The sequence below is a fragment of the Pelotomaculum terephthalicicum JT genome, from assembly GCF_022410535.1.
Taxonomy (GTDB): domain Bacteria; phylum Bacillota; class Desulfotomaculia; order Desulfotomaculales; family Pelotomaculaceae; genus Pelotomaculum_D; species Pelotomaculum_D terephthalicicum.
In genome coordinates, this window is sequence record NZ_JAKNBL010000005.1 from 1 (window position 1) to 57,671 (window position 57,671).

At 53.9% G+C, this 57,671-nt stretch carries 52 protein-coding genes, 1 pseudogene and 1 riboswitch (1 of these 54 running past the window's edge); of the genes and pseudogenes, 6 read left to right on the top strand and 47 right to left on the bottom strand.

All coding sequences use genetic code 11. The annotated features are described in order from the left end of the window. A pseudogene (locus L9W92_RS05155) lies at positions 1-534 on the top strand (hypothetical protein); the annotation flags it as partial. Between the two features lie 557 nt (positions 535-1,091). On the opposite strand, the gene L9W92_RS05160 reads toward L9W92_RS05155, so the two are convergent. Both L9W92_RS05160 and L9W92_RS05165 read right to left on the bottom strand, forming a co-directional pair. Continuing rightward, entirely contained in the window at positions 1,092-1,307 is a 216-nt protein-coding gene (locus tag L9W92_RS05160; protein ID WP_240082687.1) for a hypothetical protein, read from the bottom strand. A gap of 46 nt (positions 1,308-1,353) precedes the next feature. Further along, positions 1,354-1,560 carry a helix-turn-helix domain-containing protein gene (locus tag L9W92_RS05165; protein ID WP_248285868.1) on the bottom strand — a complete coding sequence of 69 codons (207 nt, stop codon included), beginning with the start codon at positions 1,558-1,560 and terminating at the stop codon, positions 1,354-1,356. Between the two features lie 126 nt (positions 1,561-1,686). Between L9W92_RS05165 and L9W92_RS05170 the strand changes: the two genes are divergently transcribed. The 3 genes from L9W92_RS05170 to L9W92_RS05180 all read left to right on the top strand — a co-directional run bounded on the left by L9W92_RS05170 (position 1,687) and on the right by L9W92_RS05180 (position 4,665). Beyond that, complete coding sequence (locus tag L9W92_RS05170) at positions 1,687-2,193, top strand: helix-turn-helix domain-containing protein (protein ID WP_240082689.1); 507 nt, start codon at positions 1,687-1,689, stop codon at positions 2,191-2,193. Positions 2,194-2,569: 376 nt separating this feature from the next. Then, the gene (locus L9W92_RS05175) at positions 2,570-3,130 is read left to right on the top strand and encodes a hypothetical protein (RefSeq protein WP_240082690.1); all 561 of its coding nucleotides are present in this window, start codon (positions 2,570-2,572) and stop codon (positions 3,128-3,130) included. A gap of 14 nt (positions 3,131-3,144) precedes the next feature. Beyond that, the gene (locus L9W92_RS05180; RefSeq protein WP_240082691.1) at positions 3,145-4,665 is read left to right on the top strand and encodes a recombinase family protein; all 1,521 of its coding nucleotides are present in this window, start codon (positions 3,145-3,147) and stop codon (positions 4,663-4,665) included. Between the two features lie 33 nt (positions 4,666-4,698). On the opposite strand, the gene L9W92_RS05185 is transcribed toward L9W92_RS05180, so the two are convergent. From L9W92_RS05185 to L9W92_RS05260, 16 genes are all read right to left on the bottom strand, one after another. Continuing rightward, a complete protein-coding gene (locus tag L9W92_RS05185; RefSeq protein WP_240082692.1) occupies positions 4,699-5,382 on the bottom strand; it encodes a hypothetical protein in 684 nt (227 codons plus the stop codon). 137 nt (positions 5,383-5,519) lie between these two features. Then, on the bottom strand, positions 5,520-6,368 hold the full coding sequence (locus L9W92_RS05190; protein ID WP_240082693.1) for a KilA-N domain-containing protein: 849 nt from the start codon (positions 6,366-6,368) through the stop codon (positions 5,520-5,522). Next, positions 6,352-6,528, bottom strand: a complete 177-nt coding sequence (locus tag L9W92_RS05195) for a hypothetical protein (RefSeq protein ID WP_240082694.1) — start codon at positions 6,526-6,528, stop codon at positions 6,352-6,354. The genes L9W92_RS05190 and L9W92_RS05195 overlap by 17 nt, the downstream gene beginning before the upstream one ends. Before the next feature lie 101 nt (positions 6,529-6,629). Further along, positions 6,630-8,279, bottom strand: a complete 1,650-nt coding sequence (locus L9W92_RS05200) for a recombinase family protein (protein ID WP_240082695.1) — start codon at positions 8,277-8,279, stop codon at positions 6,630-6,632. Then, the gene (locus L9W92_RS05205) at positions 8,273-9,151 is read right to left on the bottom strand and encodes a recombinase family protein (protein WP_240082696.1); all 879 of its coding nucleotides are present in this window, start codon (positions 9,149-9,151) and stop codon (positions 8,273-8,275) included. Before L9W92_RS05205 ends, L9W92_RS05200 begins: the two co-directional genes overlap by 7 nt. A 1-nt stretch (position 9,152) precedes the next feature. Beyond that, complete coding sequence (locus tag L9W92_RS05210) at positions 9,153-10,763, bottom strand: recombinase family protein (protein ID WP_240082697.1); 1,611 nt, start codon at positions 10,761-10,763, stop codon at positions 9,153-9,155. Between the two features lie 72 nt (positions 10,764-10,835). Next, a complete protein-coding gene (locus L9W92_RS05215) occupies positions 10,836-10,997 on the bottom strand; it encodes a hypothetical protein (protein ID WP_240082698.1) in 162 nt (53 codons plus the stop codon). Between the two features lie 13 nt (positions 10,998-11,010). Then, complete coding sequence (locus L9W92_RS05220) at positions 11,011-11,400, bottom strand: recombinase family protein (RefSeq protein ID WP_240082699.1); 390 nt, start codon at positions 11,398-11,400, stop codon at positions 11,011-11,013. Between the two features lie 281 nt (positions 11,401-11,681). Beyond that, on the bottom strand, positions 11,682-11,930 hold the full coding sequence (locus L9W92_RS05225; protein WP_240082700.1) for a hypothetical protein: 249 nt from the start codon (positions 11,928-11,930) through the stop codon (positions 11,682-11,684). A gap of 41 nt (positions 11,931-11,971) precedes the next feature. Continuing rightward, on the bottom strand, positions 11,972-12,388 hold the full coding sequence (locus L9W92_RS05230) for a sigma factor-like helix-turn-helix DNA-binding protein (protein ID WP_240082701.1): 417 nt from the start codon (positions 12,386-12,388) through the stop codon (positions 11,972-11,974). Positions 12,389-12,847: 459 nt separating this feature from the next. Further along, a riboswitch (cyclic di-GMP riboswitch) is annotated at positions 12,848-12,936 on the bottom strand. Positions 12,937-13,104: 168 nt separating this feature from the next. Further along, positions 13,105-15,483: an S-layer homology domain-containing protein gene (locus L9W92_RS05235; RefSeq protein ID WP_240082702.1), complete on the bottom strand. Its 2,379-nt coding sequence runs from the start codon at positions 15,481-15,483 to the stop codon at positions 13,105-13,107. 20 nt (positions 15,484-15,503) lie between these two features. Then, positions 15,504-18,827 carry a LamG-like jellyroll fold domain-containing protein gene (locus tag L9W92_RS05240; protein ID WP_240082703.1) on the bottom strand — a complete coding sequence of 1,108 codons (3,324 nt, stop codon included), beginning with the start codon at positions 18,825-18,827 and terminating at the stop codon, positions 15,504-15,506. Positions 18,828-18,862: 35 nt separating this feature from the next. Further along, positions 18,863-19,783 carry a tail fiber protein gene (locus L9W92_RS05245; protein WP_240082704.1) on the bottom strand — a complete coding sequence of 307 codons (921 nt, stop codon included), beginning with the start codon at positions 19,781-19,783 and terminating at the stop codon, positions 18,863-18,865. A gap of 20 nt (positions 19,784-19,803) precedes the next feature. Further along, complete coding sequence (locus L9W92_RS05250; protein WP_240082705.1) at positions 19,804-20,892, bottom strand: hypothetical protein; 1,089 nt, start codon at positions 20,890-20,892, stop codon at positions 19,804-19,806. 113 nt (positions 20,893-21,005) lie between these two features. Then, positions 21,006-28,304 (bottom strand): cadherin-like beta sandwich domain-containing protein, encoded by a 7,299-nt coding sequence (locus L9W92_RS05255; RefSeq protein ID WP_240082706.1) that lies wholly within the window; start codon positions 28,302-28,304, stop codon positions 21,006-21,008. Between the two features lie 362 nt (positions 28,305-28,666). Further along, positions 28,667-31,750 carry an ATP-binding protein gene (locus tag L9W92_RS05260; protein ID WP_240082707.1) on the bottom strand — a complete coding sequence of 1,028 codons (3,084 nt, stop codon included), beginning with the start codon at positions 31,748-31,750 and terminating at the stop codon, positions 28,667-28,669. Positions 31,751-31,960: 210 nt separating this feature from the next. On the opposite strand from L9W92_RS05260, the gene L9W92_RS05265 reads away from it, so the two are divergent. Both L9W92_RS05265 and L9W92_RS19285 read left to right on the top strand, forming a co-directional pair. Further along, positions 31,961-32,554, top strand: a complete 594-nt coding sequence (locus tag L9W92_RS05265; protein WP_376741784.1) for a response regulator transcription factor — start codon at positions 31,961-31,963, stop codon at positions 32,552-32,554. After that, on the top strand, positions 32,554-32,658 hold the full coding sequence (locus tag L9W92_RS19285) for a winged helix-turn-helix domain-containing protein (protein ID WP_376741785.1): 105 nt from the start codon (positions 32,554-32,556) through the stop codon (positions 32,656-32,658). The genes L9W92_RS05265 and L9W92_RS19285 overlap by 1 nt, the downstream gene beginning before the upstream one ends. Positions 32,659-32,869: 211 nt before the next feature. Here L9W92_RS19285 and L9W92_RS05270 read toward each other — a convergent pair whose 3' ends face one another. The 29 genes from L9W92_RS05270 to cpaB all read right to left on the bottom strand — a co-directional run. Continuing rightward, positions 32,870-33,124 (bottom strand): helix-turn-helix domain-containing protein, encoded by a 255-nt coding sequence (locus L9W92_RS05270; RefSeq protein ID WP_240082708.1) that lies wholly within the window; start codon positions 33,122-33,124, stop codon positions 32,870-32,872. 11 nt (positions 33,125-33,135) lie between these two features. Continuing rightward, on the bottom strand, positions 33,136-34,962 hold the full coding sequence (locus L9W92_RS05275) for a VirD4-like conjugal transfer protein, CD1115 family (protein ID WP_240082813.1): 1,827 nt from the start codon (positions 34,960-34,962) through the stop codon (positions 33,136-33,138). A 110-nt stretch (positions 34,963-35,072) separates the two neighbouring features. Further along, positions 35,073-36,578 carry a DUF3991 domain-containing protein gene (locus L9W92_RS05280; RefSeq protein WP_240082709.1) on the bottom strand — a complete coding sequence of 502 codons (1,506 nt, stop codon included), beginning with the start codon at positions 36,576-36,578 and terminating at the stop codon, positions 35,073-35,075. Between the two features lie 149 nt (positions 36,579-36,727). After that, positions 36,728-38,512, bottom strand: a complete 1,785-nt coding sequence (mobP3, locus tag L9W92_RS05285) for a MobP3 family relaxase (RefSeq protein WP_240082710.1) — start codon at positions 38,510-38,512, stop codon at positions 36,728-36,730. Positions 38,513-38,523: 11 nt separating this feature from the next. After that, the gene (locus tag L9W92_RS05290) at positions 38,524-38,931 is read right to left on the bottom strand and encodes a hypothetical protein (protein WP_041313024.1); all 408 of its coding nucleotides are present in this window, start codon (positions 38,929-38,931) and stop codon (positions 38,524-38,526) included. A gap of 415 nt (positions 38,932-39,346) precedes the next feature. Continuing rightward, positions 39,347-39,517: a DUF6103 family protein gene (locus tag L9W92_RS05295; protein ID WP_240082711.1), complete on the bottom strand. Its 171-nt coding sequence runs from the start codon at positions 39,515-39,517 to the stop codon at positions 39,347-39,349. Positions 39,518-39,621: 104 nt separating this feature from the next. Beyond that, on the bottom strand, positions 39,622-39,909 hold the full coding sequence (locus tag L9W92_RS05300; protein ID WP_240082712.1) for a plasmid segregation centromere-binding protein ParR: 288 nt from the start codon (positions 39,907-39,909) through the stop codon (positions 39,622-39,624). 4 nt (positions 39,910-39,913) lie between these two features. Continuing rightward, entirely contained in the window at positions 39,914-40,795 is an 882-nt protein-coding gene (locus L9W92_RS05305) for a ParM/StbA family protein (protein WP_240082713.1), read from the bottom strand. 33 nt (positions 40,796-40,828) lie between these two features. Continuing rightward, positions 40,829-41,194 carry a DUF6103 family protein gene (locus tag L9W92_RS05310; RefSeq protein WP_240082714.1) on the bottom strand — a complete coding sequence of 122 codons (366 nt, stop codon included), beginning with the start codon at positions 41,192-41,194 and terminating at the stop codon, positions 40,829-40,831. A 17-nt stretch (positions 41,195-41,211) separates the two neighbouring features. Beyond that, entirely contained in the window at positions 41,212-42,297 is a 1,086-nt protein-coding gene (locus L9W92_RS05315; protein WP_240082715.1) for a M23 family metallopeptidase, read from the bottom strand. A gap of 4 nt (positions 42,298-42,301) precedes the next feature. Continuing rightward, positions 42,302-42,796 (bottom strand): gamma-glutamylcyclotransferase family protein, encoded by a 495-nt coding sequence (locus L9W92_RS05320; protein ID WP_240082716.1) that lies wholly within the window; start codon positions 42,794-42,796, stop codon positions 42,302-42,304. Positions 42,797-42,815: 19 nt separating this feature from the next. Beyond that, positions 42,816-43,862 carry an amidoligase family protein gene (locus L9W92_RS05325; protein WP_240082717.1) on the bottom strand — a complete coding sequence of 349 codons (1,047 nt, stop codon included), beginning with the start codon at positions 43,860-43,862 and terminating at the stop codon, positions 42,816-42,818. 67 nt (positions 43,863-43,929) lie between these two features. Beyond that, positions 43,930-45,762 (bottom strand): VirB4 family type IV secretion system protein, encoded by a 1,833-nt coding sequence (locus tag L9W92_RS05330; protein ID WP_240082718.1) that lies wholly within the window; start codon positions 45,760-45,762, stop codon positions 43,930-43,932. Between the two features lie 178 nt (positions 45,763-45,940). Then, complete coding sequence (locus L9W92_RS05335) at positions 45,941-46,576, bottom strand: Fic/DOC family protein (RefSeq protein ID WP_240082719.1); 636 nt, start codon at positions 46,574-46,576, stop codon at positions 45,941-45,943. Continuing rightward, the gene (locus L9W92_RS05340) at positions 46,560-46,751 is read right to left on the bottom strand and encodes a hypothetical protein (RefSeq protein WP_015049870.1); all 192 of its coding nucleotides are present in this window, start codon (positions 46,749-46,751) and stop codon (positions 46,560-46,562) included. Before L9W92_RS05340 ends, L9W92_RS05335 begins: the two co-directional genes overlap by 17 nt. Positions 46,752-46,860: 109 nt before the next feature. Continuing rightward, positions 46,861-47,451 carry a hypothetical protein gene (locus L9W92_RS05345; protein WP_240082720.1) on the bottom strand — a complete coding sequence of 197 codons (591 nt, stop codon included), beginning with the start codon at positions 47,449-47,451 and terminating at the stop codon, positions 46,861-46,863. Further along, positions 47,448-47,750, bottom strand: a complete 303-nt coding sequence (locus L9W92_RS05350; RefSeq protein WP_012281352.1) for a hypothetical protein — start codon at positions 47,748-47,750, stop codon at positions 47,448-47,450. The genes L9W92_RS05345 and L9W92_RS05350 overlap by 4 nt, the downstream gene beginning before the upstream one ends. A gap of 13 nt (positions 47,751-47,763) precedes the next feature. Continuing rightward, a complete protein-coding gene (locus L9W92_RS05355) occupies positions 47,764-48,333 on the bottom strand; it encodes a DUF7768 domain-containing protein (protein WP_240082721.1) in 570 nt (189 codons plus the stop codon). Further along, a complete protein-coding gene (locus L9W92_RS05360) occupies positions 48,330-49,187 on the bottom strand; it encodes a conjugal transfer protein TrbL family protein (RefSeq protein WP_240082722.1) in 858 nt (285 codons plus the stop codon). Before L9W92_RS05360 ends, L9W92_RS05355 begins: the two co-directional genes overlap by 4 nt. Before the next feature lie 74 nt (positions 49,188-49,261). Next, positions 49,262-49,603, bottom strand: a complete 342-nt coding sequence (locus L9W92_RS05365; RefSeq protein ID WP_012281355.1) for a DUF3852 domain-containing protein — start codon at positions 49,601-49,603, stop codon at positions 49,262-49,264. Between the two features lie 91 nt (positions 49,604-49,694). Then, on the bottom strand, positions 49,695-51,386 hold the full coding sequence (locus tag L9W92_RS05370) for a DUF8193 domain-containing protein (protein ID WP_240082723.1): 1,692 nt from the start codon (positions 51,384-51,386) through the stop codon (positions 49,695-49,697). Between the two features lie 75 nt (positions 51,387-51,461). Further along, positions 51,462-52,016 (bottom strand): DUF6550 family protein, encoded by a 555-nt coding sequence (locus L9W92_RS05375; RefSeq protein WP_240082724.1) that lies wholly within the window; start codon positions 52,014-52,016, stop codon positions 51,462-51,464. 92 nt (positions 52,017-52,108) lie between these two features. Continuing rightward, a complete protein-coding gene (locus L9W92_RS05380) occupies positions 52,109-52,660 on the bottom strand; it encodes a hypothetical protein (RefSeq protein ID WP_012281361.1) in 552 nt (183 codons plus the stop codon). Continuing rightward, positions 52,657-53,052 carry a DUF4320 family protein gene (locus tag L9W92_RS05385; RefSeq protein WP_012281362.1) on the bottom strand — a complete coding sequence of 132 codons (396 nt, stop codon included), beginning with the start codon at positions 53,050-53,052 and terminating at the stop codon, positions 52,657-52,659. The genes L9W92_RS05380 and L9W92_RS05385 overlap by 4 nt, the downstream gene beginning before the upstream one ends. Before the next feature lie 112 nt (positions 53,053-53,164). Further along, positions 53,165-54,037: a type II secretion system F family protein gene (locus L9W92_RS05390; protein WP_240082725.1), complete on the bottom strand. Its 873-nt coding sequence runs from the start codon at positions 54,035-54,037 to the stop codon at positions 53,165-53,167. Positions 54,038-54,043: 6 nt separating this feature from the next. Beyond that, positions 54,044-54,973: a type II secretion system F family protein gene (locus tag L9W92_RS05395; protein ID WP_240082726.1), complete on the bottom strand. Its 930-nt coding sequence runs from the start codon at positions 54,971-54,973 to the stop codon at positions 54,044-54,046. After that, a complete protein-coding gene (locus tag L9W92_RS05400; RefSeq protein WP_240082727.1) occupies positions 54,970-56,424 on the bottom strand; it encodes a type II/IV secretion system ATPase subunit in 1,455 nt (484 codons plus the stop codon). The genes L9W92_RS05395 and L9W92_RS05400 overlap by 4 nt, the downstream gene beginning before the upstream one ends. Further along, a complete protein-coding gene (locus L9W92_RS05405; protein WP_240082728.1) occupies positions 56,421-57,236 on the bottom strand; it encodes an AAA family ATPase in 816 nt (271 codons plus the stop codon). The genes L9W92_RS05400 and L9W92_RS05405 overlap by 4 nt, the downstream gene beginning before the upstream one ends. Before the next feature lie 2 nt (positions 57,237-57,238). Beyond that, positions 57,239-57,671 carry the 3' portion of a Flp pilus assembly protein CpaB gene (gene cpaB / locus L9W92_RS05410; protein WP_240082729.1) on the bottom strand. 380 nt of this gene lie beyond the right edge of the window, so only the last 433 of its 813 coding nucleotides appear in the window; the start codon falls outside the window, past its right edge — the gene reads right to left on this strand; it ends in the stop codon at positions 57,239-57,241.

Here is a 57,671-nt window from a genome sequence, read left to right on the forward strand (position 1 = left end):
ATTTATGACCTCTTACTTCACCAAAACATTGAACCTTTTATCGACCTTAATGTGCGCGGCAAGAAGAACCTGGAAACCAATTGTGATATTCAAATTTCACCTGAAGGCATCCCGATTTGTCCCGCCGCAAAGAAGATGAAGCATTACGGCTTCGACCATTCTCAGAAACGGCATAAGTGGAGATGTCCGATGATGAAGAAGCGAACAACCAACACCTGCCAAAAACCATGTTCAACCGCTAAATTCGGAAGAACGTTCCATACCTGCAGTAAAGACAACCCCAGACTGTTTCCGAAAACACCAAGGGATTCGGAAAAGTGGAAACTCATTTACAAGCGACGTACGACTGCCGAGCGAACCAATAAACGAGAGAAGGTTGATTACAAGCTGGAATCTGGTCGTCACCGTTCTACTAAGATGTGGTACATACGCATTTACGGCATCATGATGTGTCAGCACATGGATGCTTGGTATGCCCACCAGCAAGAAGATCTGAAAAACTTAAAACAACTTATTTTCCAAACGGCTGCTTAAGGCTATTTTTAATAGAGGCCGTTAGGCTTCTTTGCCATGCCCATTTTTAGGAATGTCGTGAAAAGGACAGTCTTTTTAGCCTGGCATGCCAGAATTTCCAGTTGCTTTATTCCAGATTTAATGATTCCTCCCATCTAATGCCGAGAGCCTATTTAACAGAAAACAAGCGCAGTAAAGTTTATTGTTCTCATATGTATTACAGTAGCGTACTCTGTTTCTGGCTCAAAGCTATCCTCGGATAACTAACCGATTGTCTTTCATTGATCCAATCATATTATCCCGTTCCTGTCTGAGAATGCTTTCTGCTATAATGCGTACCATCGTCATTCGCCCGTGATTAACAGCAGCCATTATTTCCTCATTAATATTTTCTGATGATACATAGTGTATTTTAGATCCTATGTTCTCGCAGCGTGATTTACGGGCCATAATAATTGTTCCCCCTACTTTCGTGGTGTACAGTGCAGCAAGATATATTTCTAAAAATGCTTAGTTTATTTAGCCTACTGGAAGGTAATTCCATAAAAATAAAGAAATACTTATTATAGCCTAGCCCTCTACTTGTCTGCATCGGCCTCCTTAATAGCACGTATTACCGGCGGACCGATTATTTTAGCAAGCCTTCCAAAAAAATCATTTGTATCGTCCGGTGCCAGCCCAAGGATTTTCTCTTTGATCGTTTCTATTTTGTCAGCACCACGGCGGGCTGTCAGCTCGACGAACACAATTTCTATAGAGTTACCTTTTAGGGGCTGAGGGATCATTTTCTTCACCCATCTTTTTTATAACCTTGATTATTGAGGGGTCCATTAAAACAAATCACTCCCCTACTGCCTTGTCTACCGGTTCGTTAATGAGTTCAACTACGGAAACATCTAGAGCGGTGGCTAGTTTTTTTACAATTGGAACAGTTGGTTGCTTCTTGCAGAGCTCCAGCTCCGAAATATATGTTTGGCTAACTCCACTTTTTTTAGCTAATTGTGTCTGCGACCATCCGCGCGCTTCTCTTAATTGTTGAAGTTGCAAGTTTATCACCTCTTCTAACTCATTATAACGCTCAAGCGTTAACTATGTCAACGCTAAAGCTTTATAAATTTTGAAAGATATTTATGATATTATTGCTATAGCGTTAAATACATGGTGGTGTATCTAATGGATGTCCCGGCTAGAATAATAGAATTACGTAAACAAAAAGGACATAGCACCAATAAACTTGCCAAGTTGGCCGGAATTGGGCAATCAACTTTACGTGAAATCGAAATTGGACAAAAACAACCAACTATTTATACCATTGAAAAGATCTGCTCCGCTCTAGGTATCGAATTGTACGAGTTTTTCGCAGCAGAAAGCCAGGACTTATTACAACTTCCTCCCGAAATCTGGAAACTCGTTGTCGATAAAAACAACTATGACCTTCTCAAACAAATACAGGCCATGAAAAATAAAGGCTATTCAAATGAAGTAATAATTGAGTGGTTAACATCATTAGAGAATACATTGGAGAATATTAAAACAAGCGGAGTTTTTTGGGGTGGAGAAGATTTAGAGGAATCGCAAAAGTACACTAAACAAGAAAAACAAGAGATTATTGAAGGTCTTAATAAAAAACTAAACGATCCTAATTTCAAACCACCATGGAAAAAGAATAATGTCGAATAGTGTCTGAATTTTTGCTAAGGAAAATGTTATCCCCTGTCGAATTATGAAATTAAAATTTGACAGGAGGGATTGCATGAAAGAAACAGTAATAATCATGCCTGGGTTACTTCAAGATTTTATCGTACTTAGTAATAACGTAATTTTACTCAACCCAGAATTTGTGCAACAATTAATTAAAAGCTAAGAGTTATTGAAGGAAGCGCCTTTGAGCGCCACAGAAAAGAAAACATTAATGTTTATATAATACAATAATACTTAGCAAAATAATCAATTAAAAACCAAAAATCTTATAATAAGCATGGTTATTACAAAAAAAATAATTTTTTACCCAAAAATTGATTAAAACAAAAATAAGAAGCAGTCGAGGAGAATTTTTATGGATAGTGAGAAATTTCAAGAGTTAGTGTTACAGCAGTTGCGGGTCCTTACAGAAAACCAAAAGAAATTTACTGAAGGTCAACAACAACTTACAGAAAAAGTTGGTTCACTTACCGAAGGCCAAGGCCTACTTGCAGAGAAAGTTGGTTCGCTTACCGAAGGTCAAGGCCTACTTGCAGAGAAAGTTGGTTCGCTTACTGAAGGCCAAGGCCTCCTTACAGAGAAAGTTAGTTCGCTTACTGAAGGCCAAGGCCTCCTTACAGAAAAAGTTGGTTCGCTTACTGAAGGCCAAGGCCTCCTTACAGAAAAAGTTGGTTCGCTTACCGAAGGCCAAATGAGACTCGAAGAAAGGCTTACTAGATTAGAAAATATAGTCATCCGTATCGAAAACGATCACGGTAGAAAACTTGGTGCTCTCCTTGACGGCTATCACCATAACGCCGAAATCCTTGACGACCATACCGAGCGTCTTACCCGGATCGAATCAAAAATTACTGCCCATGACATACAGATTTCAATACTTGACAAAACCAAATCTAATAAGCGTAAGGTCAAGTGAAATAGGAGACATTTATGAAAGCAACAATTTATGCGCGTTTTTCGAGCGACAACCAGAGAGAAGAAAGTATTACCGCCCAAGTAAGAGCATGTACCGAATATGCCCAAAAACAGGGGTACACTATAGTTAAAGTCTACACAGACGAGGCAAAATCAGCCACTACGGACGACCGCCCCGGGTTCATGCAGATGATTAGTGACATAAAAACAAACCGTTTACAGGTTGACGTTCTACTTATACATAAGCTGGATCGTTTCGCGCGAAACAGGTACGACAGCGCATTCTACAAACGAGAACTTAAGCGGGCGGAAGTGCGGGTTGAATCCGTGCTGGAACACCTTGACGACAGCCCAGAAAGCATATTGATGGAATCTATCTTCGAAGGGATGGCTGAATATTATTCAAAAAACCTGGCCCGCGAAGTAATGAAGGGCATGAAGGAAACAGCCTTACAAGGAAAACATACGGGCGGGCTCGCTCCTCTGGGTTTGTCGGTAGATAAAGAGGGTTATTATATAATCAACAAATTAGAAGCGGAAGCCATCCGAATAATATTTAACATGTTCCACCAAGGCCACGGTTACAGTAATATACAGGGTGAACTCAATAAAAAAGGACTAAAAACAAAGCTGGGCCGCCCTTTCAGCAAGAACAGCATACACGATATCTTGCGGAACAAGAAATACGCCGGCATCTACGTTTTCAACCGGGCTTCAAGCAAGTCCCCAGATGGCCGCCGCAACAACCATAAGTCAAAGAGCCGGGAAGAAGTCATCGAAATAAAGGGCGCAATACCGGCAATCATCCCGTCTGAAATATTTTGGGAGGTGCAGGCAAAGATGGACAAGAACCAGCGGCAGAATTCAAAAGGCAGTTATAAATCAAAAACAGTATACATCCTTTCCGGCGTCATCTGGTGTGGAGAATGCGGTAAGAGAATGGTAGGAACTTCATCAAGCTACCTCACCCGTGTATCCCGGGAGCATCGCAAACAATACTACTACGAATGCAATTACGGCAAGCGCACCGGTGCCTGCGGCAATGGCAAAATAAGAAAAGATTTGGCGGAAAACTACGTGCTATCCGAGTTGGAAGCACGCCTACTAAATGACCTCGCCATACCTGAACTTGCCCATAAAATTTCAATCCACTACAAACAGGAAAAAATGAAAAGCGCAGGCGAAGGATTATTTCTTGAACAAGAACTTTTAAAGGTCGATAAGCAGATAAATAACTTAGTCCAGGCAATTACAGAAGGAGGCGCGACAGTCCGTGTTATTGTCGAGCAATTAAAAAGGCTGGAAGCAAAAAAGTCCTCCCTCGAAAGCAGGCTGCAGGAATGGCGCATTAAGCAATCGCAGGATTTGTTGTCGGAAAATACAATAGCATCCTATTTGCAACATTACCGTGAATTACTAAAAAGCGATGACCCGGTAAGCTGCAAACAACTGGTGGAAGAGTTCGTTGAAAGGGTAACAATAAACAAAGACACCATTAAAGTTACCTTTAAGGTGTCTGTGGATACATCTGCATAGTTAGGTAAAAAAAGATGCCACTTTTAAATATCTTTAATCTGCAAAATCGCCATCAAAATCAACCTGTTCCCAATCGGATTCTTCTTTCGTCTCAAAAAGCTCGTCCAATTCCAAATATAGTTCTTCAACCTTATCGGGAAGGTAGTCGTCTGTTCCTTGAATATTTTGTTCTGTACCGTTACAATACCTGATTGATATACTCCATGTCGGATCGACATCCTCAATGTTTACTTCTTCCTCCAGGGTATCCGCCGGTTCGGAAAAGTTATCGAAGTCAAAGCCGGGGTTAAAGTCATCATCAGCATTGCTGGAACAGTAATCCTGATTCCAACAGAAAATTTCATAATGGTGGATCAGCGATTTCAGCAGCTTTGCATATTTATCCGGCTCTAATCGGATCGTGGCCGGTTCAGTTGAAACATCCAGAGCCTGCATTGAAATAACCGGTTCTGCTTTCTTCATGAAAAACCGGCAGCTTACAGGAATTTCATCACCGTATTCATCCCATACGCAAGCATTCACCGTGAAGGTGATTTCTTTGATATGAAGCTGTTTTTTCATTTCATTGCGCTCCGCATGAGGGAACCTCTGCGAATAAATCTCCTTTGCCATGAGCCGTACAGCTTCTCTGGTATCCCCGGTACACTTCTTCAGCCATTTTAATTCATTGTCAGTTAAGCGCCGGAAAGGTAGATTCATTAACCGGTTTATCGTCATCGCTTCGGATTGCTCTGCCGCAGACAGGCGAGCGCAGGCTTTGCAGATATGACTGGCATGGCCCTTGCCCGAAAAGCTCTCATTAGATTTTTGCAGACCGCATATTTTACAGTAATGTCCCTGTCTTTTTTTCTTTCCTATGGCTTCTCACCCCCATCTTTGGGAAGAAGCGCAGCGTGCTTTTCTTCAAGTGCCGACACCCGGTGATCTTCTGTCAGCAGCTTCATCTGGCTGATGGCAATAGCGTTTAGTTTGGCCAGCCTTTCGGGTTGCGGCATCCCGTCGCCGATGAAGACGGCGTTCAGGTTTTCCATGTTGGAAAGGCAGACAAGCTGTGAAACATTGGCGTAATCACGAATGTTGCCTTTCAAGTCAGGATTGCGGTCACGCCACTCTTTTGCGGTCATGCCAAACAAGGCGACATTGAGCATGTCCGCCTCGCTGGCATATACCTGATTGATCTGCTGCGGTGTAAGCTGCGGCGGGATCAGGTTTTCTTTGATTGCGTCCGTGTGGATGCGATAATTTATTTTTGCCAGATTGCGTTTGATATCCCATCCAAGCTGGCGCTGTTCCTCCGCCTTCAGCCTTTCAAATTCTTTGATTAAATAAATTTTGAATTCGGGACTGATCCACATGCCGAATTCAAATGCGATGTCCTTATAGGCATATGTTCCGCCATAACGTCCGGCAGTGGCTTTTAAGCCGATGGCGTTTGTTTTGGCCACCCATTCCTTTACGCTGATCTTATAGCTGTTGAGTCCGGCCTGACTTTTAATTATGGCGAATTCGCCATAATTAAAATCGGGATTGTGAATCTGCTCCCATATGCCTAAAAATTCAACGGTATTCCGATTGCGAAGCCAGTCCGAGATGAAAAAATCACCGTCTTTTGCCTTCAGCATATCTGTAAGAGAAATATAATCTTTATCTTCAATTGTTGTAACGGTAATCTGTGTACCGTTTACACTAATGTGACTTGGCATCAGCCTCACTCCCTGTTGATTTTATTATACATTTTTTTGCCGGCATTTTAAATGGCGAATGTTCAAACAGGTATTCCTGACGGCTGCCGTCATAAAGATAAACATGGCCCATGACCAGATTCTGTTTATCCAACAATTCGCTGAGAGCTTCATTTGTCATGGTTTTCTCCTTCCTTCATATATTTCAGTCAATATATATAAATAGCGGAGCTGCTTTGCTCCGCTAAAATGGTTTTGTTATTCGCTCCACATCGGGATATCCTATATCGTGAGCGGTTGTTCCATCGTAATGCCGCCTTTGAAAATAAAGAGCAGCTTATCTTCATTCACCACCTTGATGGTGTCGATAAACTGCCGCACAATGTTGTTGCTGTATTCCGTTATTTCAAAGGGGGCGTCTTCCAGCGCCTTGCAGATGTCGTCGATCTGCCTGGCGAGTTTATCCGGACCGTTTTGCTCCGCCTGGTATTGCTCCAGTGTTTTCTGCAGGGATTTGATTTCCTCCGAAATTTCTCTGAACTTGTCCTCGTAGCTTTCGGCGTTTCCCGCCTTTGCCGCGACCGCCACCAGCTCCATCATACTGTCCTGCAGCTTGCGGATGCGGTTTTCGATTGCGTATGGATTGGTCGCACCGCTGCTTTTTTCAGAAAGCGTGATTTCCAGATTGGTTTTAAGGATACCGATGAGCCGTTCCCGATTGCTCATCATGGTGTTGATGGCTTTCAGCACCGCTGCCTGAAGCCTTTCTTCATCGATGGTGGGGGAGCTTTTGCAATATTTCGTACTGTAGTCTAACCGGCTGATGCACCGCCACACGATTTTTTTCTTGCCCCGCTTTGACCAGGTCACCCGCTTGTAGGGAGTACCGCAGCTGCCGCAGATGAGAAGCTCGGTCAGGGCGTACCTGCCGCTGTATTTGGACTGTCCGGTTTTGCTGGTCTTGTCGGATACCTTCCGCTTTCCGGCACGGCGGGCGATTTCCGCTTGCACTTTCTCAAAAAGCGTACGGTCGATGATCGCCTCATGGTGGTTCTGAACCAGGTATTTGGGAAGCTCGCCGTTATTTTTCCTCGTTTTCTTGCTGATGCAGTTTTCCACGAAGGTCTTTTGCAGGAGGGCGTCGCCGCAGTATTTCTCGTTCCGGAGCATGTACTGCAGGGCGCCGACGGACCATTGGGGCTTTCCTCCCGCCGCGGCGATGCCTTCCGCTTCCAGCATCCGCTTGATATCCGGCACGCTGCTTCCGGCAAGATAGCTTTGAAATATCCGCCGCACTACAGCTGCCTGTTCGGGGACCACCCTGGGCTTATCATTCTCGCCCCGTTCGTATCCGTAGATTCTTGAATACTGGAAGGATACCTTTCCGCTTTTAAAGGCCTGGCGTTTGCCCCAGCGGACGTTCTGGCTGATTGACTCGCTCTGCGCCTGGGCGAAGCCTGCCAGCATGGTGATAATAATTTCGGTGTCCGCTTTCATGGTGTTGATGTTTTCGTTTTCAAAAATGACCGCTATCCCCAGCTCCTTGAGTTCCCGGATGTAGTTCAGGCAGTCTACCGTGTTTCTCGCAAACCGGCTGATAGACTTGGTCAGTATGATATCAATCTTGCCCTTCCTGCACAGACGGATCATTCTCAGAAAGTTGGTGCGCTTTTTTACCGACGTCCCCGTGATGCCTTCGTCTGCGAATATGCCTGCCAGCGTCCATTCGGGGTTGCTCATGATCTTGTCGGTATAGTAAGCCACCTGCGCCTCGTAGCTGGTGAGCTGTTCCTCCTGGTCGGTGGAGACCCTGCAGTATGCGGCGGCGCGAAGCTGCCGGGGGAAGGTCCTGTTTTGGGCTACGAGTGGATTGGCGGGGATGATGATAATTTGCTTTTCTTGCGGTTGTAAATCGCTTTGTGCCATCAGCATGGCATTGCTCTCCTTTCCGGCCTGTTTTCAAGGCTCTGTCCGTTTTTTAACTTCAGGGAGACCGTTCCGTCCGGCTGGACGACGACCGCGTCCACGGCGCATTCGAACAGCTCCGCATCAAACTGTGTCAGGAGTTTACGGCTTTCAAAGGCCGCTTTGATTTCCCGCGCCTTTTGCGGCAGGAGACCTTCCGGGCAGCTCTCGTATTGGGCGGCGGCGCGGGCTATGATCAGGATTCTGGCGTATTCCTCGTCGCAGTCCGTCTTGTCCAGTTCCCGGTTGATCTCGTTGGTCAGCCTTGTGATTTCGAGGTCATGGCATCGGCTTTCAATGGCCGGGATTTCGATGCGCTGCGGATTTTCAACGGCAAGGTTCAGCAGGGAGATGATCTGCCCGGTCAGCAGGGTGTCGGTGATTTTTGTCGTGCGGCGGCACCCGGTATTTTTGCATTTCCATTTCTCCCCGGTCCGGTTGTCCAGAATCCTTTCATAGGGGCTTCCGCATTCTCTGCAAAATACTTTCCTTTTCAGGGCTGTAATCTCCGGAGCCGTATGTATATCCTTGCGGGTATATTTTGCCTGCTGGAGCAGGGCGGACTGTCTGAACTCGTCCTCCGTGACCAGTTTGGGATATCCGTCCTGTCCGGTATATTTCCGGTTTTGCAGGATGCGTCCCACCATATTCTTGTTCCAGCGGGAGGAGCCTTCGCTATAGGGCTGCCCCGCTTTTTCCAGCATGGCGGCGATCCGGCCGTAGGACTCGCCGGATATGTATTGCCGGAAGATCAGCCGCACCATTTCCGCTTCCCTGTCATGAGGTACGATGACTCCTTCAGAAAGCCGGTATCCGAATGGGATGTATCGGTTTTTCATGCTACCGCACCGTCCTTTCTATGGGTTCGGCAAGCTCCAGACCGTTTATCAGCTTGAATTTCAGCCGTTCGCCGGACTCGGCGGTAACCAGCTCCACTATGCTGTCAAAGAGCGTTTCGTCAAAACCGCTCAGACGCTCCGGTCCGTCCTCCAGGATTTCGATCAGGCTCCTGGTTTCGGTGATGGCGCTGTCGTCCTCATCCTTTTCCATCAGCTTGTTTTTCTCTGCTTTTAAGGCGCGGATTTTTCTGCTCAGCTCGTCGGTTTGGGATATAAAAAGAGCGGAATCGATGATGCCTTTGGACTTCAGTCCGTTCAGCACATGATTCCGCTCAGTGAGTTCCGCGATCTGCCGGTTCAGCTCGACCACCTGCAGATTGCTTAAGTTTCGGTGTCGCTTGAGCGCCTGCAGTTGGTCCAACATGGGGGATAAAATTTTATCATAGTTCAGCTTTAGCTTGTGGTACAGCCGGAGGAATGCTCCGTAGATCTCCGGCTCCGGAATTTGGGTTACAGTGCAGTTAGATTTGCCTTTATTGTGGTTGTGGCATACCCAGTAGGTTTTTCCGTTGCAGGTTTTCCTTTTGAAAAGCGACCCGCACTCTCCGCATCGAATCCTTTTGCTCAGCGGATACATCGAGCGTTTCGACATGGTAGGGATATTCCTGCTTTGGTTCAACTCCTGCGCCCTTTCGAAAATATCGCGGGAGATAATTGCGGGATGCGAGTATTTGACATAGTATTTGTCCTTCTCGCCTTTGTTGCGCTTTTTCTGGAACGGCAGGACGGCGGTGGTGTACCGTTTTTGCAGCAGAGCGTCGCCTGCATACCGTTCATTTTTCAGGAGATAGTCTATCGTACTGTAGTGCCACCTGTCTTTTCCGTCCCTTGTGGGGACGCCCTGCGCAGTCAGTTCATCTGCGATTTCGTCCTTGCTTTTTCCGTTCAGATAGCTGTTGAAAACATAGCGAACGATTTCAGCTTCCTGCTCATGGATTTGCAGGGTTCCGCTCTGCAGCCGGTATCCGAGGGGCGCTTTGCAGGTAATGAATTTGCCGTTTTTCATGCGGTGCTGATAGCTCCACCGCATGTTTCCCGATATGGACATGGACTCCTGCTGGGCGTTGCCGGAGAAAAAGGTCAGCAGCATCTCGTTGCTGATTTCTCCGGTATCGATGTGCTCCTTTTCAAAATAAATGGTCACGCCAAGGGATTTGAGTTCCCGGATGGTTTCCAGGCACTCCCTTGTGTTCCGGGAAAACCGCGAGATGGATTTGGTCAGGATTCGGTCGATTTTCCCTTTGCGGCAGTCGCGGAGAAGGCGCTGAAAATCCTCCCGCTTATCCATCCGCAGTCCTGTGACGCCCTCGTCGGCATAAATGTCGACGAGTTCCCAATTCTCGCTTTCCCGGATCAGCGCGGCGTAATGGCTCACCTGCGCCGCGAAGGAGTTCAGCTGGTCGTCGGAGTCGCTGCTGACACGGGCGTATGCCGCGATGCGCAGCTTGTCTTTTTGGGCCTGAACGGTCGGATTGATTACAATAACCCTGGGAGCTTCCGTCTGAAGTTCTCCCGCCAGTGCTCCGCCAACAGTATTTTGGCTTGTTTTCACGGCTTTTCGCCTCCTTTCTTGTCAACAACATACACTACCACACAACCGGCGCCATAGCTATACCCAATAGCGCTAAACAATGAAGACGGAGGCTCCCAATTGTTCGGCAATACGCGAGGCGGTTTTCCTGCCGTCCTCGGCGGTGATCTTACCGGTGGAAACCAGCCAGTTCAAGGCATTGAGAATTCCGATATAGTCGGCGTTGGCGCTGATTCTTTCGGCAGATTCATTCATACCAGCTTCCTCCTTATTCCATTCTCATGGCGGCAAGGCCGCCATACATTTCCTCAAGCCGCGTCAGCTTGATTTCACCCTCCAGCGGGGAATAGAGTCCGATTCCAAGCCGGCCCAGTCCCCGGATGAAATCCATTGTTTTAGCGGTATCCCTGTCCAGGCGGGAGAGATTTACAATAAGCAGCACATCCATCTTGCCTTCAGCCGCAGCCTCGATTACCTCGGCAAGGCCGTTTCTGGCAAAATTCAGGCCGCTGCCGGTGTCCTGGGAGACTCCGACCACTTCAAACCCCATCTGCTCGGCGTAGTCCTCGAGTTCTTTCTGCTGCCCTTTGAGGCGGCCATGCTCGTCCTCCGGAGCGTCGATGCGGCAGTAAAGCCATGCTCGTTTCTTTTCATCCATATTTTTCATGCCTCCCGTTAATATATGGTTTGATCCTACAAGGATGCGGCGGGCGTGGCCGTCCCGCCGCATAGTTTCTAAGATCAAAGCGTTTTCGCTTGTTCTTCATTTCAGGTCTGAATAACCGGCTTCAGACGATGCGCTTAATTCGACACTACTTCCCAAGCACGAATGGCAGCGGCGCAAACTATCCGTGGTCAGCGGATATCACAGGAATTCCACCTCCCCGAGAGCCTCCGGGCCGCACTCTGGGACCTAACCTCGACTATGCGGGAGTATCATTATAGGCCGTTCAGGTCAACGCGATACAGTCCACCACAGACTGTTTTATGGCCGGACATTTCTCGCTCGTCGCCTTTGATGCCATCGTTTTTACGGATCGCCTTGACTGATCCGCAGGCAGTCTTCGCGTGCCTGCCAATGTCGCTTTCCGTTTCCGGCTGAACGGCTAACGTATTTGAGCCGCTGGATATGGACGGTTTAAAGCCGGCTTTTTTCAAAGAGCAATGGGGGAATAAAAAACCCCTCACTTCTTTAAGGAAAAAATGAGGGGGTTGAGCGGATTTATTTTTTATTTTTCCAAAAGTTTTTTCAGCTTCAGGAGAATCCTGCGCTTTCTATCGTTGATAGTTCTTTGCGGCGTTCCTGTTTCCGCCGACAATTGGCGCTCGCTTTTCCCCTGGAAAAACAGCGCGTAAATCAGCAGCCGTTCCTGCTCGGAAAGCGTTTCCAGGCACAGCGCCAGCTTTTTTAGCATTTCCTTTTTGATGACGCCGTCCTCTATGGATTCTTCCGCGCGGGATAACAGGTAATCCACCTGAATGCCTTTTTCCTCGCATTCCTCAAAGGATATGTTGTGCTTGCCGGCGAGCTTGTCCAGATACGCTTCGCGCTCCTTCTGCCGGTAATAGGCCTTATATACCTCTTTGCCCACGGCGACGCGCTTTTTGTTAACCAGCAATGTATACTTGCTCTCCTGTTCTTCCATGAGCTTGTCCTCCATTTCGAGATTTTTTAATCCGGAAAATGAAGAACAAGCGGAGGGGAGCGGCACCTTGCCGATTGGGCAAGGCGTCTATTTGTTGTTTTCAGTCGAAAACATAAGATTTTTGTCAAAAAGAAAACCGCAATCTGCGAGCTGCAAACTGCGGTTTTCCAGTCAATATGAGCTGGACTGCCAAATGAAAAATCTAATGAACGCGCATAAAGCCATAAGGCTGGAAGGTGCATATTCCAACCGAGGGAGATAATTCTTGCGCTGCAGATGCTTTGATAGCACGCAAATTCAGCTACTCCAACCTCTCAATAGATTTTTTCATGTGTCAGCCCTCCCGGTGCTTTTAAACAGTGCCAAGATTCACATGAGTGTCGTATTTTGCCGAAAATTATCCGCCTTGGCAAACAAAAAACCCGCCGCTAAAAAGGGCAGGTTTAATTACACAGTCTTTGCGGCAACCAGGCTGTCATAGCGCTTTAAGCACCTTAGACCCTATGGCTTTGCGTCCCGGCCTTTAGGCAGGTTTGCCCTTGTCACGGATATTATCTTGATGTTAACGAAGAAGTTCCAGCTTATAGTTGAGCCTGGACATCTTGGAACAAAAGCATTTCTTTTTGAAAAAGGCGGAAATAATGTTTGAGGCCGCAGTCCTCTTTTTTTACCGCGGCCTCAAGGTATTAGCTTATTTCTATTGGTGAAGCTTATCTTTAGTATTTATTGTAGATCCGGTACAAGAATACCGCTGCTTCGGCCCGGGTGGTAGGCGCTTGGGGATTCAATTTATCCCCGGAGCCTGCTATCAGTCCTTCTTTGACCAGGGTAGCCGCGCTGCCTATGGCATATTCGGCGATATCTCCCTTGTCGCTGAATTTGTCCAATACGGCAGTATCGCCCGCCGCCTTGAGCCCTTTATATTTTTCCAGCGCCCTGGCTGTGAGCACCATCATATCCTGCCGGGAGATATTCTCCTTCGGGTTAAAACGGTTATTTCCGCTGCCTGCGGCAATACCCAGCTTTTTGGCGATGCCGACGGCTTCATAATAGTAGGTGCCCGGCTCCACATCGTCAAAATTGCTGTCAAATTTCGCCGTCAGCCCCAGGGTTTTGACAAGCAGTACCAGATAGTCGGCCCTGGTGATGTTGGCAGCAGGGGAGAAGGTATTCTTTGAAGTCCCGCTGATGATGCCCTTGGAAGCCATAACCTCAATAGGTTTTCTGGCCCATTCCACACCACCCAGGTCACTGAAGGTCTTATGCACATAGGCTACGGCATAATGACTGAAATGGGTGGTGGTAAAGGTCACGGTTCCGGTGTCCGGGTCGTAGCGTCCGTTGGGTACTGAAATTACGTTGCCGCTGCCGTCGATGTACCAGATGACGATATGCTCTGGATCAGCCAGCTCCGCTACTGTCGGCGTATAGGGGATGCTCACCGTAACCGGCGCGTCCGGATTATTCCATTCGGTCTGCGTACCGTCCAGAGTCAAGGTGAGTCGGACAATGGGCCGGTCGCCGATGGCTGTTTTTACTTCCTCCGGCAGGCCGGATTTGTCTCCCTGGCCGATGGTGATACCTGCTTTTTTCCCTTCGGTTTCCGGCATTCCCGCCAGCATGTCGGACGGGATGGTGATACTGCCCGCGCCGGTGGAGAAGGTCAGTGCGCCTTCCCCTTGTGCGTCGGACAGGGAAGCCGCAGGTATTCCCACGGTATAGGAGTTCACGCCAGGAATGGAGGATACTGTAAGGACCGCTGTTCCCGTGCCGGCAAAAATATCTTTCGCCAGCGTACCCAGGTCTGTCGTTGCGCTGCCCGCATTTGTATTGACACTGACGGGCAGGGTGGTTTCCGTCGTGCCGATGCCGGAAATATTCGCTTTATACGTTGGTGTGGCAGGAGTGTTGACGCTGCCGCCTCCGCCGCTTCCACCACCTCCGCCGCCGGCACTGGAAGCCGTCAGGATCACCTTATATGTGTCGGTAGAGTCCACCGTACCGTCATTGGCTGTGAATATAAGGATGGTAGTACCTGCAGCAGTCGGCGTGTATGAATAATTCTTATTTGCCGCAACCGCCGCCGCGCCGTTCACCGATACCTTGTATGTCAAAGTATCGCCATTTGCATCCTCGAATATGGTTGAGAGGTCGAGGGTGTAGGCGTTGTTTACAGTTACAGAGACTGTTGCCGTCGCAGGTACGCCTGACTTGCGGTTCGGCGTCGTGTTCACGGGCGGCGTTGCCTCGGTGGTTACTGATTTCATGGTGTAAGCGGTCTTGTTCCCGGTTTCGTCCATAACAATGACGTTAAAGTAGTAAGTGGTATTGCCGTCTAAGCCGGTGATTTCTTTTGTGCCGATATCTGTTGCATAATCTCCTATTGCTGTGCCTTTATATACCGCGTCTGTTACCGTCCCTATATTGTCTGAGTATGAAAAATAGACCAGATACTGAAGAGCGCCCTGGGGACTCACATCATCCGTCGCCTTGCTCCAGCTCAAGGTGACTCCGTTATGTGTGAGGCCGCTGGCAATGATGGTTCCGTCCGCCACTGCCGGTGGAGTGGTGTCAGGCTGGGCCGGTACTGTATCTGTCGATACGGTCAGCCCTGCGCTCTCAGCCGATGCTTTGTGTGTGGAGGTTTCTTTGATCCTGGCTGTGAAGGTGTATTCGGTTTCCGGTGATAAGCCTGTGAATACATTGCTGTCCTGCCATGGACCTACGTCTACCCTGAATTCATAGGCTGCATTGGCTTCCAGGGTGACGCTGTTGTGCGTTTTGCTTACCAATGTTGGTACTCCTGGGGCCGCCGGTCCGTCGGCTTTGTCCACAACAGCCGTTGGAACACTGGTGACGCTGCCTGTGGCATGAATGCCATCGGCGGTGACGGTCACGGTGATTGTCTGGCCGATGTCGGCCTGCGTCAATGTGTAGGTTGAAGCTGTGGCCCCTGGTATATCCACTCCGCCGCGTTTCCACTGGTAAGTGGGCATGTCATCGCTTGTGTCCGGAGTATATGTTATAGCTGTTGTTATCGCCGTCAGTGTTTCACTGTATTTGGCATCACCGAGTATAGTAACACTTCCGTCCATGACCGGCAGCGATGCCGCTGTTACCGTACGGTTGCCTCGCCGTATACCCCGGAGCCGTCGTTGGCCGTCGCTCTTACAGTCACCGTACCTTCTCCGGTGCCCGTCAGCAATCCTGTGGAAGCGTTAATGCTGGCTGTACCCGTTCCGGAATACACGCTCCAGGTCACGGTTTTATCCGTGGCGTCGGAGGGCAATACCTCCGCTGTCATTTGCAGGGTACCGCCGTTCACCACTGTTGTCGCGTCGCCTGCCCCTTTTACGGTGATGGAAGCTACAAGGGTTGGCGGCGCTGCTGTTACGGAAATCGGCACGGTTACATTTACGGTATCCGTTCCATCACTGACCGTGACGACAACCGACGTATCGCCCGCCGACACGCCGGTGAGCGTTACGGTTCCACCGGCAAGGCTTGCCGTCGCCGTTCCGGAATCCGGGGCTGTTACAATGGCCGTGATGGTCAGCGGGTCATTTTCCACATCCTCCGCGATATCTGAAGCGGTGAACGTGGTTGAACTGCCTGTAATTACGCTCTGGGTCGGTAACGGACTTTTTGCCGCGGGCGGGTTGTTTGCCGATGGTTCCGCTTCGGTAGCCGGGAATACGGCGGTTACTACTCCGGTATCAGCGGGATTGCTTACTGTGGTTGCGCCGGCTACGGTAAAGAAGTTTTCAGCTACACCTGTTAGAGTGTATCCTGTCTTTGGCGTCAAGGTTATGGTAGCCGTATAGACCGTACCGGCGCCAAACGGATTGTCAGCCGGTGACCAGGTTACGGTTCCCATATATTGTGCCGTTTCGGTTATCGCGGTTACGGGTGTTGATCCCCTTACCGGGACGGGTACACCCGGAATAGCAGCAATGTTGATTACAGTTGCGGGATTTACGGTAATGCTTGCTGTTTCAACAGCTTCACTGAAAAGCGTTGAACCGCCGTTGACAGTGGTATTGGCTGTCTGGCCGGAAGAACTGACCCAGGCAGCCTCGCCGTAAATTGTGCCGTCGTGGTTCCCCGGCCCGCTGTCTGTGGCAACCGTCCCTGTTCCTTCATTAAACTTCCAGTTTCCAATAAGTCCGCTCTCACTGCCCGTTAAAGAGCCGTTTGCCATGTTATCCGCAATTTCAGCCGCATTGAGTTCCAGGCTCCACAAGCGGAAATCGCTGAAGATACCCTTGCTGAAGCGCTGCATTGTCCCGCTGTTGTTCCATGCGCCTATACTGAAGCTGCTCACATTAATGCCAGGGATAGCCGACAAGTTCCTATTCTTCGTCTCTTTGTACACGCCATTCACATACAGCTTGAAATTTCCTGTTGCTTTGCTGATTGAAACAGCGATGTGGGTCCACTTTCCGATTATCCCGTTGAAGTCATAATCAAACCGGACAAATGGCGTCGGTGAATTGGAGAGTGCAATTTCCAACTGTGTCGGATTTCCCTTGATGAACTGGGTGTGCAGCAAGCCCGGTATTTCCCAGTTGTTGCCGTTTATTATGACATTAAAGCCGTCAGAAAAGCTATCTAAGCGTATCCAGCTTTCTAATGTGATGCTGGAATAAGAAGTACCCAAACCCGAAACAGCCACATAGTCGTTTATACCGTCCAATTGCAAGCCCGCTCCGTTATTCTGCCATGCTCTGTATGTAAAAGTGGATGTGCCGTTCCAGCCGGCATTGGGGACAAAATGAAGGCGGGCATTTTCGTCCAGAAGCAGGGAATTGGCGCTCAGATCAACGTTTGAACCTGCAACACCGCTAATATCCAGCCAGGTGACACCCCCGTCAATGGAGTACTGCCATTTCCCATTGGTATTATCCACTGAAGTAACGGCAATATTTTTAGCTGTTGATCCGTCAGCGTAGGTTATCGAGCCGGTTGGCACAATTTCTGCGACGGTGTTGCCGATTGAGGTGTAATCACCTTCATTGATTCCTGTAAGTGTTGGGTAAAATCCCTCAACAGTTAAAATGGGCGCTTTGTTTTCCCAGATGGCGTACAGGGTTAAGTTCCCCGCAGGCATGGTCACGGTTGCTCCAGGCTGATAACTTTTGCCTGTTCCATTTGCAGCCGTGTTCCACTCCTTGAATTGCTTGCCGCCTGGTGCGGCAAAGGTGTTGTCCGCCGCAACAAATGTCTCGCCTTCGGCTTTATCGCTCTCTGTCGGCGCTGTTCCCGTTCCGCCGTTACCGTCGTAGGTCACGGTATAAACTCCAATTATATTAACGGCAAAATTGCCCCCTATGCTTCCCCCGGCGCTCCCGTCGGAGACGGTGAAGCTGAAGCTGTCCGCGCCGGTTGCATTGGTGTTCGGTGTATAGGTAATCAGGTTGTTGTCGATATCTGCCTGGGTGAATGTTCCTCCCGCGGCGACCGTGATTCCGTTTTTCCGGAGCATTCCCTTGGCAGGCGCCGTTCCCACGGCAAAGGTTAAGGAAGCCGCCCCCTGTTCGGGGTCGGCGGCCCTGAGCATGGTATTGGTGATCGTCACAGCCGGGCTGTTCTTATTGACGGTTAGTCCGGTATTGACCGCCAGCGACGGCGGGTTGCCGGTGGTAAAGCTATAGGAGTCGCCGTAAGCGGTCCCGAAAGCATTGGTGACATACGCCTTATAATAGTAAGTGGTATTCGCTTGCAGTCCGCTGAGCGTCGCTGTAAACGGGCCGGTGGCTCCGGTGGTTCCCGCCGCTGCGGCTGTGCCGGAGGCCAGCGTAAGATTGGCTGGGTTGGTGGAGTAGACGATTCCCCGCTCCACGGTAGCGTCGTTTCCCAGGGAGGTGACGTTTCCGCCGGCGACGGCAGCGGTTGCCCCGACCGAGGCCGGAGCGGCATTGGTGGTTACAGCCGGATCGGTCGTCCCGTAAATCTTCAGTTCGGTGATGGCGGCCCATTTATTGTTCAGTCCGTTTCCGGTGACCACCCGAACCCGGACATAGCGCGTGGTATAAGGGATGGAGACATCAAAAAAGCTTGTTCCATCCGAGCTTGCCTGCACCCGGTACTGTTGAATATTATAGGCAGCGCTCCACCCGGCGGATGACATGCCTATTACTTCGATATTGTCGATCCGGTAATTGCCACCCAGATCCACCTGCAGCCACTGGTTGGTTACACCGGAAGCTTTGGCGCAGACCCAGCGGCTGGCCGGAGCGGTGCTGCCGTCCACCGCCCGTTCCGGCCCGTACGGCGCCATATAGCTGCTGGCCGATACGCTGGCAGGCGATATTGGTATTAAATTGCCGGCGGCATGGGACGTCTGTGTGGTCCCCAGCAGCAGTGCCAAAACAAAAACTACCATGACCGTGAGGCGGCTGGTAATCCCGGCTATTCCAAGTTTTCGAGCTTTGTTCATGACATAACCTCCTTTCAAGCCTTACATTCTTCCAATCAAGGGCTTGGAAGGATTGCATACTGCTCATCCGCCACGATGCAATACGTTCCCAGGTTCGTCACGCCCCAGGGGTTAGATGGATTGGCACCGCCGTCCAGATTCGGCAGATTGAAGGTACTGCCGCCGCCGCCGTACAAAGTGCCCAGTAGGGAGGACAACCTCGAGTAAGCAGAGGCGGAGAGGGATTGCCCGTCACAGCGCAGCCAGCCCGCCGGCGGTGTACTTGCAGAGGCGTCGGCTCGGATAGCAAAGAGTCGGATTTCGCCGGTGTACACAGTAGGGAGGGCATACGTCTCCTTAGTAGCAGAAAAAGGAAAATATCCATCCGTACAAATGCAGTAGCGGCTGCCGGGAACGGGCTCCAGGCCGCGCAAATCGGGCAGGGCGAAGTTGGTAGTGTCGCCGCCGTAAGCCGTGCTTAATAAAGTATATAAAGCGGTGTTTCCGGACACCGGCATCACATCCCCGTTGCACTGGCGCCAGCCCTTGGGAATGGGTGTCGCCGGCGAATACATAAAGAGGCGGATCTCGCCAAGGTAAGGATTGATCGTATCAAATGTGTCGGTGCCGGAATCCGGATAGACACCGTAGGCCGCTATAAAGTAACGGCCTTTGCCGGCTCCCCAGGGGTTGGCGCTTCCTGCGCCGTTGAGATTGGGGACGGCGAAGGTATTCATCCCGTCGCCTCCATAAGTTATCCCAAGCATGTTATACAAAGCATCATACTGGGCAATCTGTAAAGCCTGGCCGTCGGCGGGCACCCAGACGCCGTCGTTGGGCACGAAATCAAAGGCAAACAAGCGGATCTCCCCGAGAAACGGGGTTGATCCGGCGTCGGCCCGGGCCGAAAATGGGCATAACATGACCGGAGCAAGCAGGAAGATGGTGATAAGGATTTTGAAAATTCGTTTACACATGCTTAACACCTCCGGAGATATCAGGGCTTCTTCTTGTTCTTGTACTGAGCAACCAAATTCCTGCATTCTCTCAGGTAGTCCTCCCATAAGCCGTATAACAGCCTAACGGCCTCATCTTCGGCATCCGGGCAGACCCCCAGCGCTTTCAACTGCTTGTCGGTGAGCGTCATCTGATCGGAATAGGCGTTAAATATCCGGTCCCATACAACGCCCGGCCCCGGGTTATTTAGTTTTCCGTAAGTTCCCCAGAGCCCTTTTGTATCGTTATATAAGGCCATGTCGGCCAGGTCTCCCGCGTCCAGATTTGTGACGGCGGCGCAGATGCGGTTGGCCATCTGGTGGCAGACGCCGGAATGGAGGTAAATGATGCCGCAGCAATCGCCGAGACGAAGTTTGCCGCTCGGTGTTAACGTTGATACATCCGGCTTTCTTCCATAGTCCGTCCTGCTTTCATCGATTTCGAAGCTGCAAATCGCCCGGGCCAGCAGGAGCTGGTCTTCGGTGGCCGTGAAGGACAGCGAAGGATAAACCCAATCATTTGAAGGATCATCGGGATAAGTGCCACCATAGCAGTCAAAATTCACAGTACGGCTCCCGTCAAAGCTCACAGCCTTCACGTAGGCATGGGCCGCCCACTGCCACTTGTCAAGTACCGGTGCGTATTTGCAGCCATAGTGCCCAAAGTTGAAAATATAGTCAGGCGGGTTATCAGTCCATTGGGATTGGATGATCAAGGTAAAGGAGTCATTGTCCTTTGCTGTGTCAAAGTATCCCGGGAGGGAATTGGGAGCAACCCAATCTTTATTATGGCTGTTGTTGGCGCGCAGGCCGGTGCTGACCCGGTCGCCGTTGTGGGACCATGGATCCGCAAATGCAAAAAACTCAATGGTAGCCTTATTGACAACGTCCTGGACATACCACCACCCCCAGTTGCCGGACCGGAGCCCCGCTTTAGGCAAATCAATCGTTCCAATTTCCACTATCCTTTTCCCTTTTTCTCCTCCAGGAATAAGGGCGCCTGAATTGCAGCTGATGCTATCTCCCCAACTGCCGATGCATTGAAAGTCATGGTTCGAGTTATTTATAACCCTTATGGTCATAGCACACATTTTAATGCCTCCTCATAATAAAGTTTGCTAATACGTATTTGCCACGGCCCCGGTATATGAGTACCGGGATTGTAAGCCGCAAGGCTTTAAACCCTTGCGGCTTGCGACCTGGTCTATTTTGTCAGCAAACTGTACAGCACCTGGGCCATCTGCGCCCTGGTGGTGGTATCCTTCGGTGAGAGCCTGTTTCCGCTGCCGCCGATGGTTCCGGCATCCACAAGCAGCTTCATGGCGTCCTTCGCCCAGGGGGCTATGTCGCCAACGTCGCTGAAGCTTGAGAGCGTACTGCCGGAACTGCCCTGGGGCAGCCTGCCGATTGCTTTCAGCGCGTTGTACAGCAGGGTGAACATTTCCTGGCGGGTGATTTCCTTCTCAGGAGCGAACATGTTGCTGCCCACGCCCGCGGATATGCCGAGCCTCTTGGCCGCAGCAAGGTAGCCGGTATACCAGGTGCTGCCCGCGTCCGCGAAGTTGTCCTTCGGATTAGCGTCGGGGGCTATGCCGTATGCCTTCATCAGCATGACGATGAATTGGCCCCTGGTTAGCTTCGCTTCCGGGCTGAAATTGCCGTCCCCCGTGCCGGTGGTGATCTCCCTGGCGGCTATGAAGGAAACCGCCTTGGCATACCACGCATCCTTCACCACATCCTTGAAGCTCACTTGCTTGAAGCTTACGGCGTAATAGCTGAAATGGGTGGTGGTGAAGGTTACGGTTCCGGTTGCGGGGTTATACCTGCCGTTAGGTACGGAAACCACGTTGCCGCTGCCGTCGATGTACCAGACCACAATGCTTTCGGGGTTCGCCAGCTCCGCCGCTGTTGGTGTGTAAGGTATCGATACTGTCACCGGCGCAGACGGGTTGTTCCATGTCTTTTGCTCGCCGTCAACTGTAAGACCCAGCTGTATCACCGGTTTATCGCCTATGGCATTTCTAACCTCCTCCGAAAGTGCCGATTTATCAACATTTTTAATTGTCAAGCCTGCATCACCCTGATTTTCGAATCCTGTACCAGCGAGCATGTTGCCCGGGAGTGTGACTTTACCTGCATCAGTTATTATTTCAATGTTAATGTCAGGCTGCGGATTGGAAAGCGCTGCTGTCGGAAGCTCCACATTATAGCTTCTCGTAGCCGACTTGGGCAGTTCAACCTCCAATGTCTTTTTCCCGTCATCACCCGTCAGTGCGCCTTCGAGTGCTTTATTCAGAGTATTGGCATCAAGCTCTGTTTTTACGGTACCTGTAGCTGCATCCACAGTCATGGCGGTCTTCAATCCGCCAACAGTTGCTGCTGGAGGTTGCACAGGCTGAGGTTGAATTACCGAGGTTCCACCACTGTCTCTTGGCGCTGCCGCCCTATTTACAATGACAGTATATGTCCTGGTGGTTACACCATCCTGTGCCGTAACGACAATTGTAATCGTATTGCTTCCAACGTTAAGTGGTATGGCTTCGGACGGCCGACCGCTTTCTATGTCCTTTCCGTTCACCTGCACCCTGGCATTGACGTCCGCCGCAACAGGGGTAACTGTGGTGCTTGATACTCCATGGGATACGTTCAGCTTATAGCTTACCGTATCCGGCGCGAAGCTCAGGCTCCCGGCACTCAATGTCAGCCCGCTGAGGTTTGCATTGGAGGACAGCGGCTGCTCTGCCACCGTAAAGTGTATGGTGTAGGTCAGCACGGCGCCGTCCTCGGCAGTGACTTCCACTTTGGCTGTTCCGGGCAGGGACGCGGCCTGAGTGATACGTACGGTTGCCTTGGAGTCATTCGGCGTTGCGCTGACGGCAGCTGCCGGGCTGCCGGGCTGAGTGCCGTAAGGCAGCTGGGCAGTATATTCATACAGGTTGTATACAAAGCCGGTAACGGTTTCTCCGCCTACTTTCAGATCGCTTAAAGCAGCGTCACCGGATGGTACGTAGTTGCTGACAGTGTTAACTGTCATTAATGCGCTGTCTCCCACATCAAAAGAAATTTCAAAGTCTATGGAATTTCCTTCGGTCAGGTTTAGTCCGGAGAGATAGGTTTCCTTTATGGTCAAGGTGTTCCCGCTTACGTTGTAATCCGCAGGTGATGCCAAATGAACTGGACCGTAGACCACATCAGTGACGGTACTTGCGCTGCCCCAGGATATGGTCGTGCTTACATCGCCGGGGCTATCCAGATCGAAAGTCACTGTTGTCGGGCTGACGGTTGCGCTGATGATTTGCGGTGTTGAATCGGATATATTGACGGTCAGCGTCGCCGCATCGCCCTTGTCAAACTCAACCGTCAGCACAAGGCTGCCTGCCGGCTGGGTGGCCAGATACTCCTTCTTTATGGTCAGGATATTTCCGTTTACAGCATAGTTTTCCGTTCCAATGGACGCTCCGGCCTTCTTGACATCGGTAACGGCTGCGGCGTCATTCCAGGTGATGGTGGTTTCCACATCCGCCTGGTTGGCCGGGTTCTTGTCGAAATCAGCAGATACCGGAGAAATAACGGCATTCTCTACCGTCTGGCCCTTAACGGTCACCTTGAAGGTTTTTATTGCCGCATTGCCGGAAGAGTCCTCAGCCATGCAGGTTACAGGTGTAGTCCCCACAGGGAATACCGAGCCCGGCGCCCTTGAATAGCTGGCCGCAACCGGACCGTCCACCAGGTCCGTGGCAGTAGCGGTAAAATTGACCGCCGAGCCGTCGGGTCCTGTCGCGTCCACTTCTATATCGTCCATGGAAGCAAATGTTGGAGGAGTCGTATCCTGTACTTTGACCTTAAAGCTGGCCGTGGCGCTGTTGCCCGCTTGATCCACGGCGGTAACAATCACGGTAGTTTCACCCAACGGGAATATCGAGCCCGGTGCTTTGCTGTAGGTCACAGGCACTTCGCCGTCCACGGCGTCAATGGCCCTGGCCGCAAAGTTCACCACCGCCCCGGCGGAGGAAGTCGCCTCGGCCGTGATGTTCCCCGGCGTCCCGATGGACGGCGGCGTGGTGTCAGGCGGCGCCGCTCGGTTTATGGTTACGGTGTAGATTTTGGTGGTTTTGCCGTCCGGCGCGGTGACTGCAACCTCAACTTTGTTTGCTCCCACACTGAGGGGCGCTTCTATCCAGCCGCAGTAATCCACTGTGTATGAAGTGACATTCCCGTTTGCATCCGTGTCGATGCTGTACGGGTATTCTGCCGTAGCCCCGTTGAAGGTCAGAGACGCTCCGGGGTACATGGGTTTGGCGCGGAGGTGGATTTTGTCCGCCTCGCTCCTCACGTTGACGGTGTAGGCGTATTTTGCAAAATCGTAAGTCGGATTCAACCCTTCTATGCTATTTTTGTCTATGCTTACCTGCAGTCCGCTGTTATTGTGCATCCAGGCGTTCGCAGAAGGGGAGCGCAGGATGGTGATGTTGTAAGTCTTGCTCGCCTGCAGGTTCGGAGATCTGACGGTCAGCGTCAGATCGATGGGGTCAAATGTTTGTATGGCGCTCACTTCGATCAGGCACTGGTTTGACATTGGAACAGTATTGACAAAGTATTTGTTGCCTGGATTTGGATAGCTCACGTCAACTCGTGAACCGCTTGACGCGTATGGCAGCGTTATCTTGACCTGCCCCGGCAACCCCGGGTACGCGAGGGCAGTAGCGCCATCGCCCGGGGTATACGGGATCTTGAGCACATAACTTGTTATCTGCTGACTGAACGGCTGGTCGAAACTGCCGCAGTCCGCAGTGATGCCAGAAAGATCGGCAATCATTTCCGGCGGCGTCGGCCGCGTCACATTGAGCCTGTATGTCTCAGTGTCGCCGTTCGCCGCCACAACGGTTATCGGGATCTTATTCAATCCGTAACCCAGGGCGGCTGTTCCGCGTCCTTGATACTTGGGATAGGAGTCATACCCGTTGATGAGGGCATAAGCATCCCCGTCGGCAGGCCTCGCATATATGTTGATGTTCGATACATCGGAAGCCACGTTCAAAGAGTACTCGTTTTTGCCGGGCTCCAGCGTAATCGGCGTCTGGACGCCGCCGGAAATTTCATAGCTGAGATCCAGCAGACCCGTTTGGCCGCTGGATCCGTTGACCATGAGCACATACGTGGTTTTACTGCCGGCGGGGTCGGTGACATAGACGGGAATGGCGTAACGGGAGCTACTACTGAACTGGCCTATTTTTGTCCAGCCTGTTGCGGAAACGCTGAACAGCGCATCCGACCACGGATCGTCGTAAGATACGTCGGCACCCGCTGAAAGAGGCGCTGCGGTTATATAGACCCTGGCATTCTCATTTACAGTAAAACCATGACCGATGACAGCAGGATCGAATTCTATGACCGGCGCGTCTTCTCCGTCGCCTATCTTGACCGCCAGCCTCGTAAGTGGAACGCCGGCACGGATCACGTTAATGCTATACATCTTTTGCGTCACGCCGTCCTGGGCGGTGACGACAATCTCAAAGTTGTTGTCCCCCGGCTTGAGTTCCACCGTTTTGTCCACGCCGCAGTCCCCGGTACCTTCCCCGTTCAGCGTCACAACGGCGTGCGGCTCGCTGGCCCCGGCGTGGATGCTGATGCTTGCGACGTCCTCATTGACGCTTACGGTGTAGGATGTTGTATTCTTGTCAAAGGCCGGGTCCAGAGCGCCCTGGTTTACGCTCAGCTCGGCAAGGGTGGCGTCTTCGGACGGCGCCCGGTTCACTTTGACCGTGTAGGTGTTCGTGTCGGTATAGTCGCTGACCTCAAAGGCGATGATGTTTTCTCCCACATTGAGGAAGGTTTCGAATGTCTGCCCGCTGGACCAGGGCACGCCGTTCACCTTGAGGGCGGCGGCTATATCTTCCAACACCGGAACGAACTTGACGCTGGTATAGTCAAGCGGCAGGTTCATGACATAATTGTTCTGGTCGGAACTAAACCCATCGGCAAAGGCCAGATATGTCGGTGAAGTCAGGGACTTGAGCTTGATGGAAGGGCTCTGTTCTACCTTCAGTTTGTAATCCTTCACCGTCGTCCCGTCTTCCGCCCATACAGCGATCGGTATCTCCGCGTCGAACCCGTTGAGGGTAACCGTATAGGGCTGATTTGCATCCACCGGATTGCCGTAAATCCTCACTTTGGCGCCGGGGCTCTGGGGCTGGACATGAAGAGTGATGCCGACTGTGTTATAAGGTATAAACACCTTGTAGTCGGTATCTGTATCGTTCAGCTCGGGCACTAGGGCACGCTGCTCATCGCCGATTTTTACATCCAGCTTCTTTAAGTTCGCGTTTGATGAAAGGTGCTCGGTGTAAAGTCCTTCTATAGTGCCGTGAAATTCCTCCAGGATCAGCTTGAGCAGGCTGGTATCCAAGCTGGCCCCGCCCTGGACTCCCAGCTCCACGCCCTCGCCCAGGCTGACGCCGCCGCTGGCGCCCACCGAAATGTCGATGCCTGCTTGGGCCAGGCCCGTCACGTCGTCAAACTGCAGTTCTCCCAGAGAAGCTACGAAGAAGATCATTTCGGGGTTGGTTTCCATGTACACGGAGGCCCCGCCGTCCACCGTCACCACCGCTTCCGCTCCCAGGTCGGCGCTGGCGCCCGCTCCAAGGTCGAGGCCGAACATGGACCCGTCGATGCTTTTGATAAACTCGAGCAGGTGCTCTGTGCTACCTCCCATGTACGACTCGATGTTCTGCAAGGGTTCCAGGCTGCCTTCCCTGGCGGCTTGAAGCATGGCCCGGTTTAGCCCCCTGAGACATTCAATATATGCCCCAGCCGCCTCTACGAGCGGTTTGGCCGAAAGCTCTGCAGTAAGCTGCACATAGAGGGGCGTGCAGATGTCAAAGCTCAGCACCGTTCCCTCCGCCAGGTTGTCAACCACCTCGTCCAGCTTGTCAAGCTGGTCGGGCACATCCTGGTCCACATTGCCGCTCAGCATGTTGCCCAGTAAAAGCGCCAGGCCTTCAACGGTATCGCTGATGAATTCTCCATTGGCAGCGCTCACCAGGGCTTCCCCGCCAGGAATGGAGGCCTCGGCGGCAAACAGGTTGAAGGAGCTTTCTGTGCCGCCGTCACCGCCTCCCGAGGTGCTGCCTTCTCCCGCTAAGTCAAGGGATAAGGAAATGCCGACACTGGTTTGGGCAACTGCCCCCACAGTGTCATTGACGATATTTTCAAATACCGGTTTTGCGCCGTTTTCCCAGGAGTTTTGGAGCCTCGCGGTCACTTCTTCCAAGGCTTCACTACTGAGATCGCCGCTTAACACACAGGACGCAATCCGATGGACATCGTTGGTCATTACTTCCGCGTTTTCTAATAAACCTGCTAAAGCATCAACTCCAATGTTTGCCGCCGCATCCAAGGGCAGTTCCAGGTACAGCCCGCCGGAAGCGCTGATGCCCGGCCAGACGGTATCCGCCACCCCCAGCCCCACCAGCCCGGCGATATCCACGCCTAGGGTAACCGAACCGATGGCCCCGGGGTTTTCAGCAGAGCAAAGCTGCAACTGGTCAATGGCCGCTTTGATGACCCTGGCCGCCGCCTCGGAGCCGAGTTCGCCTTTTTCCGCCTCTGCAATCAGGGCTCTATTCATGGCGATCATAGTCTGGTTGGCTACTCTCTGCGCCTCTTGAGGCGACACTCCCACCGAGAAGCTGGCCTTGGCCTCGCCCTCGATGGATACCTCCGCATCCGCCGTTCCCTTCAGGCTTACCTCAAAGTTCAGGTTTACCTGGGTGTCGGTCATACCGCCGATTTCAACCTTTATGTACTGCTCCTCCTGGCTTCCCCAGGGGATATAGCCCCGCGCATATACCGTGGGCATATCCATCCCGAAAGGCAGCCGGGCATGGATATAGTCCTTCCCGTTGGGGGTGATGTCATAGAAAGCAGTGGTTATGTGCCCGGGATTTTCAAAATGGGCCGCATTCCCCCCGCCCAGTGGGTCGTCATTGGCGATGCCGTAAACGGCCTGGCTTCCGCCGGGGCCATCCACCCACATGCACAGTGAGATGTAGTCCCCTTGCTTCTTCGCCCAGGCTCTCGCTCCCAGGTCGCTGCCCGAATACCCAGGTATCGGCACGGCAAAATCAACGTCGAAGTCGAAGGGTACGGCCCCCAGAATTTCGGTAACAACGTTGCCGGTTTCCGCAATTTTCTGCAGCACAGGCATGATTGCGGAAAGCTGCGCTGCCGCCTCTTCCGCCTTTGCTTTGGCGTCGTCTATGACCATCTGCGGTACTTTCTCCATCACCGGCAAAGTGCCGTTTACCGCATCTTCCACCGCGTTGGCCACATCGTCCACCAGATCCTTCATACCCGTTTGTTCAAGAGCTTCGTTGGCCAGTTCCTCTACTGACGGAAACGCATATGCCTGCACAGGCATAACAAGATTCACCATCAGCAACAGGACAAGGGATAAAGCCAGAAAAGAACTGGTGCTTCTTTTCCTGCGTCGTCTGCCATTCATAAAATTTTCCTCCTTCCAGATTGGCATAAGCGATCATCATAATGCCTTTTCAAGCAATACATTTTGCTCGCGGAATATTATAGCAGACCAACCTTTAGGCTCTATCCCTTTTTACCTTTAGGGAAGGTAAAGATGAAAATTTTTTTGTATTCAGGAGGCAGGAGTCAGAAGATAGAAGTTAGAAATTTGGAAGTCAGAATTGAGAATACGGAAGCCGGATTATGGAACCGGAATGCGGGCAATAAAAAACACAGGCTGCTTGCTTAAGCCTGCGTTTGAAGTCAGAATAAAACAGCGTTTTTCTGAGGTCATATATTGAATATCGAATTCTGAATACTGACTGCTGACTTCTGACTACTGCCTTATGCCAGTTCTTTTTGAATTTTCGCAAGCTCCCGGCGGATTTTTTCCGCCAGCTCCCCGGCTCCCTCAAGGGCGCCGGCATCGGCCTTTTCCTCCATCTCCCTGCACAGGGCGGCGAAGGAGGCGGCTCCGATAAACTGCCCGCTTGATTTCATCCCGTGGGAGAGCAGCCGGACACTCAAGGCGTCTTTTTCCTTAAGGGCGGCTTCCAGCGCGGCAAGCTTTTCCGGCATATCCCGCAGGAAGGCGGCCAGCACCCGGGACAAAAGCGTCGGGTCCGCACCTACCGTTTGCAGCAGCTCCGCCTTTTTTTCCTCCGGAACAAAGGAGGGGAGAATGATCTGGCTTGCGACATCGGCCTCGGCAAAAGCGCTCCCCAAAACCGCCCCCCCGCTTTTCACGGCGCCCGGCAGCCAGCGCGCCAGCGCGCCGGACAGGACGTCCAGCAGGACGGGCTTGCTTATGTAATCGTCCATGCCGGCGGCAAGGCTCCTTTCCTTTTCCTCAAGGGATACGCCGGCGGTGACGGCGATGATAGGGGTATGCCTGTTTCCCCCGGCCTCCAGCCTGCGGATAGCTGCCGCGGCCTGAAATCCGTCCATGCCCGGCATGCGGCAGTCCATCAAAACCAGGGCATAGTTCTTTTGGGAAAACATCTCCACCGCTTTCTGCCCGCCGGCCGCGGTTTCCGCCTCCAGCCCCAGCTTGCCAAGCTGCATGGACAGCACCCGGCGGTTGAATTCAAAATCATCTACAACCAGCACCGACCCCGGGCTGTTTTCCCACAGGTATGACGCCGTTGTCTCGCTGCCGGAGGGCTTTCCGTCCTCCAGGGCCGGCTTGGCATCGGAAATCTTTAAGGGAACGGTGAACTTAAACAGCGAGCCAACTCCTGCGGTTGTCTCAAAGGCGATGCTGCCGCCCATCAGCTCTGCCAGGCGCCTGCAGATGGAAAGCCCGAGGCCGGCGCCGCCGTGTATGCTGTCCGTCCGGGAATGTCCCTGGGTAAAGGGCTGGAAGATGCTCCACCTTATTTCCTCCGGTATGCCGGGGCCGGTGTCTTCAACCTCGAAGGTAATTTCAACCGTCGGAATACAGGGGTCAGAATTCAGGAGGCTGGAGCCAGAAGCCGGATTTAAGCGCCGCTTCGTGGCAGGTACGTTTCTGTTATCCGGTGTCAGATCCCTGTTTTCCGCCATATAAGCCCGCAAGGTAATGCACCCCTTTTCGGTAAATTTGACGGCGTTGTTCAAAAGGTTCAAAAGCACCTGGCGCAGGCGCAGCGGGTCACCCCTGAGGACCGCCGGGACAGACGGGGAGAATTCGGAGACAAAGCCCAGGCCTTTTCTGGCGGCCATGGGTTCGATGAGGCTCGTCAGGTAGCGCTCCATGCTTTTTGTCTCAAAATCCTTTTCTTCCAGTGAAACGGCGCCCTTTTCTATCCTGCTCAGGTCCAGCACGTCGTTTATAAGGGAAAGCAGAAGGTTTGAGCAGTCCCTGACCACCGAAACATACTCTCTTTGTTCCTCATTTAAGGGAGTGGCCTCCAGAAGCTCCAGCATGCCCAGCATGCCGTTCATGGGAGTGCGGATTTCATGGCTCATGGTGGCTAAAAAATCGCTTTTGGCGCGGCTGGCGCAGTCAGCTTCCTCCTTGGCCCTGACCAGGTCGGAGGTCCTTTCCTGCACGGTGTTTTCCAGGTTCCGGCTGTATTCCTCCAGCCTTTTAAGGGCTTCGCTCCTCTCGCCGTCCAGCTTTAAGAGCTCGGTATTTTTGTCCCGCATTTCCTCCGAGAGCTTTTCCACGGTGGCAAAGGAGCGGGAGAAGCGCATGGACAGGACGCAGCACTGAAAAAAAATGAAGACGAACACGCCGAAATCGCCGATGTAGGGGCCCCACAGGATATCGTTGGAAACCAGGGAGTCGTTGACGACTGCCAGAACAAGGGCCGCGGTGCCGGGAAGGAAGAGGGCGGCGCCCTCGCGTTTCCTGGCTATGGCGCGGATCAGGACGGCGCCCAGAACAAAAAGCAGCAGGGCGACGGCATACGCCTCATAGAACGGCATGAGCCAGGTGTACACCTTGGGCGGGGTCAGCAGCACAATGAGGCTTGAGGCGGCGCCGACGGCCCAGGCGGCTGCGGCAAGCTTTGCGGGCATCTCGTCGGGATACAGTATTTTCATAAACTGGATAAAGGCCGGAAGCGCCAGGTAAAATCCGAGGTACTGCACGATATAGATGGCGTTCCAGCTCAAGCCGGGAAGATAGCTTAAAATGAAAATCTCGCCTGTGACGCTGGCCCTTGCCGCTATGAATAAGCAGAGCAGGGCGCAGAAAAGAGGAGCCCTGTCCTTACGGCGCAGCAGGTAAAGCCCCAGGTGGTACACGGCCATGATCAACAGGCCGCCGCACAAAAAGAGGGTGCTGAAGGCCTGTTTTTCCCGCAGCGCCTGGAGCTGGCCGGGGGTGCCCATTTTGATGCCGGTCCAGATGCCCCCCTTGCGGTGGGTGAAGTTGGCGATCTGCAGGATGATTTCAACGGTCCCGGCGTCATTTTGGAAATTGACAAGCCGAGGAAAGGCCTGGGGCAGGGTTTCGTCTTTGTTTGTCCCTACTCTGCCGTTTTCCGAGAGAAGCTCGCCGTTGACCCACAAGCGGTAGGAAGTGGCAAAATCCAGTATTTTAAGGCCCATCACCGGTTCACCGGCATTGGTATGGATAACAAGCCGGTAGGTGGCATAACCCTCGCCCGGCAGCTTTTGCCCCTTCTCGCTCCCCGGCGGCGCATAACCGTTCCAGGTGCCGGGAACGCGAATATATCCGGTCCGGGAGACTGCCCCGTCCCCTTTAAAATCTTCGGGGCTCAGAAGCTGCCGCCAGTAGAATTCCCACTCGCCTTCCAGGCTCAAAACGCCATCTCGCCCGAAGGACCAGTTCCTGAGATCAAGTACGCCTCCTGCGGCCCGGGGAGGCTGCGGCGCCTTCGACGACAGATGGCCTGATATGTAAAAGGCCGCGGTTCCCAGGACTACTGCGGCCAGGAGAAGAAATACTGCTGTTTTCAGCTTTCCCGCATTGCTCAAGAAATGCACCTCCCATTTCCAAAAACGGCGCCGGAAGTCATGCGCCCCAAACCGTTTCCATAGTTATGCGGAAACAAAATACCTTCAAATTTGCAGCATATCAATGAAATATGCTATAATTTGATATATATTGATATTATAGCAGATATTTGAGGGATATTGAACTTTTGATTCATCCGGCGCCGGATGTTCAGGAAGGAGGCGGGAATCTTGGCAGGCGAAAAAATCATGATTGTGGACGATGAGGCGGTTGTCCATGAGCTTCTTACCCATTATCTTGAAAGAGAAGGCTTCAAGGTGTTTTCGGTTTACAGCGGAAGCCATGTCCTGGACAAAACCGCCTTCCACAAGCCCGACCTGATATTGCTGGACATTCTGCTGCCGGGGCTGGACGGCCTTGAAATCTGCCATGAGCTCCGCAAAAAATCCGATGTGCCCATTATCTTCATCACCTCAAGGGACGCTCCCCATGAAGTGGCGCTGGGGCTTGGCATCGGCGGGGACGACTATGTCAAAAAGCCCTTCAACCCTGTGGAGGTGGTTGCCAGGGTCAGGGCGCAGCTGCGCCGCTTCCGGAATCAGTGCACATTGCAGGAAGATGAGCCTGTCGTCCTTGCGTTTGGCGACCTGCGCATCAACCTGTTCGACCGTACCGTGGAGATGAAAGAGGAACGGGTGGAGCTTACCGTCAAGGAGTATGACTTGCTTCTTTTTCTGGCCCAAAACCCCAACCGCTACTTCAGTTCCGACCAATTGATCGAGGCGGTGTGGAATCATCCCGGTCCATCAGCCAGAAAGCTTTGATGACCCATATCAGCAACCTGCGCAAAAAGCTGGGGGAGGACCCCGACAGCCCCAGGTACATTGCCACGCTGAAAGGGGTCGGCTATATGTTCAGCAGCCGCTAGACGCGCTCTTTCACCGGACATCTTGCAGAGTTTGTATCCGGTCCGATACAATCCGTGTTTGACAGTTGTTCTTTTTCTGCCGTTAAAATATTCATAGAGTGGGAGGTTCGCCTTGACGGTTCACCATGGCCTCTCCCCCGGTTCACCAGAAGGACAGACCGCCCCCTTGGCGCGGCAATAAGCTTTTTCACCATCCGTCCCGCGCAGCCGATTACTGCACATAATACATGCAGCTGCTCTTGCCGCCGTTTTCCCGCCACCTTTGCTCCTTGCGAATCCAGCCGCTTTTTACAAGATCGCCGATGGCCCGCTTGACGGTGCTGCGGGACAGCTTCAGCTCCGCGGCGATGGTGTTAATCGCCGGGTAGCACTTGCCGTCCTTGTCCGCCCGGTCCTTGAGGTACATGTACACGGCCACCGCCCGGTGCGGCAGCTCCGAGGCATAAAGGGATGCAAAGTAACCCACAGCTTCACCTCCTATTCAATACGAACAGGCGCTTCCGGCTGCCTTGATTTAAGCAGCGCCTTTGTTTTCGGCGCGGCTTTCGCTTCTTCCCTGACCGGCGCGTGCGCCATGCCGCCCGCCGCCGGCGCCGCTTCCGGTTCCTCGTCGGTATCCACGCAGGCCGCGTGCCGCCGGATGATTTCCTGTTCCAGCTCCCCGCGGTCGGCATAGGCTACCTTGCGAGCGGATTTCTCCGCAATCTCATAGGGCTTGCCGAAGGTGATGCCCCATTCGAGGAACAGCTTGAGGGTGCCGCGCATGGGATTGGCCCCGGTCTTGGTGACGATGAAGCGGCCTTTGGGCATGCTTTTCAGCTCGTCCGGCGTCATCAGGGGGCGCTGGATCATCTGCAGGGACTGGCCGGGATCGTTTTTGCCGCGGCTTACCGAGCCGCTCATTACGGTCCTGTTGCCGAGGGCTTTTGACAAAACTTCAGCGGACTCGCTGTTGGGCGCGAAACCGCCGAACACCATGTCCTGGCAGTTGTCGACGATGATGGACGCGCCCTCCTTGCCGTAGTTCTTCTCCAATTGAGCGAAGCTCTGGATAATGGCCACGATGGATATGCGGCGGGAACGGGAGGCGGAAAACATCATCTCGATGGATTCAATTTTGGGAATGGTGCCGATCTCGTCCAGGTACATCATGACCCTGTTGGGGAGCCTGCCGCCATGCTCGTCGGCCACGGCCAGCATCTCCCGGTAGAGTTGCTGGACGATGAGGCTGATCAAAAAGTATTTGGTGCTGTCTTCCTCCGGCATGACCAGGAAGATGGCGCTTTTTTTAGTGCAGAACTTTTCCGCGTCGATGGCGGTGTCAAAGCAGAGGATTTGCTCCAGCTCGGAATCCAGAAAGGCGTTCAAGCGGGACAGCGCTGTGGAGAGGACGCTCTGCATGGCCTGTTCCGCGCTGTTGACAGCCGCCCCCGCGAACCAGCGGGCCTTGTGCTCCGGAGGCAGCTTTTCAATCAGCAGCTGGAATTGGTTTTTGCCCTTGACTCCGGAGGGAGCCAGCAGGTCCTGGATCAATTTAAACACGCTGATGATGTGCCGCTTGGACGGCGGGCAGTATTCCGCGACGAGCAGGATGACAGAGGTCAGAAGCCCCTCGGCGGCGTCATAGAAGAAAGCGTTTTGCCCGTAGGCCGCCGCGTCCGCACCTCCCGGATTTATTATGGTCTTGGCGATGATTTTGGCGTACTTCTCCGCTCTGGCTTTGAAAGAAAGGTTCTCCGGATCGGCGATATAGGCGTCCATATACTTGTTGACCAGATGGAGCATGTTGTTGCCGTCGCTTCTGGTAGGATTGCGCAGGTCAATGACCGCCACATCGTAGCCGTAGTGTTCCTTCGCGATGCCTCCGTAGTTGCGGTACAGGTCGCCCTTGGTGTCGGTTGTGATGAAGGACATGCCGGAGGCGCAGGCGTATTCCAGGTTGGGGTACAGGAAATGAGCCGTCTTGCCGACGCCGGCGGCGCCGATCATGAGGCAGTGAATATCGCCGGTGTCCACCAGGGCGGTGACGCGGCCGCGGGATATTTTGCAGCCCACCACCAGCCCCTGGGCGGAGGGCAGGTTCTTTTTCCCCCGCCACAGCGTCGGCGTGTAGGGCAGGTGGACATATGTCCTTTTGATTTCCCCTTTGCTCGCCCAGCGCGCGGTGCCGTGCTGTCCGTCGCCGACGGTTTTGGATTTGATTCCGTTTAAGGTATAATAATGGGCCAGCAGGGAAAGGAAGCCGATAACCCCGAACATGGTCAAGGCCGCGGCGGTCAGCGTGATGATTTGGGATGTTTGCATGGGACACCTCCTCATGGGTGGTTTTGCTTGCTGTTTGTGGAGAAGGATTTGCAAAGACGGCAGAGGATTCCGCCGCCTTTGTCTGTATATGTTCTCGCCGTCATGCCTTTCTACAGCATGAGTCTTTGTGACGCCAAACCCGTATGCTCCGCCTGTTGAACATTCCCGTCCGCTTTTTGCAGGCAAAGCGTTTCAGTATTCTGTTTGAGTTCTTCAAGGCGGACAAAAATCTGCGACCTGACGCAGTCCAGCGCAAGGCGCAGGTAAGATGCGATGAGATTATGCTTGTCTTCCGGACTGCGGAGGCCGGTCGCGCTGATCTGGCGGTTGAGAGAGGAAACGTCCTGCCGCAGGTCATCCGCCCTGGAGCGCAGCATGCCCCGGTCCCGGTGGGGACGGTAGCTGTCCTGAAGCTCCGCAATGAGCTGCTCTATGGCCGCCGGCTGTTCCATCTGCCGGTATTGTCTTTGGGCTGCAAGCAGAGCTGCCGCCGCCATAACTTCCAGATGCTCCGTCACCGCAGGCGCCTTTCCCTGCGGCAATTTTCCGTTTGCTATCAGGGGTTTCAGCTTTTCATAATGCTCCAGCAGCACAGCGTCCGGATTGTGCGCAGATATTAAAGATTTGCAGGTTTCATAAAGCCCGGCGCAGATTTCCGGCAGGACCTCCAGCTTGGGATGGCCCTGTGCCGGGATGGATGCGACGCCGTTCTTTGCTTTTAAGTCTTCATTCCAGTCCTTGTATTCCGGTTGCCGGACCGACACCTTCCAGTATCCCCGCGCCTGGATGATTTCGGTTAGCCGTCCCGCGGCTTCGATGCCCGCCTCGTCATGGTCCAGGCACAGTACAACCTTTTGCAGGCGGGGGTTTAATTCAAGCTGCCGCAGCAGGGCGTGTTCGGCCACGCCGTCCAGGGCCACGTAGCTGTTTTGCTTCCAGTCCTCCGGGTAGAGTGTGATAAAGGACAGCATATCTATGGGCGCTTCAAACACATACAAGGTGTCGTTAGCGCCTATATGATGGAAGCTGTATGCCGGGTCGCTGCCTTCCACGTTGCCCCGGTAGCTGCCGCCCACGGTGTAAAGCCCCCGTTTGTGCGCATGCCTCGGGACGCCGTTTTCATCATACCCGACAAAAACAGCGTTGTGATATTCTTTTGTTTTATCCGCGGACCGCTCGCAGCTTTCATAAAGCATTTTTGACTTCGCGAAATGGGCGATAACATCCCGGTCTATGAACCGCTGTTTGATCAGGTACGCGTAGACGCGGCGCATGTCGCTGTTCATTTCCGGCAGTGCAAAGGGCTTGCGGGGAGCCGGGGCGCTTTTATGGGTTTGATTCCATTCCACGCCCCCTTCGCCGCCCAGGAGCAGCGTCACCGCCTCCGGAAAGGACAGGCCGTAGAATTCCCGCACGAAGTCGATGGCGAGGCCGCCTTCCTCCCTGCTGTGCCTGTACCATTGGTTGCCCCGGATGGTCACACTGTCATGCCGCTTCCAGCGCCAGTCCCTTCCGGCGCGGGTGAGCTGCTCTCCCTGGCGCCGCAGGAAGTCCGCTATGTCTATCGAATTGGCCCGGCGTTTTTGTTCATCGGTGAAGGGAATGTATTTGCTCATGATATCCCTCCCCAATCAGCGTTTCCGTTTGCCGCACCTGCGAAAAAAAGCCGCCCTTTGCGGGAGCGGCTTGCGATTGGAAGGCAAACGCGGGATAAGCGCTTTATCTTTTTTGCGTAAATATTCTTTCATCATGGAAATCCCTCCTGTTAATAGCTTTGGCGAGGTTCGCGATCGTCATGGGCGTGGCCCTGGGCCGCTTTTTTCTGCGCCAGCTTTTTGCGCAGCTTGCGATCCACCTGCATAACGCCTCCACCAAATCGCTTTTGCTCGTTGCGGAAGATATTGCCCAGGTGGTGCATGAGCCGTGTGGCCGCCATCAGGACCGACGGTTCGCGGAAGGAGTCCACGCGGTCGAGGAAAAACTGCGCATAGATGTTTCCCTGTCTGGCTGACAGAGAAAGCCAGCGTACCGCGGCCTCCCGGTCCCTTGGAACCTCATGCCCCATAAGGTAGAGCTTTCCGAGCGCATACTGCGCATATTGATTTCCCTGTTCCGCGGAAGCAGTCAGCCACTTGACGGCCTCATCCACATCTTTGGGAACATCCTTTCCCAGCATATAGAGCTTGCCCAGCCTGTACTGGGCGAATGAATTGTTCTGCATTGCGGACTTTTCCAGCAGTTCTACGGCCTTCGGAACATCTTTGGGCATATCCTCGCCAGTAAGATACAGCTTTGCCAGCGCGTATTGGGCATGGACGTTGCCCAGCCGGGCCATCTTTTCAAAATATGCAGCCGCCGCGGACACATCCTTGGGAATATCTTCTCCCGCGAGATACAGGTCTATTTCCATATCCTCATCCGGCTCAAAAGTGAAATGGTGGCCGCCGATGCTCATTGCCTCGGCGATCACCATATTTTTTATGCTCTTGAATTCCTTCCGCCTGGAGAGAGGCAGCGGATCGGGAAGCCTGTCGGCATAGGTGCGCAGTACTTCGTTGCGCAGCTCGCACCATTTTTCGTAGCACCGGGCCACCCGCTCATCCCTGGCCAGCTCGTCCACGATCTGATCGACGACCGCCTTGAGGGGCGCTTTCAGATAGCCGTATTGCTTTTTGCCGGAGGTGTGCTTGAGCCGCTCCGCCAGGCGCGCAATCAATTCCTCAATGGTTTTGTTTTCGCAGACTCCCGAACTTATCTGACCGATGATTTCCCGCATGGACTCCCGGCTTTGTCTGGTCAGGGCATCGCGGCGCTTCGTCTGTTCGGAATAAATCTGAATAAGGTCCTGTTTGAAGATTTCCCTTGCCAGGCTGCTTCGCATGTTTTCAATGCCCTGTTTGGTGAGATAGGCTTCCGTGGGATTAACGGAGTATGCGATTAAATGTACGTGAGGATGATGACCCTCGTTATGGTAGGCGGCGTACCAGCGGAGATTCTCCGGGGGAATCTTCATCTGCTCCGCGATATGGTTGCGCTGTCCCCGGATCAGGTCCCGCCACGCTTTGGCGTTGTCGTAGCCGAGCCGAGCCGCGTCCTCCCGGCGCAGGGAGATGACATTGGTCCACACGTTGCCGGGGTGATTGGCGACTTCCTCCGCCACTTTGGACAGCACCACAGGCAGGCCGGCGTCGGTAAACAGGCCATGGCTGCCGAGGGCCTCCGCCCCCGGACGGTTGGCGATGTATCCGACATAGTTTTCGCGCTTGCCGAGGAGATCGAGGTTTTGCTCCAGCGCCACGGCGATAAACTCCGACGCGTTTTCCCTGGTCTTATCTTTAAGGTAGTCTTCGTACTCGAAGAGGCCGGCCGTGTCGGGAAGCTTGCTTATGATTTCTGCGATGAGCCGCTGTTGTTTTTTGGTGGCGGGAAGCAGTCCCGTGTTGTCCGGCACTTTTTCCACGCCCTCGCGGGTGGCCGCGTATTCTATGAAATTGGCAAGGTGTTCCGACGCGTTTTTCAGGTAACGGCATTTGAAGATGATCCTCGGCATGGTTCGTCACCCTACTCGCCCTTCTGGAATTTCACCACGTCCTCGAAGGTGACGGCGCCGACGGATTTCTTCACGTCGTTCACGCACTTGCCCCGCAGCCTCTGTAGCAAGGCTTCGTCAATCTCCGCGTTGGACGCGATGATGTTCATCATCATGGACATTTCCACCGCCAGCTTGAAGAGCAGGCGGGCGATCCTGTTCTCCGAGCTTTCCACCACCCCGGCCATGGCGGAGGTTAGGGCGGCGGGCAAATACTTCATGCTGTTTTCCGCGGAGATGTAGCCGCAGTAAAACAGGACCGCCTTTTCGATGAACTCGCTCTGGCTGCCGCAGTTGTCCTTTTTATACCATTCCTTTACCTGCTTCCGCGTTTCCGGGCGCATCCACAAGGGGAATTTCTTTTTGTTTTCTTCTGCCATATTGTCTACCTCCATTCCGGCGCGCGTAGACCGCGACGTCTATTGCGACACCTGTAAAAAGCCTTCGGCTATAGGTTTTGCCGCGTTCCGCGACTCCTGACCCGACTCCAAATGGCAAAATCCGACCCCGGCGGGAAACGTCCTTCAGCCCGCGTTGCGGGCTGATGTGAGCCGAGGCGGGGGCGTTTGCGACCCCGCCTCTTTAACCTGCAAGGTTTTCGACCCCATGGTTCATCTCACCTGAATCGGCGTTTTATGAGGCTCTGTTCCGGAGATGGTTTTGCCCTTTCCCAGGCTCCTTCAAAAAGCCCCGACACGAGGCGTTATCCTGCCAACAGGTGCAACGATGCCACCCCTGCCGGGAAAACGCAACACAGGGGCGCACGGGCGGCAACACGGGCGAAGGTCGCATGTGCTAATTCCGCCCGTCGATGGTTTCCCTGACTTCGGCCGGCACATACGTTTCATACAGGCTTTGGAGCAATGACTCCAGACCTGCCTGCAGTTCTGTTTCATCCTTTATATATTGCCGGAGGACGCGCAGCTTTTCAGCGTCATACCGGATTTGAACGGTTGATTGCTTCATGAGCGTTTCACTCCTTCCTTGTTTAACCGGGGAAAATGTGAGCCAAGTTGGTGCAAGTTTCAGTCAATCGTCGGGGTAACGACCGAAATGTGAGCCAACTTGGTTTACATTTCATCCAGCGCATGAATGAGGCTGTCCGGAAGGTCAGCCAATTGAACCTTGTCATCCGTTTCTTCCCGCGGCATTTCTTGGGGCTGGAGCCGAAGCTTTTTCAGCTCGTCCCTGACCGCCTGGCGGACCATTTTCTCCATGCGGTCAGCCTGTTTTGCCGCCAGCATGTTGGCAACCACATACTCGGTGCGCTGCCGGCTGCCCTGGTTCGCAACCAGCGCTTCGGCCTCCCGGTGCCTTGGGTCATCCATATCAAACGAGAGATAGTATCGTTTCCGCATAGGCTCACCCCATCAGGAGCTTATACCCGTCCGCGTTGGCAAACCGGTTCAGCACCGCCACAGTATTTAGGCCATCGCCGTACAGCCGGGGTTCCAGCAACTCCGCGCCGCCGCCCGCGAACACGGTGGGGAGCTTCAGATCCAGCCCTCTCTCCCGAAGGGCGTTGAACAGCTCCTTGCAGTAGGCTGCCACCGCATGCTCCACTGCCGCCTCAATCAGCTTGCTGTCGGAGTGCTGGATTTGTCCCCGGATGGCATCGGTGATGAGCTCGTCCGAGAGGAGTATGTCGCTTTTCTGGAGTGCGTCCTGTATCCGGCTGTACAGAATGATGGTTCCCATGCGCAGGCTGGCGCAGCTTGACCTGTCCAGCCGGAAATTATGGACGGTGAGCACATCCACCGTATAGCCGCCGATGTCCACCAGCGTGATGCTGCGGTATTCCGACAGCCGGGGATAATACCGGCACAGCGCCGCATGCCCCTGGGCGAACACCTTGCACTCCGCGATGCGGCAGCGGTAGGCCGTGCCCTCGAACAGGAAGGAGATATTGTCCCGCAGAAAGTACCTGCGGAACGCTTCCTTTTGCGTGCCGTAGCTGTCGATGGGCAGCCCCACGCCCAGGGCGATTTCCGCGTTGGTGGTCCCCGCGTGCCTCATTGCCTCCGCGATGGCCGGCAGCGTCAGAAGAAAGGTATCCTCTTCCTTGGTTTTGTCCTGCTGGAAGCGCAGGCGGCGCTCCCCAATGGCGTAATACTTGCCCTCGTAGAAAAGCTGCATTTCCTGCGTGATGAATTCCTTGTCGCTCACTGCATAGCCGGAGGCGTAGAGCATCCCCTCCGAGGATTTGGTGTTGTAGTTTCCGTTATCCACACCGAGCTTGATCATTGAAATTAACACCTCCTTTTTCCTTTCCGCTGTTTACATGCTCATGGTCATGCCCTGGGTTTCTTCCTCGGCAGGTCCCTCCGTCCCGGTCTGAGCTTGCGGAGAGGAAGGCGCCTCGGCCGTTGCCTGCTCACGCTGGCGGCGGGTCTGCCTTGGCTGGCGCTGCGGTTCCGCCTGCCGTTCCTGGGCTCCCGGTCCTGGCATCTGTTCCTGAGCAGGCTCCTGTCCGATCCTGCTTTCCACATACTCCCGGACATGGACGGGGACGATCCTCTCATAGGTTTTTTCAAGGTAATCCTTCAGCTCCCGCTCGATGTCCAGCTCTTTTTTCCGCATAAAAAAACGGAGGGCCTCCAGCTTCTCCGTGGGGAACAGTATCGTAAGTTCCGTTTCTCTCATGGCTCATTTCCTCCTTTCTATGGCAGATAGCTTCTTGGATTTTGGATTTCTCCATTGATGCGCACCTCAAAATGCAGGTGCGGGCCGGTGCTTCTTCCGGTGCTGCCAACCTCCGCGATGATGTCGCCGGCCTTGACCGCCTGACCCTCGGTGACGAGGATTTTGGAGCAGTGGGCGTAGAAAGTGACAAAGCCGCCGCCGTGGTCGATGGCTAAATGATAGCCGTAGCCCGTGGTCTTATAGCGTGCAAACACTACCGTGCCGTCCAGCACATCGCGGATTGGCGTCCCTTGGGGCGCGGCCAGGTCGATGCCGGAGTGTCCTTTGTGCCGACCAGTGAATGGGTCGGTCCTGTACCCGAATTCCGAGGTCACCATGCCGCGCCAGCCTTCCCCCAGGGGAGAACAGAAGCCGTCGGCTCCGACAAAGGGCGCGTCGGACAGAGGCAGTCCGTTTGACCAGGCGTTGAACGCCTCCCCATAGGTGGGGATACCGCCGCCGTACAATACGCGGTGGTAAATCTCCGAGGCGTTGGCCCGGTCCTCATGGGTGATTGTCCTGCCCAGGGTGGTTTGGAGGTTGGCGTAAATTTCCGGCAGGGATTTAAGCGGCACGGCCACAGTGCAGGTTTCGCCGGTTTTGTTGCCGTCCTCATCCTTTTTGGCGCGGGTTTCGTACCGCACGAAGCAGTCGGCGAAGGCCCGGTAATCTGAGACGTCCATCCGCAAGTTTTCAGCGCCGAAGAACAGAGAATAAAAAACCGCCTTTATGCGGGTGGCGTCAAGCTGCCCGTCCTCCACCTGCGAAGATATGTCGGCGATGGCGGCGTCAAGCTCCGAAAAGCCGTTGCGCATCTCCCGGATATGGGCGGCGTAATCGGCGGGGACCCGGGAAGAGATCGCGCCGCCGTTGAAGCACAATTCTATGGCGTTGCTGTTGTGATCCGCCGCAGCCGAGAGCAGGCTCACGATCATCACGACGATAAGGATAAAGGGCGTCAGGATAGCGGCGACAAGAACGCCGGCAGCCTTCCATGTCCTTTTGTCGGTTGCCGCGGCGACGGCCGCCCTGACCGCAAGGGTGATGGTTGCGGGATCAGCCATGCTCTCACCACCATTTCAGGCCAAACAGGTTCTCCTGTTCCGGCTGCTGTTCCTCGGCCAGCCGGATGGATTTTTCCATCGCCTGTTCCAGAACCTCGGTGTCAAAGCCCGCGCTTTCATAGCCTTCCAGGATGGTGTTCAGGTAGTGATCCGAGGGCGCGCCGAAGGGATGCCCGTCGTTCATGATATACGCCATGGCGGGAACGATCCCGCCTTTCAGCTCCACATTGAGGATTTCCTTGCGGTAAAAGTGGGGATATCCCTCGTAGCGATCGAGAGCCTGCAGGTCTTTTTCCTTCAGCGTCCATAAAAGAACAGGCACACGGCCGCCTTTGCAGGGTTCCACCGTTGCCACCGCGCTATGGCGGCTGCCTCTGAACAGCAGCTCATAATCCTTAAGCTCGCTTGTCCCGACTACTTTGGCGGTGGGGCAGCGGCAGGCCATTTGCGTCAGGTTGAGGTTGCTGCCGTAGGCGATGTATAGGGTTTTGCTTTTCATTTTCTCTCATTCCTCCTTGCTACATGGACATGGAAAGGCCGGGTCCTTCTTCAGTCCCGGCCTGTTCCATGTCTGTTTGATCTTGTTCCTGTGACGCCTGTACGGCCCCGGCGGCCCGCGCCAGTTCCTTTTCTTTTTTCTGCCTTAGCCTTTGTTTTTGCCGTTCCGCCTGGGCGGGGTCTTTCCACGCGATGCAGCCGTCCAGATGTTCCAGGAGATGAAGCCGGGCGGTCTTGAATTCGTCGCCGATAAGGCCCAGCCGCAGAAGCCAGGTGCGGAAGGTATATTTTTCATTGGTGCTTTGGGTTTTGATGCGGCTGGCGCACCTCTGTGTCAGTGCCTGATGGCTGATGGCAAGGCAGAGCTGGATGTATGCCTTGATCTTTCCGGCATGGGTGGTGCCGTTGAACAGCCTGAATTCAATCGTGCCCTTCTGGAACACGCTGTGGAGGTTCAAACAGTGGTAGCGGCTGTTGTGGTAATGCTCATGCCTGCCGTCATTACCGTTGTACCAGATCCGGCTGACCTGCTCCAGGGTTTTCGGTTTCTTGCGGTTGAGTTCCTCCAAAAAGCTCTGCTCCACCTTTTTGCAGTAGCGGCGTTCCCGTGCCACGCTCACCTGCAGCGCCTTGTAGATCAAGTCCTCCTTGCTGGCCATGATGTTGGTGATGTTGCGCAGGGTGTTGGCGTTGTGGGGCGAGGCGTCCACGTGGACATGGATGCCGCAGCTTGCGTTGGCAATGGCTCCGGCGGTGCGGAGCTGGCGGACGATTTCCTGTATGGTTTCGATATCCTCATACCTGCAGATGGGGCTGACCAGTTCCACGCTGTAGGTGCTGTCGGCAGGAACAATCCGCCGCCCTTCTTTTTTCTCTGTAGTGATGCTGCCGTCGCTCATGACCTTCCACCGGCGGCTTTGGCCGTCCAGGACGGAATAGATGCCATAATAGCCCCCGTCATGGGAAACCGGCGTGCCGAAGTATTCCGCCAGGACCTGGGCGGCGCGCAGGCGGGACAGTCCTGTCAATTCGATTTCGATGCCGAAGCGCTGTTCTTTCATCTCCAAAATCCTTCACCCCCTCGCTACGGCATTCGCATCCCGCCCATGCTTTTTTTGATCTCTATATTTCTCATCATCTGCCGCCCGCCTTTCCAAAGAGCCTTGCCTTGTGTTCCGGCGCGGTCACCATGAGGTTGTACCGCTCGTTGCCGCATTTGTAGAGGCACACGCCGCGCTGCGGATAGCGGATCAGGTTGTACTCGCTCTGCTCCAATTGAAGGTTTTCGATATAGAATTTGGCGTCGATGTTGCCCGCGTTGAACAGGAACTGGTGCGTAGGTATGGAGAACAGGGGCTTGGTGTATTCGCGGATGCCTTCGATGTCGAAGTCCTCCAGATTCTGCGAGGCGAGAATGACGGCGCTGTCCTTCTTTCTCACACGCTTCATGAAATTCCGGATGTACTCTATCGCCGTCAGGTTTGTGAGGAATAAATACAGCTCGTCGATGGAGGCGGCCGTGTTTCCGGCAGTCAGCAACTCGTTGCTCATAAAGGACAGCACGTTGAACAGCAGGGCGTTGCGGATGTTCTTCGACGCCTGCAGCAGCCCCTTGACGCCGAAGGTCACGAAGCTGCCGCCGGTGATATTGGTGTGCCCGTTGAAAAAATTGGACTCCGCGCCCTTGCACAGGGAGTGGAGTCCAAGGCAGATTTCCCGCAGCGTGTCGGCGGTGTAGAGCTGGCGGCGGCTCTCGTCGAAGGCTTTGTACTCGGCCTCCACCAGCTCGTACAGGTCGGACAGGATGGGGTAATCCGCGGGCTTCAGCCGGTCGAAATTGCTCCGGTCGGTGATGCCCCATTTGTCGTAGAGCCTGCCCAGCATGATCTCAATGGTGTCGATCTGCCGGTCGTCAAAGTCCTTGTAGCAGCGGAAAAAGTCTTTGAGAAAGCTGATGTGCTGGCTGAGTTTGGAGGTCTGCCGGAACGCCTGGGGTGCACCGGTGTCCCCGGGGTCGCCGGATATATCCCATGTTTTCGGCTCCAGCACATTGATGATGTATTCGCCGGACATGAGGTCTATGAAGCAGCCGCCGAGGTTTACCGTCAGTTCCTCGTATTCCATTTCAGGGTCTAAAGCCAGCACATGCATGCCGGACTCCCGCAGATTGGTGAGGATAAGTTTCAATAGGTAGCTTTTGCCCTGGCCGGAATTGCCCAGGATCAGGATGTTGGCGTTAGTCTTGTCGTCGGCCCGCTTGTTGAAATCCACAAGGATGTTGCTGCCGAATTTGTCCCTGCCGAGGTAAAACCCGCGCTCATCGGTTTTGCCGCTGTAGTTGAAGGGATAGAGGTTGGCCACTGACGACGCCGGCAGCACACGCTCAAACTGGTCGCCGAACACGTTCCAGCCGGAAGGCATTGCGCAAATAAATCCCTGCTTCTGGCGGAGCAGGAGCCGGTCCACATTGAGCTTGCTCCGTATGAGTTCTGTCAGCACCTCGGTCTGCAGCAGCTTGAGCTGGTCGGGGTCGTGGGCGGACAGTTCGATATATACGGCGGCGTGGAGCAGCGGTTCCTTGTTCCGGTGCATGGAAGCCACGATATTGGCCACGTCCTGCAGGTTGCTCTCGGCGGCGACGGTCTGCTGCAGGTCGTTGGTGCTGCTCCGCTTCATGCGGTTTTTATTGGCGGCGTTGGATATGATTTTTCTTTCCTCCACCGGTGTGACATGGCGGGTATAGATGCGCAGGGTGACGCCGTCCTTCTCGCCCAGGTGGCGCAGGATGGCCTGTTCCTCCGTGGCGGTCGGGTACTCCCGAAGCGCCCACACGCAGCGGTAGGTATTGCCGCAAATGAAGTGGTCGGTATAGAATTTGACGACCGACGGCGCGATCATGTCAAGGAATTCCTGCACGCGTATGTCATCCTGTTGCGCTGCGGCGGGAGAACGGACTTTTTTGGGCATATGGTATCATCTCCTTAATGAGCGGAAAATTTAATTTTTCCCAGATTTGAACAGAAAAAAGCCGCTCGCTCTATTTCCACAACAAAGCAAACGGCTTATATATGATGATAATATAAAAGAGCATCAGCCGGTAAAGCTAATGCTTTCTATGCAATAATGACCCTATATTTTTTAGTCTTTATCCCATGAAAATTTGAGTGATGTTGTTCTCTGGCAGAGGCTTGGTTATCTTGATGAACAATTCATTCATTTTGGTATAATCGCATGAGAAGGATGCCGCGCTTGCTTCAATCATTTGCTTGTCGGTCACCTCGGAAAAGTCTACGCTATAGCCTGCATTTTCGGCCAAATACTCGATAAAGAGCCTCTGCGCCCTGCCGTTTCCTTCTCTGAATGGATGAAGGACATTGATTTCACCAAGATAATACGCAAGACGGATGGGAATTTCATCTGCGGAGGCATCTTTCAAGTAATTTTCTTTTTTCAGCTTAGCGAAGAGCTGATCGGCGTTTTGTTCGATGAACTCATAGTTGCAAAACATATTTCCTTTTGCGATGTTCACCCATCTGATTTCGCCCGCCCATTCGTAGATATCGCCAAATATATACTTGTGAATCTGTCGTAAATGGAGCAGATCAAAATTGCCTTTTATAACATTTACTTTGGCATTGGCAATTCTCAAGGAAGTTATTTCTCTTTCGGCTATCTGGAGCTTTTCAGCATCCCTGATGCCCAGCTTGTTGATAAGAACATTGGAATGAGGGTAGCAATATCTTTGATCCCACTCATAACTGTATTCATAGTTGCTGCTCATGGCTATAGCTCCTGGCAGCCGTGTGCTTTTTAACGAGCTCAGCTATGGTTTTTTCAACCAGTTTATCATTCCCTGCACACCGTCTGATTCTATCTTTATCATCCTTCGTAAGCGGCATGCCTTCCATTGACATTGAGCCGTTTACCTCATCTATCAGTTTTTCCAGATCTCTCATATGAACACCACCTTACCTTTATATTATACAATATTTTCACTATTAATTCAAACAACATCGGGATATCCTGGACCTTGCTGCACTGCGGTTTATGCATGTTTTTTGTTCATCAGTCTCCGAAAATGATCCACCGCTCTCCGTCAAAATCTTCAAACCGCTCGGTGGTCACGTTTTGCTCGAAATAGACCGCCAGCAGCCGCTTGATATCCTCTTTTCCGGCCCGTTTGACAGAGAATCCCTGCTCCCGCAGGGTTTTCTCAATGCGGTTTAAGTAGGGGAACACCTCGCTCTCTTTTTCATCGCGCAGCCGGATGATGATGAGAAATTCCCTCGCGGTCGCCATCTGCACCTGGATGCGGTCGAGGAAGGTCAGGTCCGCTTCCAGCAGCTTGCGGACGGCCGGATTGTCCTCCTGTTCCACGCGGCTTTTCAGGAACCGCTTGTTGTCCTCAAAGTTCTCACGGGAATTCAGGCAGCACATCTCAATCTCCGCCATGCCCTTCAGCACGGTCATCAAGGCGTAGATCCGCGCCGAGACGCTGGCTTCGGACAATACAGAAATGTTGCTGGGCTTGATGATAAAATATACCAGCTCGCCGTGGCCGTAGGTCTGCAGGCTGTAGTCGGTGATGGCTCTGGTGTTGATGAGCTGCCGCGTGGCCTGCCTTTGCTTCTGCTCTTTTTTTTCTTTTCTGCTCATTTGCCCACCCGCTTTCCGTCCGGTTCCCAATGGTCGCCGGATTGCAGCCGCCATTCGTAGAACTGCTGCCCGGTCAGGAAAAAGGCGCAGGCATAGCGGATAAAGTCAAGGATGCTGGTGTCGTCAAATCGAATGGTCAAAAAGGCGTAGAGAGCCGTCGCCACGATGGGAAGCAAAAAGCCAAGCTGCGCCAGTGCGAAAACAGAGATAAGGCAACCGATACCGATCACGCCGATGTCCCGGAGCTGCCACAGCCACAGCACCGCCTTGGATTTCAAATTGTCGGGGTAAATATACACTTTTCAGCCCTCCTTATAATTTCATACTCATGCTGGGAGCGGGCGCGTCCTCCGACTCCTGTTCCATTGGCCTGGGATAATAGGAAACGTTGGCCGTCCCGATATTCTTCATAAGCGCTTCGGCCTTGGCCGCCGCTTCCTCATAAGTGTCGAAGGTTATGGGCTTTCCGTCCGACTTGAGCCAGGCTTCCGCCGCGCCGCAGACGGAGGCCGCGCTTCTTTTCGCCCATATTCCGTATTTTTTCATATCCTTCACTCCCGTCATTTCAATTTCGCCGATGTGTTTAATCGGGACGCCGAGCCTTTCGGCCTCCGCGATCTCACGCCGCATGCCCTCGGATATCCGGCCGCCGAAGACCCACAGTTCGGAGCATAAGGCAAGGAGCTGCAGCCCCATTTTGATCCCCAGCTCCCGTTCTTCCGGATTCGCTTCGCAGAGGAATCTCGGCATCAGCAAATGGGGAGCCAGAGGGATAACGCCGTGTTCCGCGGCGTAGCGGCAGTATTTTATTGCCATCCGGGTGTTGTATTCGATATCTCCGGCATAGGGCGAGGCAATATAGACCAGCTTCTTATCCGTCATTTCGCCGCCACCGCCCTTACCACCGTCCTTGTCATGTTGAACGCTGTTTGGGCGGCGTACACGGTGCTCATCAGATTGCCCCTGGTGGAGGTGTCCAGCCCGAATTGCCCCGCGATCCTTGGCACCTCCGAGGCCGCCAGCATCAGGCCGAGGCCTAAAAGCATGCTGCTGTTGAACACCATGAGCCCCGCGATGAGAATGGTGGACTGCAAAAACGCGGTGAGGCACAAGCCCACCACCTGCTTGCACCAGCTTACGAAGCCGTCAATGTAGCCGCGGGGAACGCTGAACATGTACAGGCTCCCCACGGCGATCTGGATCAGCAGAATGCCGCCGCGTTTCAGATTGGCAAAGAACACCTTGATCACCGCGTAGCCCATGAGGATGACGCAGAATAGCCCCATGATGGGGTTGAATCCGAAGCCGCCGACATTGGCGAGGGCGGCAAGCGTCATGGCGCTGATCCCGCCGTTGGCAAGACCGGTGATGCCCGATGTAAAGCTGCCCTGCAGGGTTATCGCCAGCTTGTATAACTCCACCGGGACAACGGTAAACAGTCCGACCGCCATAAATCCCTTAAAGGCGTTAAGAGCTGCGTCTTTGACGCTGCCGCGTCCGGACTGGTATTCAATGGCGCACTCGAAGGCGGAGACCACCAGCCCCGTCACATAAAGCGCCCACGCGAGATAAGAGAAGAACAGCACGACAGCCTGCACCCAGCTCATCTCAAACAACTCGGCGCCCATGTTGCCCATCATGGAGAAAAACTCACCGAGAAATCCAACAATCTGCGCGTATATCCAGTCCATGATCTGCCCCAGCACAAGGTCGGCGGCAAAATCCCATATAAACATTGGGCGTGTCACTCCTTTCCCGAAAAGCGGAGAGCCTGCTTTTACACAGGCTCCCGCGCATCATTTTACAGTTGTCACATGCCAAGGATGCTCCAGATGTATAAGGGGGCCGTTAACATAAACACAAGGGTTGCGAACAGGATCGCCGGCGCCGCCCATTCAAACTGCCCGTGTTTGCGGTAGTCGAAGTACGCCATTCCCAGCTTGGCGAAGAAAAACACGGCCAGGATCAGGTCGATGGCGGGGAACACCACCTTGTTGACCACGGTTTTGATCTGCGCGGACGCGTCTTTCCACGTCCCTTCAATCGCCCCTGCCACATCGCCGGTGGGATCGGCATAGGCGGTCACGCAGAATATGCCTGTCAGGACAAGGATAAGGCAAAAGACAAGCAGAAGCTTCTTGGTTTTTTTCATGGTTTTTCCACCTTTCATCCTTTATTGCTGAAAAAGAAAAAACCGCAAAGCTGTTTTTGCCCTGCGGTCCATTCTTTTTCTGATGATATTTTTAAGGCTTGACCGGCGCGATATGCCAGTCGCTCCAGAGGTTCCCGCTGATGGTCACCGAGTCGGCGAGGTTCATGCTGAGCATCCCCTGGGGCGTCCAGCAGTCCATCAGGTAGGTGTAGGGGGTATAGCTTCCGTCCGGCATCCAGATGGGCGTGAAGTGGGTGCGCCGGTTATAGGTTGAATATCTGTTCCTGGCAAACTCAAACTGGGTGCCGAGGCCGCCACCAGTCCTCTCCAGCAGGCGCCAGTAGGACTGATACCGAAATTCGGGGAAATAGGTGACGGCGGTCTGCGCGGCCGTCACCGCCGAGGATTGGTTGGTGCTGACATTTGCAGTGACGGTCTGATTGATTCCATACCCGCTTTTCATGGTTTTGCCCGAAGCAGTAGGATTTTTCGCATCCGGAACGACGCTCATGGAGGCCGAAAGGCTTGCGGTGTAAGTGTTCCAGTCGAACTCCCACCAGCCGTGATCACACCAGTACCCCGAATCCTTGCCGGTGGAGTGCCACACCCAATACGCGTGCCACCAGGGACGCCAGACGCCCCATGTGGCGGAGGTTTTCTGCGGGTTGTTCGGAACGGCCGGTTGGGTATAGGAGTCGTTGCGGTCGTCGGCGACGGGGTTTGGCGGCTCATGTCCCGACAGGTCCACAATATTGGCGGTGATGGTACCCTGGCTCGCCCTGCCCCTGCCTGTGACGGACACATGGATGGTCATGGTCTGCGGCGTGGAGGGTGTCGTCCAGCGCACCCACACAAGCTGGCTGTCGCTTTCGGGATAATATATGTTATTCACCGTGTAGGTTTGGCCGCCGATGGTAAAGCGCGCCGTCACGGGATGGTCGGGATCGGCCTGGCCTCCGCTGACCGTAACCGAGGTGATGACCTGTGTGTTGACACGGTAGGTGTAGTCATAACCGCTCACCTGGGGAGGCTCCGCCTCGCTGAACCGTATGATGCCAAGGCCAAGGGAAGAAATGATATCCGCGTTGGAGGCGGCGGCCGTCCGGGAGCCGGACCATGCCGGATAGCCGAGGTCGGGCGTTTCGAGGAACATCGCCAGCGGCAGGTTCTTGTGCGAAAGAGACACCATCTTGCTGCGCAGCCCGCCGTCAAGCTGCTGGTCGTAGAGGGCCGCCTCGGTTGCGGTCACGGCGATCCTTACGCCCTGGAAGGTCATGTAGGCGACGGGTTCCAGCAGGATTTTATAGTCGCCGTTGATAAGGGTGTCGTAATTGAAACCGGTAACATCGGCAATCCGCATCAGTGTATATTCCGAACAGAAATATCTTTTTATATCATCAATGTTGGCATTACCGCTGCCGGAGCTGATAATTCTCGGAACCGCTTGCGCCGGATTGACATAGGTGTACTGCTGCATGCTGGGCGTCAGGGAAAAACCATTTGTGTAGGATATTTTGCTTACCTTTCCGAAGTGCGCCTGTATGTTGTCGGGATGCTTGTTGGTAAAATCAACGGGAATGGTAACCACCGCGTGATCACTGGCTCTGACCACCGTGATCCGCACTCCCTCGTCGCCGGGACTCCAGAAGTTTTCGCTGGTGCCGCTGCCCATGCTGCCGCTTCCATTGTCTATGTTTCCTTCGCCCTCGGCATAGGCGGTTAGGGGAAGCAGGGCGGTCAGCAGCAGGACCAGCACAATAAAAATGCTGAGTGCACGTTTCATAGAGACCTCCTTGAACATCAAAAAACGCGGCATTTCTGCCGCGTTCCCTGGAATGTTTTATTCTATTGTCGGGAGCTAATCCATCGTTCCAACCTGTTTGTTGATATCACCGTCACCGTCTACTTTTGTGCCTGAGCCGCCTGTTTCAGTTACCCAGCCGAAGCCGGGGAGATAAACCTTGCCGTCTTTTCTCTCGCCGCCCTTTGGCTCACCGGTCTGCGGAGCATCCGGTTTCTGCACATTGTTGTGATCCGTGGCTTGTACATTTTCAACCTTTTCTCCGCTCGGTTTTCGGGTCGGGTCGGTCTTCTGGCTTTCCGTCGGCTCCGGCGGTTTGGTCACTTCCGGCTGCAGGTTTTGCACCGGCTGGTCGGTCTGAGGCGCCGTGTTATCGGCTGGCGCCGCAGTCGGTTCGCTGGCCGGGACGACCACTTCTTTTTCTCTCGCCTTGCCGCCTATATCCGCGCTTGGGTTGACCTCGACCGTGGCAATGGACGCCGGAGCGTTCCCGCCGTCCGGCGGCGTTTCCGTTTTAAATTGAGAGGATATCGCTATAACCAGCGCCATGCATACAATGCCAAGCCCGGCGATGGTCAGACGTTTCTTTGTCTTGTCCTGTATATTCCTCATAAGAATTGCCTCCTTGTCGGTTTTTCGATAGCTCTTTATAGTCCACACCCTACCACAGAAGTTTCGGGAAGTCTATCGTATTTGCGAAAAAGTCAAAATACAGACATATATTTTGCCCGCACCCGGAGATTGATCCCCATGGGCGGCAGTATCTTGCCTCCGAAGGATACCGGAACCTCCAGCCGGATCGCCGCGTCGGCCAGGAAGCCCTGCACGCCGGCGGGATCGGAGGGAGCCAGCGGCGCGTTCCGGATGTCCACCGACAGGCCGGAGAGCTTGTATTCCACACTCTCGCCCGCATACTTCACATGGTACCCGCCGCTTTTTTGCAGGCCCAGAGTTTTGTCAAGATACGCGTAAATATCGCCGTAGTCGACGCTGTCCTCCCAGGAGGCGCCCACTAGCTGGTAGCCCCCGGCGTAGCCCTCCCGCACGCCGTGATAGATGTCGTCATAGTTGTCGTTCACTGTCGAAACAACAGCGGACTGCACCGCGTCCCGAACACCCTGCGCGATCATCATCAGCCGCATGTATTCGGATACGCCGCACAAAATCATCGCCAGAACCAGGGCCACGGCGACAATCAGGGGGAATGACGATCCCTTTTTATTCCTTATTATACCATATATTTCCCTTATTTTCACTTCCAGTACACCTCGCTTTTCCCCGTGGCTTTTGCCGTCAGCGTAATGGGAAAGGAGCCGAAACCGCCAAAGAGGCCGATATCTCTCCGCAGGGTAACGGTCACCGTGAATTCCTGGTTGAGCTGGATTTTGCCTGTCTTTGACCAGGTGACGACGGGATCAAGTCCTGTTTTTTCCCGCAGCACCTGCTCCCGCAGGCTGGTTTCACTGCCCACCCGGCCCGCGATCTCCGCCTCCCGGCACAGCTCCGCGGCAAAGGTGTCCAGCTGGCTTTTGGCAATGTAGACAGGAAGCACCTTGACGGCCAGGGCGACGACCAGCATGGTGCAGAGCACCAGCACAGCCACATCGATGTATCCTTCTCCGCGGCTATCGCGCAGCTTTGTTAACACATCCGCACCCCCTGCTCCTGTCCGGGTACGAGTTTCTTCCGAAACAGCTCCTTTATTTTCTCAATCCTTTCCATTGCGTTCTCCTTTCCTGGTATAGATTTAAAGCCCACCTTCAGAACATGGCGTTCAGAGACTTTACGATCTCATAGGCGATGACCGCCAGATAGGTGAACAGAAAGCACATCAGCATGATGAAAGAGAACACCCGGATTTTGGACGGTATCTTCTGCGCCTGGCCCTTGAGCCGCTGCAGCTCCAGGGCCTTGAAGTCATGGGCCAGCATTTGGAAATAGACGGCGCTGTCGTCCCCCCGCAGGACGCCGATCAGTCCCCTGACTACGTCCGAGAGCATGGGGGAATTGAGCCTTGCCTCGAACCGGGTGAGGGCCGCCTCGTAGGAGGAGGAGCGCATGTCCGCCGTCACAATGTCCAGCTCGCGGGCGAAGGCCTCCCCTGCGTTTTTCTTGTAGTTCTCCATCATCGCCAGCACGTCGCGGCTGCTTTTCAGCGTCTGTTCGACGGTGGCCACAAACCTCGGCAGTTCCCTTTCGATCCGCTCCCGCTTTTCCCGCAGCTGCTCGTCCGCTTTTCGGGTTTCCTTGAAGTAGACCAGCACCGCCAGGAACACCAGCGCCGGCGAGAGCGGCGGAAGCAGGAGCAGGCAGGGAACGGCGCTAAGAAGGATCATCCCCGCCTTGACCATGGCGTATGCGGCGTAGACCTCCGGCGTTACGCCGATGCCCGCCGCCTTGAGAATGTTATTCATGCGGTTCTTTTTGTACTCATCCATGGGGATGTGTTTCGAGAGCCTGACCGCAAGGGACATGAGCCACGTTTCCATGGTTTTGGCGGCCTTTTTGTCCCGCCTGCCGGCGCTGAGCATGGCCCTGGCCGCGCCGAGGGTGGGCAGCTTCAGCGCGTCGGCCAGGACCAAAAACAGCCCCGCCGCGAGCAGGGCTGCGAATAAAAACAGTAATGTCGGCATATTTCGCTACCTCCTGTACTCAATGGGCTTGGTCAGCCGGATGACGAAGGCCGCGCTGATGAAAACGGCCGCCGCACAGACCGCCAGGACGAGCTGCCCCACGGCGGTGTGCATCAGCGTGTCATACCAGCCTTTATTGAGGAAATACATCACGGGGACGTTGCCCATCACCAGGATCACCATGATGATGAATTCCTTGCGTGGTTCAAACACCAGGTATTCCAGCTCGGCGTTGACGATCCGCATGTCCGACAGCTTGCCGACGATGGGCGTCAGGGTGGTCTTGAGGCTCCGGTCGTACTGGCAGGCGGCGATGGCGTCGCACCATTCGTGGAACACCTCGTTTTCGATACGGGGCTTCATTGCTTTGAGCGCCGCGTTCACATCGGGGTTGATGAGCTTGATTTGAGTGAGGAATTGGGCGAACACGCCGCGCACCGGCGGGTTCAGGTAGTGAATGTTTTCCTCAACCGCCGTCAGGATGTCCTCATTGCGCAGATAGGCCGTGGTGATGATGCTCAAAGCCGTTTCCAGCTCCGCCGCGATGTTTTTCCTGTAGTGGGCCGCCGTCAGCCTGACATACCAGAAGGGTAAAAACATCAGGCCCAGCGCCAGGACGGGGATGAGGAACACGTTTTGCAGAAGGATGGCGATACTTGCGCCGGCGGCGAACAACAAAAGCGAAGACGCGCAGATCAGCGGGAAGCGGCCGCTTCGTCCGGTGAGGGCGAGGATATCCTGGGCCTCCAGGATTTCCCGGCGCAGGAAGGACGGTTTTTTACGCTTAACGGCCTCATTGATCTCATCCCGGATGCCCCTGGGGCGCCTGGTTAGAAAGGCGAACAGGCCGCCGGTGAATTCGGCGGGCGACAGCCCAAGCAGAATAAAGGCGCCGGCAATCAGGCCGACGCAGGCCATGAGTTGAAGCGTGATCATCCGGCCAGACCTCCTTTCGTGATTTGCGCCAGCACCTCCTGGGGCATGCCGTTTTCCAGGAAGCGCTTTTGCAGGCTTGGGGAAATGCCCATAACCTGCCGGTGCTGTCCCTTAATGATGAATTTGCCGTCCTCCACGCGGTTTTCCGCAATCTGGAACTGGAACAGGGTACGGAAGCTCCGCTGTCCGTCGGGCAGGATTTCGCATTCCATGATCTCCATCATCCGGCGCTTTTTATCCTCAAGCTGCTTGGTAAACACCACGATGGGAAACGCCTCGGTGACAAGGGACATGAGGGTGTCGTCCGCCATGTCGTATTTGCGCTTGCAGAGGGTGACCATCCTGCGCCAGGTGGCTTCGCAGCTGTTGGAGTGGATGGTGGTCAGCACGGTGTGGCCGGTTCTGGCCGCCTCCTGGGCGGCGTAGGCTTCCGACGAGCGCATCTCGCCCACGCAGATGACTTCGGGATTAAAGCGCAGCGCCATGTCCAGCAGCATGTCCTGGTCGATGTTCTGCTTCTCGTTTTCGCTGCTGCGGGTCAGGGTATGGATGACGCTGTTTACTATCTTGCCGTCTCTTTTCCGTACCAGCGCCAGCTCGCGGGAGCCGTTTTCTATGGTAAAGATGCGCTTGCTGTCCGGGATGGTGGTTAAGAGCCAGCCCGCCACGGTGGTCTTTCCGGAGGAAGTCGCGCCGGCCACGCACACCGAAATGCCATAGCGCAGGCACTCCGCGAGGAAGTCCAGCATCTCGGCCGTCGCCGTGCCGCCGTTGATAAAATCCTCTTTTTTGAGACTTTGCGGATTGACAATCCGGATGGAAGCGCAAACACCCACGTCCTCGTCCACCAGGGGCGTTTTCAGCACGGCGATGCGAATGTTCTTGGAAAGATGCCCCAGGATGGCGGGGCTGGCGTTGTCCAGCACCATGCCCGACACGTGGAGCATTCTCCGGATCACGTTGACGGCGTGTTCGGGGGACTCAAAGTGTTCGTCCAATTTGACCGTGGAGCCGTTGCCGTACTGGACCTCGATGTCGTTCCAGGCGTTGATGTCGATTTCCTCGATGCCCGTGCCGAAGATGTATTTGGTGAGGAAGGAAAACTCGGCCATCTCAGTATAGAGGGCGTCCACAAGCTGCCCCTCGGTCATGCCGCTTACGGCGATGCGCCCATCCTGGATGTATTTGGCGATGTACCGCTTGACCTGGGTTTTGACCTCGTCCCCGCCGCCGTCAATAATGAGGGTGGAATACTTCGAAGAGATGTACTCCTGCACCTCGCGCAAAACACTTCCAAAATCCCTGGAGCTGTCGTCGGGCGCAAAGAACAAATTGCGGCTGCCGGCCAAGTTCACGGGCCGGACAATTTGCGGCGCTTCCGCCAGGGGAGCGCCCGGATTCTTTATTTGCGGGTTTTCACGGCCTTTTTGCCGGTGCTTTTTGTTGCTCATACGCCGAACACCTCCCTGCTGATTTTTTCAATCTCTTTGCGGAAACCGCGGCTTTCCTTGAGCGCCAGGTCCCGGAACAGATCCCCGGCCAGGGCCTGGCTCTCCAGCTCGCCGGAGTGGGGTATTTTGAACGCCACGTTGCCCAGCACCTGCTCGATGTGTTCGCTGGCCTCATGGGGCTTTATGTTGCTGGCCACCCTGTACTGCTTGTCGGCGTCCCATTTGTTGTCCCGCAAAAGGGGAAGCTGGCTCGACAGGTAGCTGACGGATTTCAGGTCGCAGTTCACCAGCCGCAGCACCGAGTCCGCTTCCATCAAGGCAACGGCGGAGAGGATATCTGTTGCGATGGCGCTGCTGCAGTCAATGATGACATAGGGCGCGATATTCCGCAGATGGTTGATCAGCTCTGTTGCCAATTCGGCACTATAGGGAGGATAGGTGAACACATTCTCCCCCTTGAGCATGCCGATCAGGAGCAGATGGCGATACCGTTTGTGGGTGACGCAGTTCTGCTTGATAAGGGTGTCCGTCACATGGGCGGCCGCCAGGATGCTGCCCAGGGACTTCTCGCATTCCAGGTCGGAGGGCGGGCAGACGCAGGGCAGCATGGGGGCGGTCATATCGCACAGGAGCAGCGCCACATTGCGCTTTTTGTCCGCCAGGTGCTTGGCCAGCTTGACGCTGACGGTTGTTTTCCCCGATCCGGGGCTGCCCCACACGGCCAGCACCTGCGTATCCTTTTCCACCGCCGGACCCTCCGGCTGGTTGCCGGTGTCTCTGGAAAAAAGACTTCCTTTCATAAAGTTGAGCATGGTTATTCGCCCTCGCTTTCCGGTGAGGATTTATCTGTCGGCGGAGCGGCCCCGGTGTTTTCTTTTGTTGCGTCCCCCGCCGGAGCGGGATACAGGGCTTTAAGCGCCTTGTCCTGGGCTTCGATAAACTTCGCGGCATTTTCCTTGCTCCCCCGGTACACCAGGGACAGGTGCAGCTTTCCGTCCGCCTCCAGCCCGGCGAGGATGGTGGACTGCTCCGGAGACACCAGCAGGGTGACGGTGGCCGGAAGCTGCTTTTCGTCCTCTTTTTTCAACCCCTGGCTGGTGTCGGTGTCGTAGCCGCTGCTGGCGGTGACGCCGATGACCTCCACATATTTCAGCTCCGGGGGAATGACGGTGGCTCCCATCTTCCTGTAATCCGGCGCGATGACCGAGACGATGTCGCCGGAGATCAGCTTGCCGGACAGGCCGTTG

Coding starts and splice junctions, on each gene's coding strand:
- L9W92_RS05375 (WP_240082724.1), bottom strand. CDS start 52,016: ATGAGGAATATACAGGACAAGACAAAGAAACGTCTGACCATCGCCGGG.
- L9W92_RS05400 (WP_240082727.1), bottom strand. CDS start 56,424: ATGAGCAACAAAAAGCACCGGCAAAAAGGCCGTGAAAACCCGCAAATA.
- L9W92_RS05190 (WP_240082693.1), bottom strand. CDS start 6,368: ATGCCAAGTCACATTAGTGTAAACGGTACACAGATTACCGTTACAACA.
- L9W92_RS05195 (WP_240082694.1), bottom strand. CDS start 6,528: ATGACAAATGAAGCTCTCAGCGAATTGTTGGATAAACAGAATCTGGTC.
- L9W92_RS05340 (WP_015049870.1), bottom strand. CDS start 46,751: ATGAGAGATCTGGAAAAACTGATAGATGAGGTAAACGGCTCAATGTCA.
- L9W92_RS05310 (WP_240082714.1), bottom strand. CDS start 41,194: ATGAGAGAAACGGAACTTACGATACTGTTCCCCACGGAGAAGCTGGAG.
- L9W92_RS05175 (WP_240082690.1), top strand. CDS start 2,570: ATGGATAGTGAGAAATTTCAAGAGTTAGTGTTACAGCAGTTGCGGGTC.
- L9W92_RS05215 (WP_240082698.1), bottom strand. CDS start 10,997: ATGAATGAATCTGCCGAAAGAATCAGCGCCAACGCCGACTATATCGGA.
- L9W92_RS05330 (WP_240082718.1), bottom strand. CDS start 45,762: ATGCCCAAAAAAGTCCGTTCTCCCGCCGCAGCGCAACAGGATGACATA.
- L9W92_RS05170 (WP_240082689.1), top strand. CDS start 1,687: ATGGATGTCCCGGCTAGAATAATAGAATTACGTAAACAAAAAGGACAT.
- L9W92_RS05200 (WP_240082695.1), bottom strand. CDS start 8,279: ATGCTGATGGCACAAAGCGATTTACAACCGCAAGAAAAGCAAATTATC.
- L9W92_RS05370 (WP_240082723.1), bottom strand. CDS start 51,386: ATGAAACGTGCACTCAGCATTTTTATTGTGCTGGTCCTGCTGCTGACC.
- L9W92_RS05315 (WP_240082715.1), bottom strand. CDS start 42,297: ATGGCTGATCCCGCAACCATCACCCTTGCGGTCAGGGCGGCCGTCGCC.
- L9W92_RS05365 (WP_012281355.1), bottom strand. CDS start 49,603: ATGAAAAAAACCAAGAAGCTTCTGCTTGTCTTTTGCCTTATCCTTGTC.
- L9W92_RS19285 (WP_376741785.1), top strand. CDS start 32,554: ATGACCCATATCAGCAACCTGCGCAAAAAGCTGGGGGAGGACCCCGAC.
- L9W92_RS05280 (WP_240082709.1), bottom strand. CDS start 36,578: ATGAGCAAATACATTCCCTTCACCGATGAACAAAAACGCCGGGCCAAT.
- L9W92_RS05320 (WP_240082716.1), bottom strand. CDS start 42,796: ATGAAAAGCAAAACCCTATACATCGCCTACGGCAGCAACCTCAACCTG.
- L9W92_RS05300 (WP_240082712.1), bottom strand. CDS start 39,909: ATGCGGAAACGATACTATCTCTCGTTTGATATGGATGACCCAAGGCAC.
- L9W92_RS05250 (WP_240082705.1), bottom strand. CDS start 20,892: ATGTGTGCTATGACCATAAGGGTTATAAATAACTCGAACCATGACTTT.
- L9W92_RS05345 (WP_240082720.1), bottom strand. CDS start 47,451: ATGAGCAGAAAAGAAAAAAAAGAGCAGAAGCAAAGGCAGGCCACGCGG.
- L9W92_RS05180 (WP_240082691.1), top strand. CDS start 3,145: ATGAAAGCAACAATTTATGCGCGTTTTTCGAGCGACAACCAGAGAGAA.
- L9W92_RS05395 (WP_240082726.1), bottom strand. CDS start 54,973: ATGATCACGCTTCAACTCATGGCCTGCGTCGGCCTGATTGCCGGCGCC.
- L9W92_RS05275 (WP_240082813.1), bottom strand. CDS start 34,962: ATGCAAACATCCCAAATCATCACGCTGACCGCCGCGGCCTTGACCATG.
- L9W92_RS05230 (WP_240082701.1), bottom strand. CDS start 12,388: ATGGAAGAACAGGAGAGCAAGTATACATTGCTGGTTAACAAAAAGCGC.
- L9W92_RS05205 (WP_240082696.1), bottom strand. CDS start 9,151: ATGAAAAACCGATACATCCCATTCGGATACCGGCTTTCTGAAGGAGTC.
- mobP3 (WP_240082710.1), bottom strand. CDS start 38,512: ATGCCGAGGATCATCTTCAAATGCCGTTACCTGAAAAACGCGTCGGAA.
- L9W92_RS05235 (WP_240082702.1), bottom strand. CDS start 15,483: ATGGACGGAAGTGTTACTATACTCGGTGATGCCAAATACAGTGAAACA.
- L9W92_RS05335 (WP_240082719.1), bottom strand. CDS start 46,576: ATGAGCAGCAACTATGAATACAGTTATGAGTGGGATCAAAGATATTGC.
- L9W92_RS05290 (WP_041313024.1), bottom strand. CDS start 38,931: ATGGCAGAAGAAAACAAAAAGAAATTCCCCTTGTGGATGCGCCCGGAA.
- L9W92_RS05305 (WP_240082713.1), bottom strand. CDS start 40,795: ATGATCAAGCTCGGTGTGGATAACGGAAACTACAACACCAAATCCTCG.
- L9W92_RS05255 (WP_240082706.1), bottom strand. CDS start 28,304: ATGAATGGCAGACGACGCAGGAAAAGAAGCACCAGTTCTTTTCTGGCT.
- L9W92_RS05240 (WP_240082703.1), bottom strand. CDS start 18,827: ATGAACAAAGCTCGAAAACTTGGAATAGCCGGGATTACCAGCCGCCTC.
- L9W92_RS05355 (WP_240082721.1), bottom strand. CDS start 48,333: ATGACGGATAAGAAGCTGGTCTATATTGCCTCGCCCTATGCCGGAGAT.
- L9W92_RS05220 (WP_240082699.1), bottom strand. CDS start 11,400: ATGGATGAAAAGAAACGAGCATGGCTTTACTGCCGCATCGACGCTCCG.
- L9W92_RS05185 (WP_240082692.1), bottom strand. CDS start 5,382: ATGACGATAAACCGGTTAATGAATCTACCTTTCCGGCGCTTAACTGAC.
- L9W92_RS05360 (WP_240082722.1), bottom strand. CDS start 49,187: ATGTTTATATGGGATTTTGCCGCCGACCTTGTGCTGGGGCAGATCATG.
- L9W92_RS05405 (WP_240082728.1), bottom strand. CDS start 57,236: ATGCTCAACTTTATGAAAGGAAGTCTTTTTTCCAGAGACACCGGCAAC.
- L9W92_RS05245 (WP_240082704.1), bottom strand. CDS start 19,783: ATGTGTAAACGAATTTTCAAAATCCTTATCACCATCTTCCTGCTTGCT.
- L9W92_RS05295 (WP_240082711.1), bottom strand. CDS start 39,517: ATGAAGCAATCAACCGTTCAAATCCGGTATGACGCTGAAAAGCTGCGC.
- L9W92_RS05390 (WP_240082725.1), bottom strand. CDS start 54,037: ATGCCGACATTACTGTTTTTATTCGCAGCCCTGCTCGCGGCGGGGCTG.